Origin of the sequence: Pseudomonas sp. RA_15y_Pfl2_54 (assembly GCF_963971015.1) — a bacterium.
GTDB lineage: Bacteria > Pseudomonadota > Gammaproteobacteria > Pseudomonadales > Pseudomonadaceae > Aquipseudomonas > Aquipseudomonas baetica_A.
Map to the genome: position 1 here is coordinate 1 of NZ_CAXAPN010000011.1, position 56,183 is coordinate 56,183.

Consider the following 56,183-nt stretch of genomic DNA (forward strand, 5'->3'; position numbering starts at 1 on the left):
CCAGTTGATGGCGCTAATGGGCTGAAAGGCCTTTTTTCGTCTGTTGCCCGCACAAAAACAAACGCCCCGAACAAGTCGGGGCGTTTTGTTGGGCCTTCATCAGTGTGTTTTCACACAGTCTGTTCGGCCGGTTTTTTTGTGTCCGTTACTCACAGGCGCCACAGTCCAAAGGTGGGTGGGCTTGCTCGCGAAGGCGTCATTTCAGGCGATATTTTGGGTGACTGGCACACCGCTTTCGCGAGCAAGCCTGCTCCCACAAGGGACGCGGGTTGGCAATGCAGGATCAGCGGCGGCAAAGGGGCTGGGTTTCGAACTTCACGCCGGCCAGACCGTTGTTGATCAGCGCTCGAATATTGCCGTGATCGCTGCCTTCAGGCGCCGCCACCACCGAGCGGTAGTGCTCGCCGAACGCCAGCAGCGCTTCTTCATCGCTAAAGCCTTCCAGCAGCGCCAGACCGAGGGTCTTGCACGAGCCTTCGTTCTGCCCGGCAGCGTTTTCCACGCCGCCGTTGTTGAACGCCTGAGGCTGGTAGTCGTAACCGGCGGCGATGAAGGCCAGGGTGTCGGCAAAAAGGTGCTCGCCGCTCTTGAGGCTGGTGCGCAGGGTGTTCAGATCACTCATGAGGTTTTCCTTTGGCGAACGCCGCTTGTTGTTCGGCGCTGGCTTCTTGCTGAAATTGAGACTTCCACTCGGCGTACGGCATGCCGTAAACCACTTCGCGGGCTTCATCGAGGCTGACCTCGATCTGGCGCTCGTCGGCTTCGGCCTTGTACCACTTCGACAGGCAGTTGCGGCAGAACCCGGCGAGGTTCATCAGGTCAATGTTCTGCACGTCCTTGCGGCTGTCCAGATGGGCGACCAGCCGGCGGAAGGCGGCGGCTTCGAGTTCGAGGCGTTGTTGATCAGTCATGGGGGTCTCTGCGAGACAGCGTTGAGCGGCAAGCTTCAAGCTGCAAGATTTCAATGGTGGGGTGCCTGTAGCTTACCGCTTGCAGCACGAAGCTTGAAGCTCAGCGGCTTGCCGCAAGGGTAATCGACACCGACTCGGCAAAACGCAGCGCATGCGGCTTGTCGACTTCGACTTCGGCATACAGCACCGAGCCGTTACTCATCACCAGATCCAGTAGTTCCTGGGTCAGACGTTCGAGCAGCGCGAAGCGGTTGCCCTCGACGTGGGCGATGATCGCCTTGGTGATGGTGCGGTAGTTCAGCGCGTGATCGATGTCGTTGTCGCGCACTGCTTCCTGCGCCGCGTACAGGATGGTGAGGTTGATCAGCACATCCTGCTTGTTGAGGATTTCGTCCTCGTTGATCCCGATAAAGGTGCGCAAGCGCAGATCCTTGACCCGGATGCGTGCCATTCCCGGTTGAAGTTGTGCCATTTACTTGCTCCGTCCAATCAATTGCAGGAACTCCTGGCGGGTGTTGCTCGACTCGCGAAAGGCGCCGAGCATGACCGAGGTGTTCATGGTCGAATTCTGTTTCTCGACACCGCGCATCATCATGCACATGTGTCTGGCCTCAATGACCACGGCGACGCCGGCGGCATCGGTGACTTGCTGCACCGCATCGGCAACCTGTCGGGTGAGGTTTTCCTGAATCTGCAGGCGCCGGGCGAACATGTCCACCAGCCGCCCGATCTTCGACAACCCCAGCACCTTGCCCGTCGGAATATAAGCCACATGGGCCTTGCCGATGAAGGGCAGCAGGTGATGTTCGCACAATGAGTACAGTTCGATGTCGGCGACGATGATCATCTCGTCGCTGTCGGAGGCAAACAGCGCGCCATTGACGATCTCATCGACGCTCTGTTCGTAGCCGTGACACAGGTATTGCATGGCCTTGGCTGCGCGTAGCGGCGTGTCTCGCAGTCCTTCGCGTTCGGGATCTTCACCAAGACCGATCAGTATGTCGCGGTAATGCTCGGGCAGGGAGCGGGTCATCGAACATCCTCGCGGGCGTTGTTATTTGACGTGCCGTCCGCCGTTGACGGTCAGGGTCGTACCGGTGACATACGGGTTGTCGAGCAGGTAGCGCAGGCTCTGATAGATCACTTCACTGCCGGGTTCGATACCCAGCGCGGATTTGGCCAGCGCTTTGGCGCGGTACGCCGCGTCGTCGTCGGGATTGAACGATAGCAGGGCAGGGGCGATGCCGTTGACCTTGATCGCCGGCGCATAGCGAGCGGCGAACGACAAGGTCAGGCTGTCGAGCCCGGCCTTTGTGGCGCAGTAACCGATGTGCTTGCTGCTGCCCTTGCGGGTGACATCATCGCTGATGTGGATGATGTCCGCAGGCGTCGATAGCGTGAGCAGATCGGCGCAATGCAGGTTGATCAGATAGGGCGCGAGCATGTGCAGGTTGAACAGGCGTGTGAACGCTTCGGCTCCGTTGTCCGGGGTTTCGGCCAGCCATTCGGAGGCGTTGTGTACGATTGCCCGCAGGCTGTCGGTGTGGGTTTTCAGTTCGGCGATGAAGGCGAGTATGCCGGCTTCGCTGGAAAAATCCGCGAACACGCCGATGGCGCCCAGATCACGCAGCACTTGCACGCCGGGACGTTCGCTGCGGTAACTGAAGATCACAGCGTGGCCATCTTCAAGCAAACGCTGCGCGCAATGCAGGCCGACACGCTGGCCGGCGCCGGTGATGAGGATCGGGGCGGAGGTTGTGGTCATGTACGGCTCGCGTCGCGGTTGAAGTAAAAACTATAACAGCGACACGAGCGACCCACCTATTGCAGAACCGACTTCAGGTGGGTTCGAGCAAGCCCGCTCCCCCAGAAGGATCAGCGATTTTGGGCGCAAGGGGTAACCGGCAAGGGGCGCGCTGGCGTGCGGTTCAACCAATTTGCCAGTAATCGGGTCGACAATGGAATAAAGAAATAAACCATCAGCGGCGTCAGGCATGCCGTGCTGATCAGCATCCGCGGCAGCAGGCTCATTTCACTGAGCAGCGGACCGAGGACAAAGTTGAACAGCAGCGATACCGGGAAGAACGCCAGCCAGATCGCGACAGCCTGTTTCCAGCGTGGCGGGCGCTGGCTGATCGCATCGGCGCCGAACCAGCCCTCAATGCCGCTGACGCGATGCTCCTTCGGGTGCGCAAACAGGTCGCTGCCACGATCCAGCCAGGCAGTACGCGAGGCCGAATGCTCCCACGCATGCAGTGTGTGCTCATCGGCAAACCGGAAAATGATTTGAAACTCGTTATCGCCGGGCGGTGGAGCGAGCACACCGGAGCCGAGATAACCGGGGAAGTCGGTGGCCAGTTGTTCACCTTCGCGCAGCCAGGCGATCAGATCCTGATAGCGTCCATCGGCGACGCGACGCGCAACCATCAGCGTGACGGGGGAAGTAGACATTGTATATCTCCGTATTTCGAGTGCGTCGCTCCGGGTAGGAGTTTCGCCTGACGCAGGGCCGGGGGTAGTGGCCAGCGTTTTACAGTATGCAAGGAATATTCCGGATTTTACCGATTTAACCAGCGACTTTGGTCGCTGTTCATCGCTTGAATCTTAATGCTCCATCAAGGTTAGAATAGGATCCAATTCGCCAACAAGGAAGTTGATTGTCTTATGTCTGTCATCACGGACAAAAGCCCTGCTTCGCAGGCATCCATTGCGCTGGAATGTGAAGATCTGTTCCCCATACGTGAAGTCGCACGATTGACCGGCGTTAACCCGGTCACGTTGCGTGCATGGGAGCGGCGCTATGGTTTGATTCAACCAACACGCACCGAAAGTGGGCATCGCTTGTATTCGATGGCCGATATCGAGCGCGTTCGCAGCATTCTCGACTGGATCGATCGTGGTGTGTCCGTCAGCAAAGTCGGCAAGATTCTGGCCAAGACCGAGCCGTTGAAAGTGCTGGCGCCCATCATCCCCGACGATCGGGTGCAGGCCGATTATCTGCAATGGCAGGTGCAACTGCAGGATGCGATCAGTTCGTTCGATGATCAGCAACTGGATCTGGTCTACGGTCAGATCTTTTCTTCTTATACGTTGCCCGTCGTGTTCCAGGACATTCTGATGCCCTTGTGGCTGCAACTGCTGCAGCGACAAGATGCTTTTGGGCAAACCAGCGAATGGCTGTTCTTCGATGGGTTTCTCAGAGCGCGGGTATTGCAGCGGATCGTCATGCTGCGCGGCTCGAAACCGCGCAGGGTGATTGTCAGTGCCTTGGCCGGACAATGCCGAGAGCTGGAACTGCTGGTGACGGCACTGTTCCTGAGTGGTAATGGCTCAGGGATCCGCGTGCTGACCACCGGCCAGCCGTTCGATGAACTCACCCTGGTCTGCGAACGGACCCGGCCTGACGTACTGGTATTGTTTTCCAACCACGCACCGAGCGCCGACCTTCCGCGACGCTTGAGCCGGCTGGCGTTGAGCCTTGATTGTCAGGTGCTGCTGGCGGGGGATGCCTCCGATCTGGCGCAGGAGAGCCTGGCTGGAACGTCAATCGGTTGCATTGGTAATGAAGGGGCGACAATGTTTCAGCGGCTGACGCAGTTTCTGGCGGGCACGCTGGATACCTGAAGGCCAGGTTTTAAAGGCTCAGGTGTGCAGGGCCGGATGTGTCAGGCGATGTTGTTGCAGGATGAACTGGCGCAGACGTTCGGTTTCATCGGCATCGGTCTGGCTCAGTTCGTAGGCGAAGAAACCTTGCTCGGTTTCTCGTTCGAAATGGCCACGCAATGAAATCCGCTCATAACCCGATGGGCTGAACCACAGAGCGAAATGCTTGGGCGGTTTGGTTTTGTTGCGCACTTCCAGCAATACGCCTTTGTGCGAGATCTCGTGTACCCACAGCGGGCCCGGCTGGCCTTTGGCGTTCTCCAGTGCCACCGGTTCTTCAAGAGCCAGTCGCCATGGGCGAACCATCGGGCCGTCTTCGTAAATGCTAGGTACGCCGAGGCGCAGATGCAGCGCGTGAAACTCGTCCTCCACCAAATGCAGCGGGAAGGTCATCTGCTGATTTTCGAAGTTGGCCTGGATGGTGACCTGTTCGTGAGCGGCCAGACGCGTGAGCAAGTCACGGATCTGCGAACCACCATTCACCAGCAGGCTCGACGTCGCATCCCGCACATTCAATTGCGGGTTGTGTTGCATGGTCTGGATGAAATCCAGCTCATCCTGAGTGAGGAGGGCGTCGCGTTGCATGGCGGACTCGAAAGGAATAGTTACAAAGTCTTTGGTGATTGTAGTTAATGACAATTGGTTCGCTGTTTTGTTTTAACCGTTTGTCGCTTTCAGTTCAGCCAGTTCGGCTTTGAGTGCGGCGACCTGTACTTCCAATTGCGCAACGCGTTGCTGGGCCTTGACCTGAACCGTCACATCTTTTTGAACACCGACGAAATAGGTTTGTCCGTCATCGGCGTTTTTAACCGTTGAAAGCGACAGTTCATTCCAGAACGGTGTGCCGTCCTTGCGATAGTTGCGCAAGATTTCCCGGCAAGATCCGCTATTGCGCAGCGCTTCGCGAATCAGTGTCAGGTTTTCCTGATCCCTGTCTCCGGATTGCAGAAAGCGACAGTCTTGATAGAGGATTTCCTCGCTGGCGTAACCGGTCAAGCGCTCGAAGGCCGGGTTGACGTAAATCAGGATGTTGTCCTGTTCGCCTTCCTTTTCCGCGACCACAATTCCATCGTTCGATGCGTTGATTACCATTTGCAGCAGGCTGGCGTTGATCATCTTTGAATCCTTTCAGAGGTGTCTGTGACGGGCATTCTAGAAGATCGGCGGAGGCTGTCTATAGGTCATTGGCGCTTATTGGGAGTTAATCGCAACTTCACGGCTCAGGCTGTTAATATCGGCGCTCTTTTTTTCAGCTCCAGGATCAGATTGATGAAAGTCGCCATCCTCTCCGGTTCGGTCTACGGCACCGCCGAAGAAGTCGCCCGCCACGCCCAGAATCTGCTGAAAGCCGCCGGCTTTGAAACCTTCTACAACTCGCGCGCCAGCCTGACGGACCTTCAGTCTTTTGGCCCTCAAGCGCTGCTGGCGGTGACCTCGACCACCGGCATGGGCGAGTTGCCGGACAACCTGCAGCCGTTGTATTCGGCCCTTCGTGACCAATTACCCGCTGCCTGGCGCGGTTTGCCGGGGGCGGTGATTGCGTTGGGCGACGCCAGTTACGGCGACACCTTCTGCGGCGGCGGCGAGCAGATGCGCGAACTGTTCGGCGAACTGGGCGTGCGCGAAGTGCAGGAGATGCTGCGCATCGACGCCAGCGAAAGCGTGACCCCGGAAACCGACGCCGAGCCTTGGCTGGCTGAGTTCATCGGCGCGCTCAAGGGCTGATTGGTCGCTCGCGCAGCAGAGAAAGCCAGGCTTGCGCCGCTTTCGACAGATAGGCGCCCTGACGCCAAATGAAAACGATATCCCAGCGAAGCGAGTCCGGTGCTTTCAAGGTCAGGCGCACGACGCCTGGCCGCACCAGACCCCGCGCGACCACGCTGGGCAGCAACACCACGCCTTGCCCGGCGGCCACCAGTGACACCAGAAAATCCGCCTGCCCACTGCGTCCGCCTTCCTTCGGTGTGAAGCCCATCTGCTGGCACGCCTGGAGCAAGCGATCATTGAGCACAAAACTGCGCTGATACAGCAGAAACGGCGTATCGGCCAATTCTTCCAGACCGATTTCGCCCCGCTCAGCCAACGGATGATCCCTCGGCAACAGTGCATCGAGCTTCTCATCGCAGAACGGCTGATAGTCGAACTGCGCATCCTTGGGCAACAAACTGCCGCCCAATTCCAGTTCTGCACTCAACACGGCTTGCTCAATATGGCGGCTACCGCCTTCAAGTAATTGGATCTTGATATTCGGATAGCGCCGACGGTATTCGGCAAACAGCCCGGCGAACAACGTGTCACTGCCCAACAGCGGCAGGCCCAGGCGCAATTCGCCACGGGCCAGATGGCTGAGGTCGTCGAGTTCGCTGAGCAATTCGTTGCGCAAGCGCAGCATGCCCTCGGCTCGTTGCAACACCACGCTGCCGGCGGTGGTCAGGCGCAACTGCGAACCCAGCCGTTCGAGCAACGGGGTGCCCAGGCTTTGTTCGAGTTGCGCGACTTGTTTGCTCACGGCCGATTGGCTGATGTGCAGGGTTTTCGCGGCCTGGGTAAAACCGCCCTGATGCATGACTTCGACAAAACTGCGCAGTTGTTTGAATTCCATAGCCTGATTCCTTTTTGGAATGGCTTGGAGTCTAACAATTCGCTTCTGGGATGGGTGCTCGGTTCGTAAAATAAGCCCCTGTCAGGAGCAAAGCCATGAACGCCGCAACCCTCAAGTACCTTTCCCGCCTTGTTGTCGAACTGGCCGTGCTGCTCGGTCTCTACCTGCTTGGCTGCCAACTCGCCGCTTGGCTGGCGTGGCCGATTCCCGGTGGCGTGATCGGCATGGCGCTGTTGCTGCTGGCGTTCGCCTTTGGCTGGGTCAAACCGGCGGCATTGCAATTGGGCGCGGGGCTGCTGATGGCGGAGATGCTGCTGTTCTTCATCCCGGCGCTGATGAGCCTGCTTGATTATGGGGCGCTGCTGCGCAATGACGGTTGGCGGATTCTGTTGGTGATCGCCGCCAGCACGTTGATGGTCATGCTGGTGACGGCGTTCACCGTGGAATGGGCCGTGCGCCTGAGGCGGTCCCATGAAGCTTGAATTGATGCCGATGTTCTGGCTCGCATTCACCCTGCTGGCGTACTTGTTCAGCCGCTGGATTTATCGGCGCACCGGCCGTTACCTGCTGTCGCCGCTGATTCTGGTACCAACGCTGCTGCTGGCGCTCGCCGTGCCGCTGCACACCGCTTACGCCGAGTATTCCAGCAACACCCATTGGTTGATGCGGGTGCTCGGCCCGGTGACAGTCGCCTTCGCCGTGCCGATCTGGCAGCAGCGGCATCTGTTGATGCGGCACTGGCCTGCATTGATGCTCGGCATGGTGGCTGGCAGCACGGCATCAATCGCCACCTCGTTCGCACTGGCCAAGGCACTGGCACTGGACAGTTCGGTAACGATGTCGCTGGTGCCGCGCTCGATCACCACGCCATTCGCCATGCCGCTGGCTCAGGATCTCGGTGGTGTGCCGGAATTGACGGCGGTGTTCGTGATGTTTACCGGGGTGTTTGGCGCGATGCTCGGTGGCGTTCTTTTGAAGTGGTTGCCATTGCGCAGTGCCTTGGCCCGTGGCGCCCTGTTCGGTGTCGGTGCCCATGGCGCCGGTGTCAGCCGCGCCCATGAAGTGGGCGGTGAGGAGGGTTCGGTGGCGGGTCTGGTGATGGTCCTCACCGGGTTGCTCAATCTGTTCGCCGCCCCTTTGTTGGCGTCGTTGCTTTGACACGGATCCAAGCTGTTTGCCGGGCTGACTCGTTCAGTCATCAAGCTGGCTGCCAATGCAACTACGCGATGGCCTGCGCCTGACTAGACTGCTCACACGTGCAGAACAATAAGAACGCAGAGGTGCATACAGTGAGCGTAGCCCCCGTCCAATCGTCCCTAAATGTCAAAGATCAGGTCAGCGCTGCGGAATGGCAGACCCGAGTCGATCTCGCCGCCTGCTATCGTCTGGTCGCGCTGCATGGCTGGGATGATCTGATCTTCACGCACATTTCGGCCAAGGTGCCGGGCACCGAAGATTTCCTGATCAATCCGTTTGGCCTGATGTTCCACGAGATCACCGCATCAAGCCTGGTGAAAGTCGATCAGGCCGGCAACAAACTCATGGACAGTCCTTACGAAATCAACCCCGCCGGTTACACCATCCACAGCGCCGTGCACGAAGTTCGACACGATGTGGTTTGCGTGCTGCATACGCACACGGCCTCGGGGGTTGCGGTGTCGGCGCAAAAGCAGGGTGTGCTGCCGATCAGTCAGCAATCGCTGTTTGTCCTGTCCAGCCTCGCTTATCACGCCTATGAAGGCGTGGCCCTCAATCACGAGGAGAAGGCGCGCTTGCAGGCCGACCTCGGCGATAACCATTTCCTCATGCTGCACAACCACGGTCTGCTGACCTGTGGCGGCACTATCGCTGACACTTTTCTGATGATGTTCACCTTCCAGCGTGCCTGCGACATTCAGGTGATGGCGCAGACCGGCGGCGCTGAACTCATTGCCATCGAACCGCAGGTTCTGGCGGGCGCCAAAGCGATGATCGCCGGCGTCACCAAAAGTGCTCAAGGCATGGGCGGCGCGCTGGCGTGGCCGGCATTGCTGCGCAAACTCGATAAACAGAACCCTGGATATCAACTCTGATGCCTCTTGCCGAGATTCCGTTGTGTGTCTGGCGCAAGCGCAGCCAGACCTTTGTTTTTGGTGGTCAGTCGATCCGTTACTGGACGGCGGGGCAGGGTGAGCCGCTGCTGCTGATCCATGGTTTCCCGACCGCCAGTTGGGATTGGCATTACCTGTGGCAGCCACTGGCTCAACGGTATCGCGTGATCGCCTGTGACATGCTCGGTTTCGGCGACTCGGCCAAACCGGTCAATCACCGCTACAGCCTGCTGGAACAAGCCGATCTGCAACAGGCGTTGCTCGCGCATCTGCAGGTCGAGCAGCCGGTACACCTCCTCGCTCATGACTATGGCGACAGCGTCGCGCAGGAACTGCTCGCGCGGCATTACGAGGCGCACATCAAGGTCGCCAGTTGCGTGTTCCTCAACGGCGGGCTGTTCCCGGAAACCCACCGCCCGGTGTTGATGCAAAAACTGCTGCTCAGCCCTTTAGGCTGGATGATCGGTCGCGCCTTCACCCGAGACGCGCTGGTGAAAAGCTTCGGCCAGATTTTCGGCCCGCAGACCCGGCCAAGCGAGAGCGAGCTGGATGATTTCTGGAGTCTGATCGACACCCATCAAGGCCCGCGCATCATGCACAAGCTGATTGGCTACATCCCCGAGCGTCGCGTGCAGCGCGACCGTTGGGTGGCGGCCATGCAGCGTGGCGAAATCCCGTTGCGGGTGATCGATGGCGAAGTCGATCCGATCTCCGGTGCGCACATGGTCGAGCGGTACCGGGAGTTGATTGCAGACGCGGACACCGTGCTGTTGCCGGGTATTGGTCACTATCCGCAGACCGAAGCGCCGGTGCAGGTGCTCACGCATTACCTGGCGTTCCGCGACCGTTTGGCGCTGCCGCCGCGCAAAGTGGCGTGCTCCTGAAAGATCAATGGATCGCCGCCAGCGATCTATTGATCTTGCTTGGCATCATCCCCTCACCTTATCGCGCATCATTCAGCCTCAGCCGTGTTCGTTGTGACCCAAAGCCCCGTGCCTGACACTCGGGCTCTCTGTCCTTTGGCCTGCTGGAGTTGCCCTGATGAATGAGTCTGTGCGTTTCGAAGATAAAGTCGTGATCGTCACCGGAGCCGGTGGCGGTCTGGGACGGGCGCATGCACTGCTGTTCGCCAGACAGGGCGCCAAAGTGCTGGTCAATGACCTCGGAGGCTCGACCCAGGGCGAAGGCGCCAATGCTAGCGCCGCCGACCGCGTGGTGGCAGAAATTCGTGAGGCCGGCGGCATCGCCGAAGCCAACCACGACTCGGTCACTGACGGCGACAAACTGGTGCAGAACGCCCTCGACGTCTTTGGCCGCGTCGACGTGGTGGTCAACAACGCCGGGATCCTGCGCGACAAGACCTTCCACAAAATGGACGATGCCGACTGGGATCTGGTTTACCGCGTCCATGTCGAAGGCGCCTACAAAGTCACCCGCGCCGCGTGGCCGCACCTGCGTGAACAAAACTACGGTCGAGTGATCTTCACCGCGTCGACTTCCGGCATCTACGGCAACTTCGGCCAATCCAACTACGGCATGGCCAAACTTGGCCTGTACGGCCTGACCCGCACCCTTGCCATCGAGGGCCGCAAGAACAACATTCTGGTCAACGCCATCGCCCCGACTGGCGGCACGCGCATGACCGAAGGCCTGATCCCGCCGCAAGTATTCGAGCAACTGAAGCCGGAGCTGGTCAGTCCGTTGGTGGTGTATCTGGCCAGTGAACAGTGCCAGGAGACCTCCGGGCTGTTTGAGGTCGGTGGTGGCTGGATGGGCAAGGTGCGGTGGGAGCGCAGTTTGGGGGCCGGGTTTGATCCGCGTGCTGGATTTTCCCCGGAAGATGTCGCGGCGCACTGGCAGCAGATTTGCGATTTCGAAGGCGCGGCGCACCCCAAGGACAACATTGAGGCGCTGAAGGAAATGATGGCGAATTTGCAGAAATATTCGCTCTGAACCCTGCGCAACAATCGGCAGGGCTGCGCCAGCCCTGCCATCTCCCCGCTAAAACCCGTCACCCATAAAAAAGGCCGCTGCAAACGCAGCGGCCAAGGTAAGACGTTGGATCAAGGAGCTACAAATCAACGTCAGTGAACACCGGGGCGAGCAACCGAAGACCTTCGGTTGATCTGAAATCTGTCAGCAATGGCTTGAGTGGTTAAGGCGCCAAGGCCGAATGCTTTGCGGCGTGTCCCGTGAAAGCCCGCTCAGAATACGGATTTGAGTCTGTAGGAAAAATAGCGATTGCGGACATGAACTGTTACGGGGCATGTAACAGTCTGCCCCGTACCACATGCACCATGCGCTGCAATGATGTTCGACTATCCAGCGCACTCATGGCCCGCGCAAAGGCGCATCCCACCGGGGCATTCATCCTTTCGAGCGACAACGCGAATACCTCCTTGGTGCGCTTATCGACCCGGTCAACCGGCAGTAGGGTGGGGCCTTCTGTCACTCACCGGGGAAGACGCATGAAAACAAGAACAATGCGCGCCATCTTCACACCGCAGGCGCTGGCAGCCGCGGTGGCTATGGGCTGCTGCGCCCAGGCGCACGCGGTTTCGTTCAACATCGGGGAAATCGAGGGCACCTTCGACTCGTCACTGTCGGTCGGTGCGAGCTGGGGCATGCGCGATGCCGACAAGTCGCTGGTCGGCACGGTCAATGGTGGTACCGGGCAATCTTCGACGGGTGATGACGGACGCCTGAATTTCAAGAAGGGCGAAACCTTTTCGAAAATCTTCAAAGGCATTCACGACCTCGAACTGAAGTACGGCGACACCGGGGTGTTTGTGCGTGGCAAATACTGGTACGACTTCGAACTCAAGGATGAAGACCGCGAGTTCAAACAGATCAGCGACAAGGGGCGCAAGGAGGGCGCGAAGTCTTCCGGCGCGCAGATTCTCGATGCGTTCGTCTATCACAACTACGCCATCGCTGACTTGCCGGGCACCGTGCGTGCAGGCAAGCAAGTGGTGAGCTGGGGCGAAAGTACCTTCATCGGCAACTCGATCAACAGCATCAACCCGATCGACGTGTCGGCGTTTCGGCGTCCTGGCGCCGAGATCAAGGAAGGTCTGATCCCGGTGAACATGCTGTTCGGCTCGCAAAGCCTGACGGACAAGCTCTCTGTCGAAGGTTTCTACCAACTGGAATGGGACCAGACCGTCCTCGACAACTGCGGTACGTTCTTCGGCGTCGATGTGGCGGCGGACGGTTGCAACAACGGGTATACCGTCGGCAGCCCGGCGATTGCGCCGTTTGTGCCGTTGACCACGGCCTTCGGTCAGGGCATTGAGGTGACTCGCGAAGGCGTCGTGGTGCCCCGGGGCGGCGACCGCGATGCACGGGATTCGGGGCAGTGGGGCACGGCGTTGCGCTGGCTCGGCGACGACACCGAATACGGTCTCTATTTCATGAACTACCACAGCCGCACGCCGACGGTGGGCACCACCACGGCCGGGCGTTCGACGCTTGCCGCGTTGCCGGGCATGGTCGGCATCGCCAATGGTCTGGCCCCCGGCAGCGGCTCGGGACTGGCGCAAAGCGTGATGTTGGGACGCGGTCAGTATTACCTCGAATATCCGGAAGACATTCGTCTGTACGGCGCCAGTTTCTCTACCACACTGCCCACCGGCACCGCGTGGACCGGCGAGATCAGCTACCGGCCAAACGCGCCGGTGCAGGTCAACACCAACGACCTGACCCTGGCGTTGCTCAACCCGATTGCCGGGGGCGCTGCTTCGCCACTGGCGACTTCGCCCGGTGCTGACAACAAGGGCTATCGTCGCAAGGAAATCACCCAGATCCAGAGCACCCTCACGCACTTCTTCGATCAGGTATTAGGGGCCCAGCGCCTGACCGTCGTCGGTGAAGCAGCGGTGGTGCGGGTCGGCGGTCTGGAGTCGCGCAGCAAGCTGCGTTACGGCCGCGACTCGGTGTACGGCCAATACGGTTTCGGCGGCGACACCGATGGCTTCGTCACGTCGACTTCGTGGGGCTACCGCGCCCGGGCCATCCTCGATTACGCCAACGTGATTGGCGGGGTCAACCTCAAGCCGAACCTGTCGTGGTCGCATGACGTCGCCGGTTACGGCCCCAATGGCCTGTTCAACGAAGGCGCCAAAGCGATCAGCGTCGGCGTCGATGCCGACTACCGCAACACCTACACCGCGAGCCTCAGTTACACCGATTTCTTCGGCGGCGATTACAACGTCCTCGAAGACCGTGACTTCGTCGCCCTGAGTTTCGGCGTGAACTTCTGATCTGCCCGAGAAGGATGAATGCAATGCGCAAAATGATTCTGCAATGTGGTGTCCTGGCCCTGAGCCTGCTGGCGGCCAACGTGATGGCGGCAGTGTCACCGCAAGAAGCCAACAAGCTTGGCACCAGCCTCACGCCGCTGGGCGCCGAGAAGGCCGGTAACGCCGATGGCTCGATTCCGGCATGGACCGGTGGCATCCCGAAAAACGCCGGGGCGGTCGACAGCAAAGGGTTCCTGGCTGACCCGTTTGCCAATGAAAAACCGTTGTTCACCATCACCGCCGCCAATGTCGACCAGTACAAGGACAAACTCTCGGACGGTCAGGTGGCGATGTTCAAGCGTTACCCGCAAACCTACAAGATCCCGGTTTACCCCACCCACCGTACCGTCGCCGTACCGCCTGAGATCTATGAGTCGGCCAAACGCAGTGCGCTGAACGTGACCACGATCAATGACGGCAACGGCCTGGCCAATTTCACCGGCAACCGCTACTACGCCTTCCCGATTCCGAAGAACGGCGTTGAAGTGTTGTGGAACCACATCACCCGTTACCACGGCGGGAATCTGCGCCGGATCATCACTCAGGTCACACCACAGACCAACGGCAGCTACACGCCGATCCGCTTCGAAGAAGAGATCGCCGTGCCGCAACTGATGAAAGATATCGATCCGGAAAAAGCCGCCAACGTCCTGACCTTTTTCAAGCAGTCAGTCACCGCGCCGGCACGTCTGGCCGGCAACGTGCTGCTGGTTCACGAGACGCTCGATCAGGTGAAGGAGCCGCGTCTGGCGTGGGTCTACAACGCCGGTCAGCGTCGGGTACGCCGCGCGCCGCAAGTGGCCTATGACGGGCCGGGCACCGCCGCGGACGGTCTGCGCACCTCGGACAACTTCGACATGTTCTCCGGCGCCCCGGATCGTTACGACTGGAAACTGGTGGGCAAGAAGGAAATGTACATTCCTTACAACAGCTACAAGCTCGATTCGCCGAAACTCAAGTACGACGACATCGTCAAGGCTGGCCACATCAATCAGGATCTGACCCGCTATGAACTGCATCGCGTGTGGGAGGTGATCGGTACGGTCAAACCGAACGAGCGGCACATCTACGCCAAGCGCCACATGTACATCGATGAGGACAGTTGGCAGGTGGCGCTCGCTGACCATTACGACGGTCGCGGCCAACTGTGGCGGGTCGCCGAAGGTCACGCTCAGTACTACTACGATCACCAGACGCAGGCCTACACTCTGGAAGCGCTCTACGACATCATTGCCGGCCGGTACATTGCCCTGGGGATGAAGAACGAAGAGAAACACAGCTTCGAATTCGGCTTCGAGGCCAAGGCTGCCGACTACACACCATCGGCCCTGCGCGCAGCGGGTGTGCGGTAACGTTTGTGATACAACGGCTGTACAAAAGGCGACCGCACGGTCGCCTTTTTTATGGCTGCCAATCAGCGCGCTGAATATTTATCAACAAGCTGACAGCAGAGGGCTAGGGTGGCTGCAAAACAATAAGAAGGCTCACCCGATGACCGCCATGACGCCGTGTCTGGATCGCCCCGGTTTCCTGCCCAGACTGTCTTCCCATCACCAGCCACGTTTGCGATTGAGCGAACCACTGCTTGAGTCGATGGCGCGGGTCAGGCTGATCTGTGCGCCCCCCGGTAGCGGAAAAAGTGCGCTGCTTACCGAATGCCTGCTTCAGGCGCCCGCGACGTATAAGGTGCTCTGGTTGCCACTGGCAGGTGCGCAATTGAGCAACGGCGAGATGTGCCATCGATTGACTGCAGCGCTGGGCCTGACCGACACGGATGAGGCTGGTCTGATCGCGGCATTGACTCATTGGGAGGCACCAACCTGGCTGTTCATCGACGATTACAGCCGTTTGCCGGATCCGTCACTCGATGCCTTGCTCGACCGTTTGCTGACAATCAGCAGCCCCGCATTGACCTGGTGGATCGGCTCTCGCCGGCGTCCGCAATGCAACTGGCCGCGGCTGTTGCTGGACGACGAATTGTATGAATGCGAAAGCCCGACGCTGGCGCTGACCCAGGACGAGATCGCCCAGGCACTGAAACACTTGTCAGCCGAGCAGGCCGCCAATGTGGCTGGACGGATTGTTCATCGCACCGGTGGCTGGTGCGCCGGAGTGCGAATGACGTTGCTGCAAAAATGCGACTGGTCGCAAAGCACCCAACCGCAGCAACGTGTGGAAACCTTGCTTGATTATCTGCAGCACGAACTGTTCAGCGGTTTGACGCCGGAGCTGGCGGAAGTCTGGCGGGTACTGGCGAATTTGCCGCGTTTCAACGCTGAACTGTGTGAACACTTGTTCGGTGCCGGTGAGGGGGCTGATTACCTGCGAACGCTGCAAACGCTGGGTTGCTTTATCGAGCCATGGAATGAATCGTCGCAGTGGCTACAGATATTCGCGCCTTTGGCGCAGGTGATGCGCGATGAACATTGGCCCGCGTCTCGTTCATGGCATCGTCGGGCGTGCCAATGGTTCGCCGCTACCGGTGATTGGCGTTCGGCTTTCGAGCAGGCGTTGCTTGCCGAGGAATTCGAAACGGCAGTGAGCCTGTTGCAGCATTTCAACTTCGAGCATCTTTTTGAAGAGCAAACGGTGGTGCTGTTGTTGCGCCTGCATGAATCTCAGGGCGAAGGATTGACCTTGGGATCACCGCAGTTGGTCGGGCTGATCAGCGCAGCGCTGTTGTTTGCCGGCCGGTTCGAACAGGCCACGCAGTGCATCGCGCACCTGGCGAGGTTCATGCCACAGCCTTCGGCCACGCTCGAGCGGCAACTGATTGCGCGCTGGCAAACCTTGAATGGCTGGCTGCTGCATCTGGAAGGGCAGATGACTTGCGCTCAGGGTCATTTTTCCGAGGCGCTGGATTCGCTCGACGACGACCACTGGATGGCGCGGGTGATGTGTTTGTCGGGGGTGACGCAACAGGCGCTCTTGAGAGGGGCGCTGGATGTGGCCTACGCCCACAATCGGCAGGCGCTGTGTCTGGCGCGGGCGCAAAATTCGCTGGTTTTCGAGGCGCTGCTTGAGCTCGATCATGCACAAATACTGGAGCAGCGTGGCGCGGCGGCGCGGGCCGAATGTCTGTTGGCCGCAGTGCACGCTCTGCTCGGCAGACGACCGGATCCACGGACGCCGCTATTGGGCAGGATTGCACTGCGTCGGGGGCGTCTGGCTCTCAGTCAGGGGCAGGATGCCCTGGCGGCCGCTTTTTTTCAGTCCGGCCTCGACGATTGCAAGCGCAACCATGACAAGCGGGTCTTGTATGGCTATCTGGGGCAGGCACAACTGGCGGCCAATCAGGCGGATTTTGAAGGCGCATTTGTCTGGTTGCGCGATGCACAGCGGCTGATGCAGCAGCGGCAGATTCCGGAGACTGTCTATCGTGGGGTGTTGTTGCAGATCAGCAGTCTGTTGTGGCTTCAGCAAGGGCGTGCCGAACTGGCCAACGAGGCGATGGCGCGTCTGCTGCGTCACTATCAAGGGGCCGGTGCATTGCAGGCACCGCCGGCGACCATCGAGTTGATTCCACGGGTTGAATACCTGCTGATCCTGGCGCAAACGGGTCTGCGCATCGCCAATAATCCGATCATCCGCCTTGAGCAGTTATTGGCGGACGCGAAGCAGTGCAGAATGGTCGCCCTCGAAACTGACTTGCTCCTGGCGTTGGCCGAAGTTGCCTTTCTGCAGTGCGATCAGGCCGGCGCGCAACACTATTTGCAGCAGGGCCTTGAATTGGTTGCTCATCACGGCCTGCACCAGGCGTTGCGTGAACTGGAATTGCGCCAGCCGAACGTGTTGCAGGCACTGAATAACAAGATCGCTGAAGATGCAGCCGCGCAGACATTAAGCAACTACGGCGTGCTGAGCCAGCGAGAACTTGAAGTTTTACGACTGATCGCCAAAGGCTATTCCAATCAACAGATTGCAGATGAACTGTTTATTTCGCTACATACCGTAAAGACTCATGCCAGGCGTATACACGGAAAGTTGGGTGTCGAACGAAGAACTCAAGCGGTGGCAAGTGCAAAGCTGTTGGGTCTCGATCTAAGTTGAATTTGTGACAGTCAAATGGAGGATTATTTATTTTGGCGTTTGTCTGAGATGTTTTATGACGTTTGAAAACTTGCAGTAACGGCTGTTGGATTTTGTTCGCTGTTTATATTCGATAACTTGCTCGCAATCGAAGTGGCGCAATGTCATTTCTTGATCGTGGACCAAGGAGTTAGGTATGAGCGTTATCAATGGCTTTTCAGAAGTTCGACCCGCATGGCTGTCAGGTGCCAGTGAACAAAATAAGCAGCGTCATGACCATTTGCTACAGCAAGTGCGCGCTGAGGAAAACCGGCGTGACCAGTTTCTGGATAAGGCAGCATCGCTGAAAGCCTATGCTGCTGCGCGAAGTAAAGAGTGGATCAACAGTGCATTGGGTGTTTCGGTTGATCCTGAAACTATCAAGGTCACCTGTCGCTATACCATCAAGGTCGGAGCGCGCACCCTGGTTCAGGAAGACAAGCGCACGTTTGTGGAACTGGCGCTGTTCGGCGTACATGATCGCAATCAACGCTTCGAGATGGCTTTTGAAGGGCCGGTTCCTTCCGGCTTGACACCTGTGCGCGTAGAAAACTGGCTGGCGTCTGTCAACATCCGCTCGGATTTCTGGGACACGCGCCGTAAAGCCTTTAACGATTACGACGTGCAGATGGCACTTCTGCAGGTCTTGGGGGCGCGCATCGCCTACAGCACTTTTTGCGCTGCCGTGCAGGGGCATCTCAATCAGCCAAACATGGCAATGGTCGAACGCTTTATGCAAGGAGACCGGAGTATTTCGGCATCGGCCTTCGTGATGAATGGCTTCCGGTTCGGTTTCCGCGATCTGATGGTTTTCCAGCAAAAGGCCAATCCCCACGGCAACTGCGTCTTGTACGCTCCAGGTTCGCCGGAAGAGCGCGACTGGTATCAATTTCCCAACAGTCGCGAACTTGAATTTCATGTGGCTGGCTGGGTGAGAACAGCCGAAGGGCAGAGCTATCTGGCGGCGCAAACCCAACCTGCGGAAAGGGCGCCACTGGCCAAATACGTGGCCACGCTGCGGCAGCTACCGAGTGCCTGGAAAGGGGTAACGTTTTCCGAATGGCCGGACGCACCGGAAGGCATTCTTGTCGAGGCAATCTTCCATCAGATCGCCTGGGACCTGGCACAGGAAACGCTCGCCCATCCTGCCGCCTATCGAAGCGCCCCTGATGAAATGCGCCAGTCGTTTGCCCGCTTGAATACGGAGTTGAAAGCGCTCTACACCATCGGCACTCGCGAAGCGGGCATCCTGACCTATGAGCGCTTCTGTTACGACTTGATCAAGCAACGGATCGAAGATCTTTTAAAGACCTTTGGAAAAACGGTGCAGGTAAACCCGGACGAGATCCTCCTTGATCTGAGTGAAAACGAGACGATTACACTCACCCGGTTGATCATCAAGGAAACGCAGTTTTATGCCCATGATCGTGGCGGCGAAGTGATTGGGATTTATCCGCGCTTTCGTGTAGGCGCGAAGCATCCAGCACTGCCCGACCTGGACATACGTCAACTGGCCAGTTGGTCGAGAACGTTGCGTCCGGGAGAGAATTACATCGCCATGTTGCGTGCCGATTATTTAAACAGACAACACCCCGATTATGAATTCAAGAAAGACGTTCACTTCAACTCTCGACAGGTTGAAATGCAACGTTCGGTGTTGTCGAGTTTTTATGCCGGTGCTATCACCCTCACGTTGGCTGAGCAATTGCGCACGTTGATCCTGAACTTCGATAAAGGAACGCCTGCCTCTTTTCCGCCTTTCGGAGAAGTGCCTTCGACCGTGCAGTTCAGTGCAGTCTTCAAGTTTCACGTAAAACGGTGTCTGGTTGAGGGCGTGTATGTTTTCAGGCTGGTACAGGGCGGCAAAGTCAGTGAAATTCTTTATACGCCTGACGCGCCGGACGGCGTCTACTTGCGACCGTTGAGCGGTTTTTTCGAGGCGATCAAGGAACACGGGCTGGGTCAGTATTTCTACGACAGGGTCAAGTACGTCGATCAACGGATCATGGGGACGTTCATCAATAACATTGAATTCAACAATGTTTCTGAAAAACTTCCCGTGCTTGAGCTCAACAGCCGCGTGCTGTCGTTGCGCGCGAGTTATAACGAACGTATTGAGCGGATCATTGCTGATATTGACGCGCAAACCACCAGCCTGAACGAAATCATTGGCAAATTGGCCTATGACTCGGTGGCGTTGGCTGCGAGTGTCGTCAGTTTGGTAATCCCGCCCGTTGGATTCGCGCTGTCCGTGGTGCAAATCACCAAAAACGTACTGGAAGGCGCCGAGTCCTACCGATATGGCGATCGAGAAACGGCCTTCAACAGTTTCAAGGAAGCTCTACTGGACCTGGCGTCTTTGATTCCTGGAGGCAAGGAAGCAACCAAGGCGCAGAAGACGCTGATTCAACTCATGGGTGACGGCAAGGCAATCGTCGGCCTGATTGGATCGGCGACCGGCCAGACCCTCGGCCATGAACGTCTTCTGGCGATAATTGAAGAAATTCTCCAGGAGGAGCCAGCGGGGGACAGCAAAACCGTATTGCTGTAACCCCCTGTTAGCGAACCGCCGGCGCCGCTGCGTCGAACCCCATTCGCCAACTCACGGCCCGCGTCGCAGCCAGCAAGCGCTGCGCCGCCGGGCCGTTTTCGTCGGCGTGAAACAGTGAGGTCGGGCCGACGATGGTGATCACGGCGGCGATCTGTCCGACAGCGTTGAATACCGGGGCCGACAAGGCATCCACCCCCGGCATCAGCAAGCCATGCACATGATGCAAACCACGTTCGCGGATCTGCTCACACAACGTCGTGTAGGCGTGCTCGTCTTTTAAAGGATGATCGGCGACGGCGATTTCCTGCTCGCGCAATTCGTCAACTTCCCGATGGGGCAAGTAGGCGCTGAACACCAACCCCGTCGAAGAGCTGAGCAGCGGCAGCACTGAACCCAATTGCGTCACCACCGTCACCGCACGCACCGCCGGCTCGATGTGCACCACAGTGGCCCCCTGATTACCCCACACCGCGAGGAAACAGGTTTCGTTGAGTTCGTCGCGCAATTGGGCCAATGGCAGGGCCGCAACTTTCAGCACGTCCATACTGTTGAGTGCGGCCAGACCCACGCGCAGCGCTTCGCGGCCGAGGCCGTAATGGTTGGTGGCGGGGTTCTGTTCGGCAAATCCCGAGGCGATCAACGCTTGCAGGTAGCGGTGCACCTTGCTTGCGGGCATTTGTACGTGCTCGGCCAGGCGCGACAAGGAAGTGGCGGGCGACAACTCGGCCAGGGCCTTGAGGATGTCGGTGCCGACTTCGGCGGAGCGGACTTTCTGTTTGCCGTGACTGTCGCTGGTTTTTTCCATGATGCTGCCGGGTTCCGGAACGAATGGGCGTCTTTATAGCTTGACGCTGGATAGCGAGCAAATTACGTTATGCGTAATCGAATTACGATAAAAACAACCCCGGCGTGCCGAAACCTCTGAGCCAGAGCGATGGGCCATGCCGACTCCCTGTTCAGGAGGCTCCATGAACCTCGATTCAACCGTGTCGACGCTGACTTATCAGTCCGGTTTCGGCAACGAATTCAGCACTCAAGCGTTGCCCGATGCGCTGCCCGTCGGCCAGAACTCCCCGCAAAAAGCCCCGTACGGTCTCTACACCGAATTGTTTTCCGGTACCGCGTTCACCATGACCCGCAGTGAAGCCCGGCGTACCTGGATGTACCGAATTCAGCCATCGGCCAATCACCCGGCGTTCGTCAAACTTGAACGGCAACTGGCTGGCGGGCCGTTGGGCGAGGTGACCCCCAATCGTCTGCGCTGGAACCCGCTGGATATCCCCAGCGAGCCGACCGATTTCATCGACGGTCTGGTGAACATGGCCGCCAACGCCGGCGCCGATAAACCCGCTGGCATCAGCATCTACCACTACACCGCCAACCGCTCGATGGAGCGTGTGTTCTTCAACGCCGACGGCGAACTGCTGCTGGTGCCGCAACTCGGTCGTCTGCGCATCGCCACCGAACTGGGTGTGCTGGAAGTGGCACCGCTGGAAATCGCCGTGCTGCCACGCGGTTTGAAATTTCGCGTCGAACTGCTCGATCCGCAAGCACGCGGCTACATCGCCGAGAACCACGGCGCGCCGCTGCGCCTGCCGGATCTGGGGCCGATCGGTAGCAATGGCCTGGCCAACCCGCGGGATTTCCTGACCCCGGTCGCCGCTTACGAAAACCTTCAACAACCGACCACCCTGGTGCAGAAGTTCCTAGGGCAGTTGTGGGCCACCGAGCTCAATCATTCGCCGTTGAATGTGGTCGCCTGGCATGGCAACAACGTGCCGTACAAATATGATCTGCGCCGCTTCAACACCATCGGCACGGTCAGTTTCGATCACCCGGATCCGTCGATCTTCACCGTACTGACCTCGCCGACCAGCGTGCACGGTCTGGCCAACCTCGACTTCGTGATCTTCCCGCCGCGCTGGATGGTGGCCGAGAACACCTTCCGTCCGCCGTGGTTTCACCGCAACCTGATGAATGAATTCATGGGCCTGATCCAGGGCGAATACGACGCCAAGGCTGAAGGCTTTGTGCCTGGCGGCGCCTCGCTGCACAGCTGCATGAGCGCCCACGGCCCGGACGGTGAGACCTGCACCAAGGCCATCAACGCCGACCTCAAACCGGCGAAGATCGACAACACCATGGCCTTCATGTTCGAGACCAGTCAGGTGCTTCGCCCAAGCCGCTTCGCCCTCGACTGCCCACAACTGCAACCCCATTACGACGCCTGCTGGGCCACACTGCCCGCCACGTTCGACCCGACCCGGAGATAACCCATGACTCAGAATTCCATCACCCGCAGTTGGGTGGCGTCGGCCAACGACCACGCTGATTTTCCTCTGCAGAACCTGCCGCTCGGCGTGTTCAGTGTCGACGGTTCGGCGCCGCGCGCTGGCGTAGCGATTGGCGATCACGTCTTCGATCTGCAAGTGGCGCTTGAAGCCGGTCTGTTCGACGGCGCAGCGCGCAGTGCCGTTGAAGCCATGAAGGGCGGTTTGCTCAATGCGTTCTTCGAACTCGGTCGCCCGGCTCGCACTGCGCTGCGCCAGCGTCTGCTTGAATTGTTTGCAGAGGGCAGCACCGAGCGCGGCAACATCGAAGCCCAAGGGGCAACACTGCTGCCTTTGGCCGTGGACTGCCAGATGCATCTGCCGGCGCGCATCAGCGACTACACCGACTTCTACGTCGGCATCGAACACGCGCAGAACGTCGGCAAACTGTTCCGCCCCGACAACCCTCTGCTGCCCAACTACAAGCACGTACCGATCGGCTACCACGGTCGCGCCTCGACGGTGCGCGCCTCCGGCACCGACGTGCGCCGCCCCAAAGGCCAGACGCTGCCCGCCGGTCAGACCGAACCGACTTTTGGCCCGTGCGCTCGCTTGGACTATGAACTGGAACTGGGTATCTGGGTCGGTCAGGGCAATGAGATGGGCGACTCGATTGCCATCGGTGATGCGGCTGAGCACATCGCCGGTTTCTGCCTGCTCAACGACTGGTCGGCTCGCGACATTCAGGCGTGGGAATATCAGCCGCTGGGCCCGTTCCTGTCCAAGAGCTTCATCACCAGCGTCTCGCCGTGGGTGGTGACCGCCGAAGCGCTGGCGCCGTTCCGCACCGCGCAACCTGCGCGCCCGCAAGGTGATCCGCAGCCGCTGCCTTACCTGCTCGACAAACGCGATCAGGACGCTGGCGCCTTCGACATCGAGCTGCAAGTGTTGCTGCTTACCGAAGCCATGCGCGAGCAAAACCTGCCGGCCCATCGCCTGACACTGAGCAACACCCGCTACATGTACTGGACCGTCGCGCAAATGGTTGCGCACCACAGCGTCAACGGTTGCCAGTTGCAGGCCGGTGATCTGTTCGGCTCTGGCACTTTGTCCGGTCCTGAAAACGGTCAGTTCGGCAGCCTGCTGGAAATCACCGAGGGCGGCAAAAAGCCGATAGAACTGGCGTCCGGCGAAGTGCGCAAATTTCTTGAGGATGGCGACGAAATCATCCTGCGTGCGCGTTGTGCCCGTGACGGTTTTGCTTCCATCGGTTTTGGCGAATGCCGCGGCAAAGTGCTGGCGGCGCGCTGACAGGAGCGGCTCATGGATCTCTATACCTATTACCGTTCGACCTCGTCGTATCGGGTGCGGATCGCGCTCGCGCTCAAGGGGCTTGATTATCAGGCACTGCCGGTCAACCTGATTGCACCGTCCGGTGGCGAACATCGGCAAGCGGCGTATCTGGCGATCAATCCGCAGGGGCGGGTGCCGGCGTTGCGTACTGACGAAGGCGAACTGCTGATTCAGTCGCCGGCGATCATCGAATATCTGGAAGAGCGTTATCCACAGATGCCTCTGCTGCCCGAAGACCTTGCTACCCGTGCGCATGTGCGCGGCGTGGCGGCGGTGATCGGGTGCGATGTGCACCCGCTGCACAACGTCAGCGTGCTCAATCGTCTGCGTCAGTTGGGGCACGATGAGCCGCAGGTGGTGGAGTGGATCAGTCACTGGATCGGGCAGGGGCTGGCGACGGTGGAACAGTTGATCGGTGACAGCGGTTTCTGTTTCGGTGAGTGGCCATGCTTGGCGGACGTCTACCTGATCCCGCAGTTGTATGCCGCGCAGCGGTTCAATGTTTCGCTGCAGGCTTATCCGCGGATTCGCCGCGTGGCGGCATTGGCCGCTGAACATCCGGCGTTCATCAAGGCGCATCCCGCCAACCAGCCAGATACACCGTAAATTCCTGTGGGAGCGGGCTTGCTCGCGAAAGCACCGTGTCAGACACAGAGATTTTGACTGATACAGCGCATTCGCGAGCAAGCCCGCTCGCACAAGGGATCAGTGGACTATGGAATTGGGCGGGAGATGCCCGAGCCGTTCGGTCAGGCGCAAGCGCTGAATCGGGTCATCACTGAGCAGTAGCGCATGCTCCAGATCGAAGCGTTCGGCATTCGGGCAGTCGAGCCGCTGATAGAGACTGGCGCGGGCCAGGTAATCGGCGGCGTTGGCGTCGCCCAGTTCAAGCACGCGTTCGGCGTCGATCAGGGCCGCGATAAAGTCATCGTGAGACAGGTACAACTGGCGCAGGTTGCGTGACAAGCGTTGAAGCATCTGCACCGGCGTTGCAGTCAGCAGATGGTCGGCGTTGAGCTTCATGTTCGGGCCGTATTGGCGCTGCAACAGTTCTCGACAGTCGTTGGGGTACAGGCGTCGCCCCCCGCAGGGGTCAAGCAAGTGGTCGGCCCCGGGTACCCGGAGCAGGAAGTGCCCGGGAAAGTTGACCCCGGCCAGTGGAATTTCCAGCGCGCGCGCCAGTTCCAGGGCAATCAACGCCAACACCAAAGGCTGGCCGCGTCGGGTTTGCAGCACTTTGTGCAACAACGCGGCTTGTGGGCGCAGCGGGAGGAAGTCGTCCTGAGCGAAGCCTAGCTCTGTCATCCGCCGTAATAGCGGCTGTGCCAGTTCGCTGACCGGCAGCATCGGCAAGCCATAGCTGACCCGCTGCTGCAACTCCTTGAAGTCCTGCATAAGCGCCTCGGGATTGACCGTTTTATCGTGTTCGGCCGCGATCCACAGCGCGGTCTCGAACAGGGCAGGCGGTGAACGTTGCAGACACTCGAAAAAACGTTGGCGCGCACTCATCAGGATCTCCGGGTAATGCCCCGTTTTAGCCCCGTCCATGCCATTCGTCCAGTGCCTGGCTGCGCCAATCTGGGGTTATGCCGCAAATCCAGTGTCAGCGCGGGTGCTTATTCCGGTGCGCTGCAGCAATTTTCGGGCGCAAGCCTATACTGGCGTTCTACAAGAAGTGATTCGGGAGCCCAACGATGTTTGCGCTCATGCAAAGCACTCGCCTGGAATCGCTGCACCTGAGCGTTGATCCGGTCTCCGGGTTGAAGGCGGTCATTGCCATCCATAACAGTCGCCTCGGGCCAGCCCTTGGCGGATGTCGTTATCTTGCCTATCCCAATGACGAATCAGCCGTTGAGGACGCCATTCGTCTCGCTCAGGGCATGAGCTACAAAGCTGCGCTGGCCGGGCTGCCGCAGGGCGGAGGCGTGGCGGTGATCGTGCGCCCGGTGCATGTGGAAAATCGCGGGACGTTATTTGAAGCCTTCGGCCGCTGCATTGATCAACTCGACGGTCGCTACATCACCGCCATCGACAGTGGCACTTGCGTGGCGGACATGGATTGCATCGCCCAGCAGACGCAGCATGTCACCAGCACCACCTCGGCCGGCGACCCCGCGCCACACGCGGCCATGGGCGTGTTCGCCGGAATTCGGGCCACCGCCATGGCGCGGTTGGGCAGCGATAACCTCGAAGGCCTGCGCGTGGCGATTCAGGGTTTGGGCAATGTCGGTTACGCACTGGCCGAGCAGCTTCACGCGGCGGGCGCCGAACTGCTGGTCAGCGACATTGACCACGGCAAGGTGCAACTGGCGATGGAGCAACTCAACGCCCATCCAATCGCCAACGATGCGCTGCTCTGCACGCCTTGCGACATTCTGGCGCCGTGTGGGCTGGGCGGTGTGCTCAACAGTCACACGGTCACGCAACTGCGTTGCTCGGCGGTAGCGGGTTCTGCGAACAATCAGCTGACGCATCTGGACGTGGCGGATCAACTGGAGCGGCGCGGGATTCTGTATGCCCCCGATTACGTGATCAATGCCGGCGGCCTGATCTACGTTTCACTGAAGCATCGCGGCGAAGAGTTGCCGACGATCACTGCGCATCTGTCGAAAATCAGCTCGCGGCTGACTGAAGTGTTTGCCCATGCCCAGGCGGAAAAACGCTCACCGGCGAGGGTGGCCGATGAGTTGGCGGAGAAAGTGTTGTATCGCTGAGTTTCATCGGCATGAAAAAGGCCCTGAGCCATTCGACTCAGGGCCTATTCAATTCGGGCATTGATTACTTCGCAGCTTTCACCGCTTTTGCCGGTTTCAAGGGCGCTTCGGCAGATTCCTCGGCCTCGGCTTTCTCGACCGGCTCAGCCGGTGCATTGATCAGCTCCGAGAGTGCATCAGGCTGGCTCTTGAACGCCCGGGCGAACACATCGCGGTTCTTCGCCATGTAGATCCCGGCTTCTTCCACTTGCTGCTCAGTCATGGACGGAACGGCTTTTTGCAACACATCGGCCAGATATTCGGCCAGTTCGAGCATTTTGTCATGACGGTCAGCTTCGGCTTTATCCATGAACAAGCGCTCCAGATCTCGGCTGCTGCGGTATACCACTTCGACGGCCATTCACCACCTCACATGCCTTCACGTTAAGTTGTCTTCACGACTACTGTATCCATATACAGCGAAAAGGATAAGCGAATCCCTGCGCCATGGGTAGTGGCTTTTCAATGTAGACCGAATTCAGGGTTTGTCAGCCTTGCGCAGGCACTGCGACGAAACGCCACGGCGCGCGCTTCGTGGCACCTCGCCATGATGGCGTGGCCTCTTTTCTGCATGAAACCCAAAGCATGCAGAAAAACGTCATGTCCAACACGCATCATCCGCTCGAATCGGGCTAAGGAACATCATCGTGAAAATCAACTGGGCCGAGAAACTGCGGCAAAACGTGCATCAACTGGCCGAGTCCCTGGGCAACCTGTTCGTCGAAACTTTCCACTACCTGGCGCTGTTCGCCATCGGGGCGGTGACGGCGTGGGCGGCGGTGATGGAGTTTCTCGGGATGCTCGAAGAGGGGCATATCAAGATTGATGACATTCTGTTGCTGTTCATCTATCTGGAACTGGGCGCGATGGTCGGGATTTACTTCAAGACCAACCACATGCCGGTGCGCTTTCTGATCTACGTGGCGATCACCGCACTGACCCGTCTGCTGATCTCCAACGTCTCGCACCACAACCCTCCGGACATGGGCATCATCTACCTGTGCGGCGGGATTTTGCTGCTGGCGTTTTCGATTCTGGTGGTGCGTTACGCCTCGTCGCAATTTCCTTCGGTGAAAATCGACAAGCCGCAACGCAAGCTCGGAGCAGGTTCCGGTGAACACCCTGAGATCGAGAAGGGCGAGCTTTAAAGCCCGGCAGCCTGCCGAGGCTCACCGCTGATTCGCTGCGGTGGCGGGGTCAGGCCGTCGCCGCGGGTCATCGCTTCAAGGATCGCCATGGCACTGTGGCCTTGTTCGATGGCGATGCCGAACTGGATGCTTTGCACCAGACGCTTGAGGCGTTTGGGGTCGTTGCGTTGTTCGGTGCTGATCATGCGTTTGGCCACGATGCGGCCGCTGTTGGACAGGGTCAGCATGATGCTGCCATCCAGGCCCTGAATGCTCAGGTTGATCTGATAGTCCGGCGCGAAGGCATCGGTAATGATCTGAAAAGGATTGTCCATGATGCGTCACCGCCTGATTGAACGTGCAGTTGTTGACCGGCCGCGATCGGGTTGGTTCGCCCATCCAGACCACCGGCCATTCCGTGGCCATTTCGCCATATCGCTTTATGCAAGTGCTGTAGCAAGGGCTATGCCGGAATAATTGTCGAACAATGAACACGGACAAAAACAAGGCGAGCCATGGGCTCGCCTTGTTCATTGACGTCCTGTTTCAGGGCAGGAACGCGTCGATGATCGCTGACAGTGCAGTCAGGCTGATCAGCATTCCACCCAGTTCACCGCCAGGCCACCCCGTGAAGTCTCTTTGTATTTGTCGTGCATGTCGGCGCCGGTATCGCGCATGGTGCGGATCACCCGGTCGAGGGAAATGAAGTGGTTACCGTCACCGCGCAGGGCCATTTGCGTGGCGTTGATCGCCTTCACTGCGGCGATGGCGTTGCGCTCGATACAGGGCACTTGCACCAGCCCGCCGACCGGATCGCAGGTCAGGCCCAGGTTGTGTTCGAGGCCGATCTCGGCGGCGTTCTCCAGTTGCTCCGGGGTGGCGCCGAGCACGTCGGCCAGGCCGGCAGCGGCCATCGCGCAGGCGGAACCGACCTCGCCCTGACAGCCGACTTCGGCGCCGGAAATCGAGGCGTTTTTCTTACACAAAATGCCGACAGCGGCGGCGCTCAGGAAGAAAACGACGACGTCATCGTCGGACGCGTCCGGGTTGAATTTCATGTAGTAGTGCAGAACCGCAGGAATGATCCCGGCGGCGCCGTTGGTCGGTGCGGTAACCATGCGCCCGCCCGCGGCGTTTTCTTCGTTGACGGCGAGGGCGAACAGGTTGACCCACTCCATCGCCGACAGCGTCGAGCTGATGACATTCGGTTTGCCGATTTCCAGCAGACTACGGTGCAGTTTTGCCGCGCGGCGCGGCACATTGAGACCGCCGGGCAACAGGCCTTCGTGGCGCAGGCCTTGCTCGACGCATTCGCGCATCACCGACCAGATGTGCAGCAGGCCCTGACGAATTTCGGTGTCGCTGCGCCAGGCCCGTTCATTGGCCATCATCAGCTCGAAAACCCGCAGGTTGTGCTGCTTGCACAGCGACAACAGTTCGGCGGCGCTGGAAAAGTCGTACGGCAATACCACGTCGCTGGCCGGCGCCACGCCGGATTCGGCTTCTGCCGCTTCGATGATGAAACCGCCACCGACCGAGTAGTACGTTTGCGTAAACAGTGCAGCGCTTTCGCCAAAGGCTGTCAGGGACATGGCGTTGGGATGGTAGGGCAGGCTCTCGTCGAGCAGCAGGAGATCGCGTTGCCAGTTGAAGGCAATTGACCGCTGGCCGGCGAGGGACAGTTGGCCGGTCTCGCGCAGTTGCTGGATGCGTGGGTCGATGGTCGACGGATCGATGCTGTCTGGCCACTCGCCCATCAGGCCCATGACCGTGGCGCGGTCGGTGGCGTGGCCGACGCCTGTGGCGGACAACGAACCGTACAAGCGGATTTCCACGCGTTGCACATCGTTGAGCCAATGCTCGTCGATCAGTGCCTGAGTGAAGGTTGCAGCAGCGCGCATCGGGCCGACGGTGTGGGAACTGGACGGGCCGATGCCGACTTTGAATAGATCGAAAACACTGATAGCCATGCTAAAGCCTTACAAGCAATGGTGTAGGAATCGCTGCCATTTTTTGTAGGCCAAGCGCAAGGTCGGCGATACTGCCTACCTCGGTCTTGTGTGACCAACGAAATTTCCTAAGACAGCCTTTAGCAGGACTAAACGATGAGTCGTCAATTGCATGCCCAGACTTACGTCTGGCTGCAGGTGTTTTCCTGTGCCGCGCGGCACCTGTCCTTCACTCGCTGTGCAGAAGAACTGCACATCACGCCGGGGGCGGTCAGCCAGCAGATTCGTCAACTGGAGGAGCGTCTTGGTTTGCGTTTGTTTCATCGTCGTGCGCGAGGGGTGGAACTGAGCGCCGAAGGGCAGCGGTTGGCGATGACGGTCAACGAGGCCTACGGCAGCATCGACGCCGAATTGCGGCGCCTGGATGCGGGGATGATCAGTGGGGTTTTGCGGCTGCGTTCGATTCCGTCGTTCCTCAGCAAATGGCTGACGCCGCGCCTGCCACGCTTGCAGCAACGATACCCGGACATCCAGTTGCGGCTGGTGGCTGAAGACAGCAGTGTGCCGCTGCACGAGGGCGATTTCGATCTGGCGATCGATCTGAACGACGGCAGTTACCCGGGATTGTTATCCACAGCCTTGCTCGATGAGCAGATTTTCCCGGTGTGCGCGCCGAGCCTGCTGCGCGGGCGTCCGCCGCTGCATGGGCCGGCGGATCTGGGGCATTTTCCGTTGCTGCACGACATCACCGCCTGGCGCGGCAGTTATGAATATGCGGAATGGGAGTTTTATTTGAACGCGATCGGCTTCGAGGGCGCGGACGTGCGACGAGGGCATACCTTCAATCGCAACCACCTGACCATCGAAGCGGCCATCGCCGGTATGGGGGTGGCGATTGCCCGGCGCACGCTGCTCAACGATGAGCTGGAGCGGGGCACGTTGATGGTGCCGTTCGGGCTGTCGGTGCCCAATCACAAACGTTACATGTTGCTGTATGCGCCGGGGGCGTTGAGCCATCCTGGCGTGCGTGCAGTGCACGATTGGCTGGTGGAGGAGGCGGGGATTTTTCGCAGTTTGCACCCGTTGAACGAGGGCAATTGTGAGTAAATCTTGCAGGATGACGAGTCGACCCAACTCCCGACATTATCAGTGACTTGCTCGGTTGTCCGGCTTTTTTTGCGAATGAATATTTATCTTTTTTCAGGGGTTGAAATGTTCGTCAGTCGGGCCGATTGTTGTAATCAAGGGGTCACGAAATCCTGATCAAGGCCTCTTGCGAGCTAGCTGAAATAAGGGATGAACTATGCAAATCCAAGTCAACAGTGATAACCATATTCAAAGCAGTAAACGACTGGAGGAGTGGGTACGTACAACCATTGAGAGCACGCTCGACCGTTATGAAGAAGACCTGACCCGTGTCGAAGTCCATCTGAGCGACGAGAACGGTGACAAACCTGGTCCCCATGACATGCGCTGCCAACTGGAGGCGCGGCCAAAAGGCCATCAACCGATTTCCGTCACCCACAAAGCCGATACGCTGGACCAAGCGATCGATGGTGCAGCCGAAAAACTGGAGCATGCGCTGGATCACCTTTTCGGCAAACTGCGGGGCAAACCACGCGCTGCTGTGGTGCCATTTAGCAAGGCGAATGACGCACTGCTGGAGGAAGAATTTCTTGAGAATGAACAGGCAGCGATCAACAGTTGATACGCTGATTTTTTAAGCCATCCCCAGAAAACGGGCCTGCGAAAGCAGGCCCGTTTTGTTTTCAGCGCATTTTGCCAAGGCAAGCCACGGCCCGGCTTGCCAATTGAACGGGTAAAACCCTGCGCCGGCAATCAGATGCTTTTGCGTATGAGAATATTTATCATTAGTATTGCTCGCCTGTTGGTTCGGCTTGTCGGCCGAGCGTTTTCCGTTTCAGGGTCGAAACATGAAAGGCAAACTTGCCACTCTCCCCATGTCCTATCGTCTGGCCGTTACCTCACGGGTGTTGGCCGCGGTGTTCGGCGGCTATCTGGTTGCGGCGCTGGCCAGCGTGACCTTGACGATGTGGCTGCCACTGAGCCGTGCTGAAGCCGTGGTCACCGGCATGACCCTCTCGTTTCTGGTCTATCTGGTCGCTGTGCTCTGGTGCTTTGCCTGTCGCACGGCGTGGTCGGCATGGGTTGGCTTGCTGGTGCCGAGCGTGATTCTGGCGACCATTTGCGGCGCGGCACGTGGGTTGGGTTTTGCATGAAAGAGGGTTTTCGTCAGGCCATGGCCTGGCTGCACACGTGGGCCGGACTGCTGTTCGGCTGGCTGTTGTTCGCGATTTTTCTGACGGGAACCCTGGCTTATTTCAAGGATGAAATCAGTCACTGGATGCAGCCGGAAATCCCCGCGCGGCCAATCAATGCCGAGGCAAGCCTGAGCCTGGCCCAGGATTATCTGCAACAACACGCTGCGGGTGCCTCACGTTGGCTGATCGACTTGCCCGATGCTCGCGATCCCGGCTTGACCGTGCGCTGGCAGCAGGCACCTGCGAAGCCTGGCGAGCGCGGCCGCTTTGAATCCAAAACCCTCGACGCGCAAACCGGCACCGAAGTGCTGGGCCGCCAAAGCATGGGCGGCGAGTTCTTCTACCGTTTCCACTTCCAGCTACAAATGCCATACCCGTGGGGCCGCTGGCTGGCGACGATCGCCGCGATGGTGATGTTCGTCGCGTTGATCACCGGGATCATCACCCACAAGAAAATCTTCAAGGACTTCTTCACGTTTCGCCCGCGCAAGGGCCAGCGTTCCTGGCTCGACGGACATAACGCCGTGGGCGTGCTGGTGTTGCCGTTTCACTTGATGATCACCTACAGCAGTCTGGTGATTTTCATGTCGATGGTCATGCCCGCGAGCATTAAGGCGTCTTACGGCGGCGACGTGCGGTCGTTTTACGATGAGGTGTTTCCCGCCTCGAAGGCGCCGGAACGGGCCAATGTCCCTGCTGCACTGGCACCCATGGCACCCTTGTTGGCCAAGGCCAGTGCGCAATGGTCCGGTGGCCGCACCACGCGGCTAACGGTGAATAACCCAGGGGATGAGAATGCCTCTGTGGTGCTCTCGCGTGCTGGTGACCGTGTGGTGCACGATTTCGGCAGCGCAGTGACCTTCAATGGCGTTACCGGAAAAATGCTCGGGCGCACACCGGCTCAACCCGTGGCGATGGAGGTGAGCGGCACTTTCTATGGTTTGCACATGGGCCACTTTGCCGGGCCGGTGCTGCGCTGGCTGTATTTCATTTGTGGTTTGGCCGGCACGGCGATGATCGGCACTGGGCTGGTGATCTGGCTCGGCAAGCGCCAGCTCAAACACGCCAAAAGCGGTGTTATGCCGTTCGAGTTGCGGCTGGTTGAAGTGCTGAACGTTGCCAGCATGGCAGGGTTGCTGACGGCGGTTGCGGTGTACTTTCTGGCCAATCGGCTGTTGCCAGTGGCTTTGACCGGGCGGGCAGATTGGGAAGTGAATGCGTTTTTCATCGCTTGGGGATTGAGCCTGGCGCATGCGCTATTGCGTGTCGGGCGCAAGGCATGGATCGATCAGCTCGTGCTGGGTGCTGCACTGTTTATGGCGGTGCCGCTGATCAATGCGCTGACCACGCCATGGAATCTCGGCGTAACGCTGAGGCAGGGCGATTGGGCAATGGCCGGGTTTGATCTGACGTGTCTCGCCGCTGGGTTATTCCTGGCTTGGGCCGCATGGAAAATGCAGCGCGCCGGCAACACCGCCAGCGTTAAAAAAACGCGCCGCGAAACGTCTCGACCGATCACGCTTGAACAAGGGGCGAACTGATGCTGCTGGCGCTGTTGCTTTGTTACGCCGGGTTCACGGCGCTTTGCCTGTCGATGCCTCGACATCACGATGAACTGCTCGGCCACAAACCCTCTGCCCGACGCCGTCGTGGCCTGATGCTGGCGGGAGGGTTGCTGTTGTGTGTATCGCTTTGGGCGGCGGTGACGGCCAACGGCTGGAGTTTCGGTCTGGTCGACTGGGTCGCGGTGTTGATGATCAGTGCGTTGACGCTGGTGCTGTTGCTGCCGTATCGACCGCGACTCGCAATGGCGCTGGCCGGGATGAGCCTGTTGGCCAGTCCGGTTGCCGCATGGGCGCAGGGCTGACGTGTTGATCGGTCTGCCCCCGGAATCTCGCGACGACGAGCCGCGTGGGGCGCGTGCACATTTTCTTCAAGTGTTCCTCTCCCAGCGCTCGCAAATGGAAGCGCTGGTCACTCGCCGTGTCGGTTGCCGGGCGACGGCAGCCGACCTGGTTCAGGATCTGTTTCTGCGTTTCTGGCGGCGTCCGCTGGTGCAGGTGGAAGAACTCAGCACCTACCTGTTGCGCTGCGCCGGCAACATTGCCATTGACCATCTGCGCAGTGAAGGCACGCGGGTGCGCGTCAACGAGGGCTGGCAACCTGAAGAGCCGGACAGCCGGGGCAGCGAACCGCAAGCCGCGCTAGAAGCGGGCAATGATCTGCGTCATGTCGAAGCGGCGTTGCGCGCTTTGCCCGAGCGCACCCGGCAAATCTTTTTGCTCAATCGCATTCACGGGCGCAAGTACGCGCAAATCGCCAAGGCCATGGGCCTGTCCCAAAGTGCCGTCGAAAAACATATGATGCGCGCCCTCGAGGCCTGCAAGGCCAGCCTGCGCGAACCCGCGCCACGCCTGCCAGGGAAAGCACCGTGAATCCTTCAGAGCCCATCATCCCGACCCTTGCGCAGGAACAGGCCGCGTTTGCCTGGCTGAGCCTGTTGCATGATCGGCCTAGCGCTGGCGATCAACTCACGTTCAGCCAATGGCTGCGCGCTGATCCCGCCCACGCCGAGGCCTATGCGCAGGCGCAAGTGGTCTGGGAATTGAGCGAAGGCCCCGCGCGAACATTGGCCGATGAGCAGGCGTTGGCGCTACAGGGCTACCTCAATGCGATGGATCGCCCGCGCCGTTCGCTGCTTTTGCGTGGGGGCGGGGCTTTGGCGATGGCCGCGTGCCTGCTGTTGATGGTCAGCCTCGGTACGGGGTGGCAGCCGCAGCGCTGGTTCGATGATCTGGGCGCTGACTATGTCTCGGCGCCCGGTGAGATTCGCACCGTGACCCTGGCCGATCAATCGCAAGTGACCCTCGATGCCGACAGCGCCATCGCGGTGGACTTCAGCCATGGCGAGCGTCATGTGCAATTGCGTCGCGGTGCCGGTTTTTTCAGCGTCACGCACACTGGCGAGCCGTTTGTGGTCGAGGCCCGCAAGGGCGAGGCGCGGGTGCTCGGCACGCAATTTGAAGTGCGTCTGCAACCCCATGGCGCGCAGGTCACGGTGTTGTCCGGGCGGGTCGGGGTGACGGCAGATCGCGATGGCGAGCAGCAGATTCTTACGGCCGGCCAGCAAGTGGCCTACGGTGAAGGTGCTGCGCAAAAACTCCACGCCGTCGACAGCGAGGCGCAGCTTGCCTGGCGTCAGGGCTGGCTGACTTATTACAAGTCGACGCTGGGCGATGTGGTGGCGGATCTGCGTCGCTATTACCCCGGACGAATTGTGTTGCTCAACGATGAACTGGCGGCGCGCAAGGTCAGTGGCAGTTTTCCGAGCAGGGATGCGCAGGCTGTGCTGAGTTCGCTGCAAGGGGTGTTGGGGTTTGAGCAGCATCAGGTGCTCGGGCAACTGATCATTGTGCGTTGAGGTCACTGGCCTCTTCGGGAGCAAGCCCCTTCCCACAATTTGAAATGTGGTGCCCTTGGGGGGGGGCTCCCGAAGGCGTCGGCACATCCTCCAAAAATATTTTCAAAATTGTGGTGAGGTAAACCCGAGCCCCATCCGTGTAGTGACTGAAACTGCGAGTCATTCGCATCCGTTGCGGTTCTACACAGGTCATTGAGCAATGAAGTCCAGGGCAAAGTCGGGTTCGGTCAAACAGTGGTTCGGTGCGTCGGCGTTGAGTTTATCGGCATTGGCGTTGTTGCCGATGAGCGTGGCGCTCGCCGCTGAAACCACCAGCAGTCAGGCGCAAAAGCAGTTCAGTTTCTCCCTGGCCGCCCAACCGCTGCCGCAAGCCCTGAGCGATTTCAGCCGTGTCACCGGGCAGAGTGTGGTTTACACCGATGAAGCGCCCTACGGCCTGAACGCTCCGGCGGTCAACGGCCAGATGAGTGCCGAGCAAGCCTTGCGGCGCCTGCTCACCGGTTCCGGCTTGAACGGGCGCCGCACCGACAGCCACACCCTGGTGCTTGAACCACAACCCGCTGGCGGTGCGTTGAACCTCGGCGCCACCACCATCACGTCGGTGCGCGACGAGTCGATGAGCTACCAGCCGCCGCACACCAGTTCGGTGATGCGTTCTTCGGCGTCGCTTCAGGAAATCCCGCAGACCGTCAACGTCATCCCGGCCCAGGTCATTCGCGATCAGGCGCCGCGCAATCTCGACGATGCGCTGGCCAACGTCAGTGGCATCACCCAGGGCAACACCTTGGGCAGCACTCAGGACTCAGTGATGACCCGCGGTTTCGGTGATAACCGCAACGGCTCGATCATGCGCGACGGCATGCCATTGGTGCAGGGGCGGGGCATGAACGCCACCGTGGACCGGGTCGAAGTGCTCAAGGGGCCGGCGTCATTGCTTTACGGGATTCAGGACCCGGGCGGCGTGGTCAACATGGTCAGCAAGAAGCCTGAGCTGACTCAGTACAACGCCCTGACCCTGCGCGGCTCGACCTACGGCGAAGGCAAGAATGGCAGCGGCGGCACCTTCGACAGCACGGGTGCGCTGGGCGAATCCGGGCTGGCGTATCGTCTGGTGATCGATCACGAAGACGAGGATTACTGGCGCAACTTCGGCACTCACCGCGAAACCCTGATCGCCCCGTCGCTCGCCTGGTTCGGCGAACGGACCAAGCTGTCCTTCGGCTACGAGCATCGTGAATTTCTCACGCCGTTCGATCGTGGCACGGTCATTGATCCACGCACCAACCACCCGCTGAACATCTCGCGCAAGGAGCGTCTCGACGAGCCGTTCAACGATATGGAAGGGCGTTCGGACTTGTATCACGTCGAAGCCGATCACGAACTCAACGACGACTGGAAAGCCCACTTTGGCTACAGCTGGAACCGCGAAACCTACGACGCCAGCCAAGTCCGTGTCACAGCGATCGACACCAACAAAGGCACGCTGACCCGCAACATGGATGGCACGCGCAACGCGATCACCACCGACCGTTTCACCACGGCCAGCCTCGAAGGCAAGGTCAACGTGCTGGGCATGCAGCATGACCTGGTGTTTGGCGTCGATGACGAGTACCGCAAGATCTACCGTGCTGACCTGATCCGCCAGAAAAGCCTGAGCACCTTCAGCTACGTCAACCCGGTGTATGGCCGTGAAGTCGAAGGCACCACGGTCAGCGCGGCGGACAGCGCGCAGACCGATCTGCTGCGCAGCGACTCGGTGTTTTTGCAGGACTCGATCCACCTTGATGACCAGTGGATTCTGGTCGCCGGTGCTCGTTTTCAGGCGTACGACCAGTACGCTGGCAAAGGCGTGCCATTCAAGGCCAACACCGACAGCAATGGCCAGAAATGGGTGCCGCGCGCAGGTCTGGTGTATCGCTACACCGATGAGCTGTCGTTCTATGGCAGCTACACCGAATCGTTCAAACCCAACTCGACCATCGCCCCGCTGAGCGGCAGCAGCACCGTGCTCGACGGCAGCATTGCGCCGGAAGAGGCCAAGTCGTGGGAGCTGGGCGCACGGCTGGACATGCCGGGGCGCATCACCGGCAACATCGCGCTGTTCGATATCAAAAAACGCAACGTGCTGGTCGCCAACTCTGAAGGCCCGACGACGATTTACAGCGCTGCCGGTGAAGTACGTTCGCGGGGTCTTGAAATGGATTTGACCGGCCAACTCAGCGACCGCTGGAGCCTGATCGGCAGCTACGCCTACACCGATGCCGAAGTGACCGAGGACCCGACCTACAAGGGCAAACGTCTGCAGAACGTGGCGAAAAACAGCGGCTCATTCTCGGCGGTGTATGACTTCGGCAGTGTGATCGGTGGCGATCAATTGCGCGTGGGTGCCGGGGCGCGGTATGTCGGCGAGAGAGCGGGTAACGCGGTGAATGATTTCGACCTGCCGAGCTACACCGTGGCCGATGCCTTTGCGACTTACGACACCAAGGTAGAAGGGCAGAAGGTCAAATTTCAGCTCAATGTGAAGAACCTGTTTGATCGCACGTATTACACCTCGTCGGCGAGCCGGTTCTTTGTGTCCATGGGGGATTCGCGGCAGGTATCGTTGTCGAGCACCCTGGAGTTCTGACCTGAAACCGCGTCATCGTTCTTCGCGAGCAAGCCAGATTTCACAGGAGGGAATACATTTCCAAGTGTGGGAGCGGGCTTGCTCGCGAAGGGGCCATGACAGGCGATAAAGACTTTGGCACTAACGCAAAAACGCCTGCCGATACTCCCCGGGCGTCCCGCCCGAAATCTGCCGGAACCTATTGGCGAAATGACTGGCGCTGGCAAACCCGCACGCCAGCGCAATCTCACCCAACGGCAACGTTGTATTGCGCAGCCATTCCCGCGCCCGGCTCAGACGTCGCGCCAACACGTACTGATGCGGTGGCAGTCCGAAACTCACGCGAAACATCCGTGCAAAGTGGTACTCCGACAGGGCACACAACCCGGCCAATTGCCCAAGGCTGATGGGCTCGGCCAACTGCGCATCAATGAACTCCACCAATTGTCGGCGCTGGTGCGGCGCCAGCCCGCCCTTGAGGCGCAAGCCCTGACGAACACCAACCTGACTGAGCAAGGTATGGCTGATCAATTCATGAGCAAGGCTACTGGTCAGCAAACGTTCGGCGGGTTCGTCCCAGTTCAGCGTCAGTAACTGTCGGAAACGTTGCGCCTGGTGTGGGTCTTCAAGAAAGGTCTGCTCGCGCAACTGCATCTGTCGCGGTTCGCGATCAAGCAAGGTGATGCAACCAAGGGCAAATTGTTCAGCGCTGAAATACAAGTGTGCCAGGCGGATATCGCCGTTGATGACCCAGCCCGATTCGTGATCGGCCGGCAGGATGCACAACTTGTCCGGGCCACCCTTGTGCCCCGGTTGACCGCGGCGAAACGTGCCGGTGCCACCGGCGATGTAGCACGACAGGGTGTGATGACTCGGTGCTTCGTATTCCTGGGCGTCGTGGTGGTTGGTCCACAGGGCCGCAGACAAACCGTCGCCGAGCTCGGCGCTGTGCAGCAGGCGAGAGTTCGGCGAGCGGTTAAGCGCCTGGAAGACTTGCAGGTTATCGATGGCGGACATGATCGGTTCTCTTCAACGCCTTGCATCGTACTCCGTAGCCGTCCCGCTGCCAGCCGGCCGCCCGACAAAAGCGCAAGTTTATGCAAGCGCTTGTCACCTGCCGCAACTGACACTCAAGGCCTATCTAGGAGTGTTTACCATGAACCTGTCGTTGTATCTGCTGACGGTGCTGATCTGGGGCACCACATGGATTGCCTTGAAATGGCAATTGGGTGTGGTGGCGATCCCGGTGTCGATCGTCTACCGCTTTGGACTCGCCGCGCTGGTGTTGTTCGTGCTGTTGCTGTTGAGTCGTCGACTGCAACCCATGAACCGGCGCGGCCATTTGATCTGCGTGGCCCAGGGCTTGTGTCTGTTTTGCATCAATTTCATGTGCTTTCTCACCGCCAGTCAGTGGATTCCCAGCGGCTTGGTGGCGGTGGTGTTTTCTACCGCCACGCTATGGAACGCGCTCAATGCAAGGGTGTTTTTCGGTCAGCGTATTGCCCCAAACGTGCTGATGGGCGGTGCGCTGGGCCTGTTCGGGTTGGGCATGTTGTTCTGGCCGGAGTTGGCCGGTCATCACGCCAGTCCGCAAACCTTGCTCGGCTTGGGGCTGGCGCTGTGCGGCACCTTGTGTTTCTCGGCGGGCAACATGCTGTCGAGCCTGCAACAAAAGGCGGGTCTCAAGCCGCTGACCACCAACGCCTGGGGCATGGCCTACGGCGCGGCGATGTTGTCGGTGTGGTGCCTGGTCAAAGGCATTCCATTCAACATGGACGGGTCGCCGCGTTATGTAGGGGCTCTGCTGTATCTGGTGATACCGGGTTCGGTCATCGGTTTCACGGCGTATCTGACGCTGGTCGGGCGCATGGGGCCGGAGCGCGCCGCGTACTGTACGGTGCTGTTCCCGGTGGTGGCGTTGAACGTCTCCGCGTTTGCCGAAGGGTATCAGTGGACGGCGCCGGCGCTGTTCGGACTGGTGTTAGTGATGCTGGGCAACGTGCTGGTGTTTCGCAAACCGAAAGCGGTGGCGCCGCCGATGTCGGGAAAGTTGGTTTGAAATAAAACGAGCGCTGAACTTCAGCGCTCGACTTTCAAGGTGATGTAAATCATGACAGGGAAGATGAAGTCAACGATATGCCGTGCCCAGTCCTTGGCATTCCATGATTGCGAAGTGTCCATGTCAAACCATTCCACCCCCACGGTTTGCAGGCACACGTAATAAATGAATATTGCCGCGAGGATGCCCATGATCGAGAACTTTTTTGCCTCGTGGAATATTTCGGCGGAGGCGTTGATGTTGCGATAGAGCTGATAGGTGCCTATCAGGCACAACACTGTATACGTGACTTCCAGGGTGATAATGAACCAGTAGATCCGGTGATGAATCATCGGCGACTCGATGGCTCGATACTTGATGGTGTCACTGGCAGTGGTGGTGTCCATGCTCAGGATGTGCGCCACGTAAGTGTAGTTTGAATCATAGTCGGTGAAGTTGTGAGTCATCACCAGTAGGCCAAAGAAACTGATGTAAGCCATCAATATAACTTTGCTGTAACGGATAAGTCTGTCGGTGGTCAGGGCGTTCAAGGTTTTAGCTCTCCATTGCATTGTCGATTATTCGACAATTCGGAGAGCTTATAATTTTGTTGTTTAATTAGGTTTGTTGTTCAATTTCAAGTTGTGTATTAAACCAACTAACGGGCAAGTGCCATGGCGCACTTTCCCGTTTTTTCAGCCACGCCAAACTTGCGGGTTTACCAGGTCTTGCGGGCGTTCGCCGAGCAACGCGCTGCGCAAGTTGGCCAAGGCGCGATTGGCCATGGCTTCGCGGGTTTCATTCGTTGCCGAGCCGATGTGCGGCAGGGTCACGGCATTTTTCAATTGGAACAGGGGCGACTCGGCCAGCGGTTCTTTCTCGTACACGTCCAGGCCGGCACCGCGAATCCGGTTGTTTTGCAGGGCTTCAATCAGCGCCGGTTCGTCGACTACCGGGCCACGGGAGATGTTGACCAGAATCGCGCTTGGCTTCATCAGGCCCAGTTCGCGATGGCTGATCAGGTGGCGGGTCTTGTCACTGAGCGGAACGACCAGGCAGACGAAATCGGCTTCGGCCAGCAGTTGATCGAGGCTGCGAAATTGTGCGCCGAGTGCTTGTTCAAGTTCGCTCTTGCGGCTGTTGCCGCTGTAGAGGATCGGCATGTTGAAACCGAAGCGACCACGGCGGGCGATAGCGGCGCCGATGTTGCCCATGCCGACGATGCCGAGGGTTTTGCCATGCACGTCGCAGCCAAACAGCGGGGCGCCGACGCTGGCTTGCCATTGCCCGGCCTTGGTCCAGGCGTCGAGTTCGGCGACGCGGCGGGCGCTGCTCATGATCAACGCGAAGGCGAGGTCGGCGGTGCTTTCAGTGAGCACGTCCGGGGTGTTGGTGAGCATGATCCCGCGTTCGTTGAAGTAGTCGAGGTCGTAGTTGTCGTAGCCGACGGAGACGCTGGAGACCACTTCGAGTTTTGTCGCGTTTTCGAGTTGGGTTCTGCCGAGTTTGCGGCCGACGCCGATCAGGCCGTGGGCGTGGGGCAGGGCTTCGTTGAATTGGGCGTTGATGTCGCCGGCCTTCGGGTTGGGGACGATGACGTCGAACTCTTGTTGCAGGCGTTCGATCATGGCTGGGGTGATGCGGCTGAAGGCCAGGACTGTTTTTTTCATCGTTTTTGGCTCTTGTTCGGGCTTGATGCCAAGCAAGCTAACATTTTTGTTTTGGGGTGTCTTGGCGGCCTCTGGGCCGACCAGGGTTTGGTGGGTGGGGTGAATATCCGGTTTGTTTGTGATGGCGGCTTGAGGTTTCGCCCTTACGGCGACTCACTTTTTTTACAAACGCCTAAAAAAAGTAAGCAAAAAAACGCTTGCTCCTACGTGCGGCCCGCTCGCTGGGGCTCGGGGTGCCTTCGCTCCGGGATCGATCCGGGGGCATCGCTTCCGGTTTGCTTCGCTGCACCTCCTTTCGATGTGTTTGGCTGCGCCAAACGGTCGCTGCGCTCCCACCCCCGGATCAATCCCTCCGCTCAGCCTTCCGACGTCGCCCGTGGATCAAGATCAAGAGCTGCAGCCGAGCTAACGCTCATCCTGTTGAGTGGGGCGGCATTCGCCGCGTGCGGGTTGTCCTTGCCTCCTTTGTAGGAGCTGCCGAAGGCTGCGATCTTTTGATCTTGCTGTTGCTTTTGTGTGGAGTTGGCCTGCCAGCGATGGCGGCCTGACAGCCGATCGATTTTTAGCAGGTTGTATGCGATTCACATTGTAGGAGTGAGCCTGCTCGCGATGACGGTGTGTCAGGCACCTACGATGTTGAATGTGAGCCTGCAATCGCGAGCAGGCTCACTCCTGCAAGGGGTCAGCTGTGTGGCGCGGGTTGGGGGATGTCGACGTTATCCAGTACGCGATTCACGGCCAGTTCCGCCAGCATGATGATCTGCTGAATCGCCAGTATTGTGCGGCGTTGCGGGAGGTCGACGTAGGCGGCGATGTCGCTGCTCATGATGTTGGCTTGGGCCAGTGATTCGCAGGCGTGGACGAGGAGGCTTTCGTTGTCTTGGCCCGGCGCGACCTGAAACATGGTGCTGGGTTTGTGGAAGCGCAGGGTCAGGGCGTTGGGTTTGAGGTAGTGGTCGAGCGCTCGCTCGGCGGCTTCGTGGAATTTCTTCGAATCAGGCGATTCGTAGGGAGAGGTGTTATCCGCTCCGGGCGGATTCGGGCTGTGCTTTTTCATGACAAAGATCCTTTAGATGGAAATGGAGCTGCCATGTTTCGTTTTCCAGGCGAAAGGGTGGCAGCTGTACGCGGACTGGAAAAACCGGCAAAGGATCAAACCCGGCAGACCCGAAGGTCTCCCACGTACAGCCGCCATAACTCAAAAACCGGCGCTGAAAAAGCGCGGCATTATGTCATGTGCTGTGATCCTACGGGTTTTCCAGACCCGGTCGCTGATTCGTCAGCGACACCCAAAGCCTATCCACCGCACTTCCGACGGACAACCTGCAAAACACGTCGGAAAGTTCCGCGAAAAGCCCGAAATGTAGGAGCTGCCGTAGGCTGCGATCTTTTGATTTTTAAACATCAAGGTCAAAAGATCGCAGCCTGCGGCAGCTCCTGCAGGTTTCACGGTGTGTTGAAAATCAGTTGGCTACGCGTGCTCCGGCGAGGCTGCCGCTGAGTTCGTAGGCGGCCAGTTCTGCCTGGTGTGCAGCAAGGATTTCCGGCAACGAGCCGCGCAGGTACTCGACCCACGTCTTGATCTTTGCATCAAGGTATTGCCGCGATGGGTAGATCGCGTACAGGTTCAGTTCCTGCGAGCGGTAGTTGGGCATGACCCGTACCAGCGTGCCGTTGCGCAAGCCTTCGATGGCGGCGTACACCGGTAGAACACCCAGGCCCATACCGCTGATGATCGCGGTTTTCATGGCGTCGGCGGAGTTCACCAGGAACGGGGAGCTGTTGATGGTGACCATTTCCTGGCCTTCGGGGCCGTCGAAGGCCCATTTTTCCAGAGGGATTACCGGGCTGACCAGGCGCAGGCAGGCGTGGTTGAGCAGGTCGCTGGGCTTTTGTGCGCAGCCGTTGGCTTTCACGTAGGCCGGTGAGGCACAGACGATGCTGTAGGTGATGCCCAGGCGTTGCGAGACGAAGCCGGAGTCCGGCAGTTCGCGGGCCAGCACGATGGAGACGTCGTAGCCTTCATCGAGCAGGTCCGGCACGCGGTTGGCCATGGTCAGGTCGAAGGTGACGTCCGGGTGGGTCTTGCGATAGCGGGCGATGGCGTCGATGACGAAGTGCTGGCCGATGCCGGTCATGGTGTGCACTTTCAACTGCCCGGCAGGGCGCGCGTGGGCTTCGCTGGCTTCGGCCTCTGCCTCTTCGACGTAGGCCAGAATCTGCTCGCAGCGCAGCAAGTAACGCTTGCCGGCTTCGGTCAGGGCGATGCGCCGTGTCGTGCGGTTGAGCAGGCGGGTTTGCAGGTGGGCTTCCAGGTTGGAGACCGCGCGCGAGACGTTGGCTGTGGTGGTGTCGAGTTGCACGGCGGCGGCGGTGAAGCTGCCTGCTTCGGCCACACAACTGAAGGCGCGCATGTTTTGCAAAGTGTCCATGGGGTGCTCTCAAGGGAGATGGCAAATTGTGACACGAAGTTTCGGGGGCTGAGACCCCCGACCAACGGATTATCTCGTTAACGGTAACAAAGATTCACAGGAATCCCAGCTTATCGCCGCCAGGTCGCCCCCCTAGAATTGCGCCGTTCCCTATACACCTCCCCCGCCATACCCCTTTCTCAGGAATTCGCAGCTGTGCCGCGTCGCATCAACAGAGCGCTTTTGCCGCTCAGTGTTCTGGCTTTTTCCCTGGCTCTCGGCGGCTGCATCGGTACCGAAGGAATTGCCCCACAGGGCAAAGCGTTGGAGGCCAATGCGCTGGCCACCGACGAGGCCATCGCCCACGCCGCCCGTGACGCCCACTGGCCCACCGCACAATGGTGGCAAGCCTACGGCGACCCGCAACTCAATCGCTGGATCGACCTCGCCGTGCAAGGCAGCCCGAGCATGGCCATGGCCGCTGCGCGGGTGCGTCAGGCCAAAGCCCTGGCCGGCGTCGCGCAAGCGGCCGAGTCGTTGCAGATCAATGGCGAGTCGACCCTCAAGCGTCACAACTGGCCAACCGATCCGTTCTACGGTCCCGGTGATCTGGCCAATTCCACCACTTGGGACAACAACGCTGCGCTGGGTTTGAGCTACGCGCTCGACCTCTGGGGCCGCGAGAGCAACGCCAGCGAGCGTGCTGTGGATCTGGCGCACATGAGCGCCGCCGAGGCGCGGCTGGCGCAGTTGGAGTTGCAGAACAACATCGTGCGCGCCTACATCCAGATGTCGCTGCAGTACGCCCAGCGCGACATCGTCGCCGCCACGCTCAAGCAGCAACAGCAGATTCTCGATCTGGCGCACAAGCGTCTGGACGGCGGGATCGGCACGCACTTCGAAGTCAGTCAGGCCCAAACGCCGTTGCCGGAAACCCATCGACAACTCGATGCGCTGGACGAGGAAATTGCCCTGAGCCGCAATCAACTGGCCGCATTGGCGGGCAAGGGGCCGGGCGAGGGTGCGCAGTTGCAGCGTCCGACCTTGTCTCTCGGCGCTGCATTGAAATTGCCCGGCGCGCTGCCCGCCCAATTGCTCGGCCAGCGTCCGGACGTGGTTGCCAGTCGCTGGCAAGTGGCGGCGCAGGCGCGGGGGATCGATGTGGCGCACGCCGGGTTTTATCCCAACGTCGACCTGGTCGGCAGCCTTGGTTACATGGCCACCGGCGGTGGTGCGCTGGAGTTTTTGACCGGCAAGAAGCTCAACTACAACGTTGGCCCGGCAATCTCGTTACCGATCTTCGACGGTGGACGACTGCGTGCCGAATTGGGAGAAGCGTCGGCCGGTTACGACATCGCCGTGGCGCACTACAACCAGACCCTGGTCAATGCGCTGAAAAACATCTCCGATCAATTGATCCGCCGCGAGTCGATGGACAAGCAACAAGGGTTCGCCGCCGAGTCGGTGGCCGCTGCGCAGAAAACGTACGACATCGCGATGATCGCCTATCAACGGGGCCTCACCGATTACCTCAACGTGCTGAACGCGCAGACGTTGCTGTTCAAGCAGCAGCAGGTGCAACAGCAGGTGCAGGCGGCGCGGCTGAGTGCGCATGCCGAGTTGGTGACCGCGCTCGGCGGCGGGCTCGGTGCCGGCAACGACGTGCCGACTGCCGAACAAACCCAAGCCCCGAAAACCCCGGCCCTTTTACGGTGAACCCAAAACCTGTTGTGCGAGCCTGCTCGCGATGAGGGCGCGTCAGTTGGCTTTTTCGTCGACTGACACACCGCTGTCACTCGCACGCTAGCGCCCACATGTTTTGCGACCTGACTGAACTTCATTGAGCACAATCAAATGACTCCCTTGCCCGCCCCGCTGCGCTGGCTCTACTCCCTGGAATGGCGCCGGGGTGTGTTCGACTGGGCGCGCAGCGATGGCGTGACCTGGGTCTACATCTTCAAGGTGCTGTTCGCCGCTTTCCTGACCCTGTGGCTGGCGATGCGTCTGGAACTGCCGCAGCCGCGCACCGCGATGATCACGGTGTTCATCGTCATGCAGCCGCAGAGCGGTCATGTATTTGCCAAGAGTTTCTATCGCTTCCTCGGCACCCTCGCCGGGTCGGCGATGATGGTCACGCTGATTGCGTTGTTTGCGCAGAACACCGAGTTGTTTCTCGGCTCGCTGGCAATCTGGGTGGGCATCTGCTCGGCCGGTGCCGCACGCTGCCGTAACTTCCGTGCTTACGGTTTTGTGCTGGCCGGCTACACCGCTGCGATGGTCGGTTTGCCAGCGTTGGCGCACCCGGATGGCGCGTTCATGGCGGCGGTATGGCGGGTGCTGGAAATCTCCCTGGGGATTGTCTGCTCGACCGTGATCAGCGCCGCGATTGTGCCGCAGACCGCCAGCGCCGCTATGCGCAACGCGTTGTATCAGCGCTTTGGTGTGTTTGCCTTGTTCGTCACCAATGGCCTGCGCGGGCGAAGCAAAGCGCAAGACTTTGAAGCCAGCAACGTACGGTTCATCGCCGAAGCCGTGGGCCTGGAAGGGCTGCGCAGCGTGACCGTGTTCGAAGACCCGCAAATGCGTCGGCGCAACGGTCGGCTGAGTCGTTTGAACAGTGAGTTCATGGGCATCACCACCCGTTTCAATGCGCTGCATCAGTTGCTCGAACGCTTGCGTGGCTATGACGAAGAACACGTCGTGGTGGCGATCAGACCCGGTTTGCAGGATCTGGCCGAAGTGCTCGATGGCTTCAGTGGCCGTGCCTTGACCAGCCCCGATGCGGCACGGCTGGTCGCGGCGCTGGCGACCTACAAAGAAGGCTTGCCGGCGCGGGTGCGCAGCTTGCGGGCAATCTTTCAGGAGTGCGAGCCGAGCGACGCCGAGCAACTGGATTTTCACACCGCGTACGAGTTGCTCTATCGCTTCGTCGATGACCTGCACAGTTATGCACAGACCCACGCCTCGCTCGCCGATCACCGCCACGAACGCGAGCGCTGGGACGAGTCGTTCACCTCGCAAACCAACTGGTGGGCAGCCGCGGCGTCGGGCATTCGCGCCTCGTTTATTTTGATCGTGCTGGGCAGTTATTGGGTCGCGACGGCATGGCCGAGTGGTGCGACGATGACGCTGATCGCCGCGGCCACTGTGGGCCTGTCCGCCGCCACGCCAAACCCGAAACGCATGGCCTTTCAAATGGCTTGCGGCACCTTCCTCGGCGCACTGATCGGCTTCGTCGAAATGTTTTTCATCTTCCCGTGGATCGACGGTTTCCCGTTGCTGTGCGTGATGCTCGCGCCGGTGATCGTACTGGGCTCGTTCCTGACCTCGCGGCCGCAGTACGCCGGTGTCGGCCTCGGTCTGTTGATCTTCTTCAGCACCGGTTCTGTACCGGACAACCTGACTGTCTACAACCCGTACGCCTTCATCAACGACTACATCGCCATGGTCATGGGCATGCTGGTCTGTGCGGCGGCTGGCGCGATTATCCTGCCGCCCAACAGCCGTTGGTTGTGGCAGCGTCTGGAGCAGGATCTGCGTGGCCAGGTGGTCTATGCGATCAGTGGCAAGCTCAAAGGCCTGGCGTCGAGTTTCGAGAGCCGTACCCGCGACTTGTTGCATCAGGCCTACGGTCTGGCGGCGGGCCAGCCGACCGTGCAAAAGAACCTGTTGCGCTGGATGTTCGTGGTGCTCGAAGTCGGTCACGCGATCATTGAGTTGCGCAAGGAACAGGCGATCTTGCCGGTGCACCCGGCCTATGCCGAATCGCAGCCGTGGCGTCAGGCGATCCGCGTGATGGGCCGGGCGTTGGTGCGGCTGTTCTTGCAGCCCAATCAAAGCAATCTGGAACGCGCACTGGTGGCGGTCGATCACGCGATCAGCCGGGTCGCGGCCACCGATGAGCCGTTCGCACCGCACTTCGACACCTCCGCGCTGCGCCGGGTGAAGAGCTATCTGCACTTCATTCGCACCTCATTGCTCGACCCGCAATCACCGCTTGCTGCGCTCACGCAAGCCAAGCCTGAAGGACTTGCCCATGCCCCGTGAAATCGCTTTCGACGGCGTGTACATGCCGACCATGACCCTGATGTTTTTCATCGCTGCAGCGCTGGCCTGGGCGCTGGACCGGTTTCTCTCAGGGTTCGATCTGTACCGCTTCTTCTGGCACCCGGCGCTGCTGCGCCTGAGTCTGTTTACTTGTCTGTTCGGCGCCTTGGCGCTGACTGTCTACCGTTGAGAACGTACTGATGAAAAAGTTTTTCAGCCTACTCGCGACCCTGCTTGTGCTGGCCCTGGCGTTGTGGATCGGCCGCACGCTGTGGGAGCACTACATGAACACGCCGTGGACCCGCGACGGCCGCGTGCGCGCCGATATCATCAACGTCGCCGCCGACGTCACCGGTGAAGTCATCGATGTGCCGGTGCGCGACAACCAGTTAGTGAAGAAGGGTGATTTGCTCATGCAGATTGACCCGGAGCATTACCGCATCGCAGTGAAACAGGCGCAGTCGCTGGTCGCTTCGCGCAAGTCGACGTGGGAAATGCGCAAGGTCAACGCCCACCGCCGCGCCGATCTGGACAACCTGGTGATCTCCAAGGAAAACCGCGACGACGCGAGCAACATCGCCGACGCTGCACTGGCTGACTACCAGCACGCCCAAGCGCAACTGGAAGCCGCTGAACTCAACCTCAAACGCACCGAAGTGCGCGCAGCGGTGGACGGCTATGTGACCAACCTCAACGTCCATCGCGGCGACTACGCACGCATCGGCGAGGCGAAAATGGCCGTGGTCGACATGAACTCGTTCTGGGTTTACGGCTTCTTTGAAGAGACCAAACTGCCCCACGTACGCGTCGGTGATCAGGCCGACATGCAACTGATGAGCGGCGAAGTCTTGAAGGGGCATGTGGAAAGTATCTCGCGCGGCATCTACGACCGCGACAACCCGCAAAGTCGCGAGCTGATTGCCGATGTGAACCCGACCTTCAACTGGGTGCGACTGGCCCAGCGCGTGCCGGTACGCATTCACATTGATGAAGTGCCGGCGGGGGTGCTGTTGGCAGCGGGGATGACTTGTACGGTGGTGGTGAAGCAGGACGCTGTGGATAACGGATAGACCGCGTGGCTGCCAGCGCTAGCAGGCTCCCACAGAGGTTCTTCGGTGTGACACAGACCTGTGTGTGAGTGAGCCTGCTCGCGACTGAGCTTATCGGTAGAACGTGTTGACTACCCGCAGTCCAGACTCGATGGCTTCGTCCACCGACAATGCTTGATCTTCCATGAGGGCGACGATCCGCGGGTCTGTTGCGATATTCGCGTCAGGCTTTTTCAACTGAGCGGCGCGGTTCAGTACGATGTAGGCCACAACGTCGCCACGGTTTTTGGTGAAGGGCTGCTCGATAGCAGTGCGCATGGTTTGCTTCACATAGTCGTAACGCTCGACAGATGACATGCCCTTGAAGGTGTCCGGATAGTTCTGATAGATATCGGCGGAGTAACGTCCGACGTCTTCTTCGCGTGCTTCAGCGAACAATGTTTTCTTGCTGGTGACCTGGGTGACAAGTTCGCTGTAAAGCTTGTCGCCTTCGGCGATCTGAGCGGCGTTCATCTTGGCTTTCAGGTCAGCGCCCGCCGTGGTGTCTTCGGCTTTGGCCATGATCCTGGTCCAGGCGTAGGCGGCGCTCAGGTTACCCAGTTCCTCGTATTGCTCGATCAATATCTGCTGGGATTCGGCATAGCCATGCAGCGAGGAACGCTCCAGCCAGCGAGTGGCGAGCGCAGCATCTTGCCGGGTCCCGACTTTGCCGTATTTGTAGCTCTCGTACATACCGTATTCCGCGCACCAGTCGTTCTGCGTCGCTGCGTAAGCCATGTAGTTGAAGGCTTCGGTGTTACGTTGGTCGGCGGTCAGGGTTGAGTCATAGCGGGTGGTCATCGACAGGTAGCAAAACGCGCGAGTGTGCTTGGGGGCGGCCATGACCATGCAGGTTTTGGCGTCCTTGTACTCTCCGTTTTCGTACAACCGGTAGCCGACGCCATACAGAATGTCGCTGTCCATCTGCGCGTTGCAATGCTCGTTGGCGGTCACGACCGGCAGCACGTTTTGCAGGGTCAGTTTGGGCAGCGTGTCATTGAGGGGCAGTTCTTTGGTCGCGCAGCCTGCCAGCACCGTGAGCAATGCCAGAGGCAATACGTTGAAGAGTTTCAAGGGATGTTTCCTGATCTGAATTGATGCGTGTGAGCAGAGCTCGCGTCAGGCAGGTCAACAAAGCAGCGACCGCTTCGGGCGGAAACAGTCGGGGAGGGGGAGATCAGTGTTCAGCAATTCCCTTGCTTCGATGCTTGCCCCAGCGACTCCATGCGCTATCGGGTTTCGGGTTCACATGAAGCGTCGGGTACTTCATGCGCGGCGCATTCTACGTAGATCGACCGGTTTGGCCATTTCATCAGTTGTAATCAAAAGTTTCCGCGCAAGCCGAACCGCTTCATCAACGCCGATTCCAGCAACCCCTTGGGCAACAACGTTGCCAGCAACGGTAACGCCCGGCTGCCATTGCCGAGACGGATCAGGCGTGGCGGCTTGCGCTGCTGCACGGCCTTGAGGACCCCGGCGGCAAACTCACTGGCCGGTGTCGGCTTGTCCTGCGAGGCCTTGGCCCGTGCGCGAATGCCTTCACGCAGGGGAAACCATGGCGATTGCTCGTTGATCAACTGCTCAGCCTCATGCCCGGCGCTTTTGGCGAAGCTCGATTGAATCGCCCCCGGTTGCACTTCCATCACGCGAATGCCCAACGGCGCCAACTCCATGCGCAGCGCATCGCTCAGGGCATGCACCGCCGCTTTCGAGGCGCAGTAGGCACCGGCGAACGGCGTGACCAAAACGCCGGAAACGCTGCCGATATTCACCACCAGCCCTTTGCCCCGGCGCAGGGCGGGGAACAGTGCGCGGGTGACACCGATAATGGAGAAAACATTGGTTTCGAACTGGCGCTGCATGGCGGGCACACCGCCGTCGAGCAACGGGCCCATGGCGCCGTAACCGGCGTTGTTAATGAGCACGTCGAGGCTGCCGTGTTGCTGGTTGATCCGTTCGCCGAGTTGTTCCAGTGCCGCGCCGTCGTTGACGTCCAGTTGAATCGCGGTAAACCCGGCGACGCTGAGCGCGGCGATGTCTTCAGGCTTGCGTGCAGTGGCCCAGACTTCAAAACCGGCGCTTTTGAACGCATCGGCCAGCGCACGGCCAATGCCGCTGGAACAACCGGTAATCAACGCAACGGGCATGGCGCATTCCTTGTGCAAAAAAGTGGGGAAGGGGATCAGTCGGAGAAACTGCCCTGCAATCGCTCGGCGCGAAACTCCAGGGTTTGCGGGCGATAACCGGGGCGCAGGGGCGGCATAGGCAGGCAGTCTTCCCAATCAGCGCCGGCCTGTAACTCGCCGGGGCCGCGATAACGCGGGGCGGTGTATTGGTTATCGGCCAGATTCACGGTGTCGCCGGGTGCGTAGGCACCGATGCGCCAGCGCAGTTCGGTCAGTGGCACATCGTTGCCGTTGTTCATCTTCAGTTGCAACGGCCGATCCGCGGGGCATTGTTCCGGTGCGTAGCTGATGCGCATCTCCAGGCGAGCCAATTGCTTGACCTCGCGGTTGTCCAGCCAAACGACCCACATCGCCACCAACCCCAAGCCGATAGCCGCCGCTACGGAGACAGGCAGGGCCTTGGCCGGATAGCGCAACAACAGGATCAACCAGGTGATGATCAGCAAGATGCCGATGAACATGTTTGAACGCTCCTTGAACACGTGCCCACCATCCTACCGAAGGGGCGCGGGAATGGACATTCGGCTGTTAAACCGGGCACCGTCGGTCGGGACTGTAATTTCTGACAGTTGGCAGGGCCGTTCGCCGCTGCTCTGATGTTCGAGGTAAAGGGATGCCGGCGCGGCGCGGCGCGGGCCGGCAGCGATCGCCAATTACTCACAAAGCTATCGGTATGACGCTGGCGGCAATCTGCTCAAATTGATTCACGTCGGTGCACAAAACCCGGGCCATGACCTGCAAGCCGCCCGCTACAGCAATCGCTGTCTGCCCTGGCGCAAGTTACAAGAACATTCGCTATTCGGGCAAGGAACGCGATGCCACCGGTTTGTATGACTTCGGCCATCGCTATTACATCCCGTGGTTGCAGCGCTGGTTGAATCCGGACCCTGCCGGGGCCATCGATGGCCATAACCGCTACCGGGCGATGCGCAACAGTCCTGTGGTCTATCGAGACAGCGACGGACGCAAGCCAGAGAAGAAACTCGATGATCGGGTCTATCACGTTCTAGCCGAGAAAAAACTGGTCAGCCCGATCCAGGCGGCCGGCATGCAACCGGTGCGCAATTATTTTCAGAGCAGTCCGGACCCGAAAGTGCAGGACTACCGACGGCAAATTCCCGTTGAACTGGCAAAGCTGGGGGCCAAAAGCGGCGCGCTGCTCAATACCCATGAGGCCCACGTCAGGGCCGTCGTGATCACCGAAACTTCTCCGCCGTCGGGCCCTGTGATGTATCACGGCGGCGAAGTGCTTTCAGCGGGACTCAGTACGCTCCTTGGCGAAGCGATCGTGCAGGGTGGGAACGTTATAGACCCGCGCGGGAAGAGCAAGCGGTCAAGACTGCCCAGTCCTCTGGGTGAAAGGCTGGCTGAATGTAGAGACCTGCAAAAAAGCCCCCGCCCAACCCACTGCGGATAGGGGACGCAGTGGGCTGGACGAGGGCTTTTTATTGCAGGTCGATCACTGCGCGATGGTTTTCACCGACACGCCGCGTTCGATCGGGGTCGAGCGACCGTAGATGTCTTCGAAACGCTCGATATCGTCTTCACCCAGGTACGAACCGGACTGCACTTCGATGATTTCCAGCGGGATCTTGCCGGGGTTGCGCAGGCGATGCACCGAGGCGATCGGGATGTAGGTCGACTGGTTTTCGCAGAGCAGGAACACGTTTTCATCGCAGGTCACTTCGGCGGTGCCGCTGACCACGATCCAGTGCTCGGCGCGGTGGTGGTGCATCTGCAGCGACAGGCACGCACCCGGTTTGACCGAGATGTGCTTGACCTGGAAACGCCCGCCCATGTCCACCGAGTCGTAAGAACCCCACGGACGATAGACCTCGCAGTGGTTCTGGGTTTCGCTGCGGCCCTGCTCGTTGAGCGTGTTGACCATCTGCTTGACGCCTTGGACCTTGTCCTTGTGGGCGATCATCATGGCGTCCTTGGTTTCGACCACGACGATGTTTTCCAGACCGATCACCGACACCAGTTTGCCGTTGCCGTGGATCATGCAGTTCTTGCTGTCCTGAATGACCACGTCGCCCTTGGTGACGTTGCCGTTGGCGTCCTTTTCGTTGACTTCCCACAGCGACGACCAGCAACCGACATCGCTCCAGCCCGCCGTCAGCGGCACCACGCAGGCGCGCTGGGTTTTCTCCATCACGGAGTAGTCGATGGAGTTGTCCGGGCAGCAGGCGAAGGTGGCTTCGTCCAGCGTGACGGTGTCGGCGTCTTGCTCGCTGCGCTCAAGGGTCAGCAGGCAGGTGTCGTAGATGTCCGGGTCGTGCTTTTTCAGTTCTTCGAGGAAGCGGCTGGCGCGGAACAGGAACATGCCGCTGTTCCAGTAGTAACCGCCGGACTCGACGTACTCGGTAGCGCGTTTCACATCGGGTTTTTCGACAAAGTGCGAAACGCGGCTGACGCCTTCTGGCAACAACGAATCGTTGCTGGACTTGATGTAGCCGTAACCGGTTTCCGGTTTCGTTGCGGGTACGCCGAACAACACCATTTCACCGTTTTCGGCGGCGACGGTGGCCAGAGCCAGTGCGCGTTGCAGGGCTTTCTGATCTTCCAGAACGTGATCGGCCGGCAGCACCAGCATCAGTTCGTCGCGACCTTCATTGACCAGCATCATCGCCGTCAACGCCACAGCCGGCGCGGTGTTGCGGCCGAACGGTTCCATCAGGATGCGCTGGCATTCCAGGTTACGGTTGCTCAACTGCTCGTTGACGATGAAGCGGTGATCCTTGTTGCAGACCACGATGGGCGTGTCCATGCCTTCGAACACCAGGCGTTCCAGGGTTTGCTGGAACAGCGTGTGTTCGCCGGTCAGGGCGAGGAATTGCTTAGGGAACTGTTTACGCGAAAGCGGCCAAAGACGTGAACCGCTACCACCTGACAAGATCACCGGAATCATATTGTTTACTCCATAAAATCGATTGGGTTAGAGCCACGAACCTGTGTCGTTTCACTCTTGTTTTTGTCTCGTATCCGAACTGACAACCCTTCCACAGTGGGGACGGGGTCAGGCAGGAAAAATTGTTAGCGCGTCGACACCGGGCGTTTCACCCAGACCGGCGACAGATTGCTGCCGTTACCGGTGACGTACAGCACCGCGGCTTCACCGCGTTCCAGCGCGACCGGTTTCACGTCGCTGACTTTTTTGTCGCCCTCAAACAGCGCCAGGCTGACTTTCACCGGGTTGATTTCACGTTCGCCACGGCCCTTGGCGGCGACGCTCTTGACCACTTCGGTCTTGCCGTCGGCGGTTTTCAGGGTCAGCGGTTTGTCGCTGAGGTTCTGCACGCGCACCAGGGATTTCTGCTTGTTCTTGAACGGCGGCTCTTCGATCAGTTGCGGCGCGCCGGAGGCGTTGTTGACCAGGGTGTAGTAGTGGTCACCGGCGAGTTTCACCGCCAGGCTCTGGCTGCCGACCTTGGCGCTGTAATCGCCGCCCGGCATGAAGCTGAAGTCGCTGCTGGCCAGTGGTGCGATATCGCTCAGGCTGGTGCTGCCGACAGTGGCGCTGACTTCGGCGTTGCTGGCGTTGTAGACCCGCACGAAGGTCGAGCCTTTCGGTGCGGTCGGGCCGTAGAGCGCGGCGTCGCCACCGGCAAAGGCCTGGACCGACAGCACGCTCAGACCTGCAACCAGTGCAATGCGTTTCACGAGACTTTGATGATTGGTAGTGAAAGTCATGGTGTACCTCTCTTTCAGTTTTGCGCCCGGTCGGGCGTCTCGGATTGAGTGTTTACAGCGACGTTTTGTTGGCGGGCGCCGGCTTGTTTAAGCTCTGCGACCCACTGCGGGTCGGCGTCGCCGATTTCGTTGTTCACAGGCAGATAACGTTCAGGAAACTCCCAGATCAGCACCTGTGGTGGGCTGTTCTTGAAGTCATCGCTTTTGAGGTAGCTGAGCATCGGTCGAATCGGGCCGTGGCCGTCCTCGGCGTAGCTCACCACGTCGCTGTGCAGCGCTTGTTTGAGTGCACCGACGAAGTTCCAGTTGGGGTTGGCGCTGTAGCTGGTGCCGACCAATGCGACCGGTACTTCGTTGTTGGCGAAGAGGGCGTCGTCACCGGCCGGCTGATCACCCGCGGCCACGGTGTTGCGCTTTTGCAGTGGCTCTTGCGCCGGCATCAGGTTTTCGAACAGCGGGTCCAGCGGCAGGAACAGACGCAGGTCGCCCTTGTGCGTGACCTTCTCGGCCGGCGTGGTGACAAAGCGCTGCGGCTCGCCGCTGAGCGGGAACTTGTCGGCGATGGTTTTCGCCAGGGTGTTGGCCGCAACCTCGGCGCCCTCAGGCGTCCAGTGCGTGTCGGTGCGCAGGAACACTTGCTGACCGTTCTGCTTGGCCTGTTGCAATGGCTTGAGCAGGTCGGGGGCGAGGATCTTGTCCGCCGCCACGCGGGCGTGGAAATCCTGATAGAGGTTTTCGTGGATGCTCGCCGGTTTCACTTCACCCAGGTGCTCCGGGTACAGGCGAACCTTGGCCGGCACGATCGCCATCACCAGTTTCACGCCTTTGGCTTTCAAGGTCTGGCGCACGCCTTCGACCAGCGCGTAGTTGCCTTGCAGGTTCAACTCTTCGTTGACGATCGGGTTGAATTCCTCGTCGCTGTACAACCACTGATCGCGACCGAGCACCACGCCCGGACGACCTTCGTTGAACAGTTTGAAATCCAGCGCGGCCCAGAGATTGGTGCCCAGACGCTTGATCGGGAATTCATCGTCGTAATGGGTTTCCACAGCCTTGGTCCAGCGGCCGTTGAGCACTGTCGCGTCGGCGTTGGTGCTGAAA

At 59.5% G+C, this 56,183-nt stretch carries 53 protein-coding genes and 2 pseudogenes (1 of these 55 running past the window's edge); 30 read left to right on the forward strand and 25 right to left on the reverse strand.

From position 1 onward, the window contains the following. Positions 1-283 precede the first annotated feature (283 nt). From AACY50_RS10170 to AACY50_RS10195, 6 genes are all read right to left on the reverse strand, one after another. Positions 284-622: a HopJ type III effector protein gene (locus AACY50_RS10170; protein ID WP_339432018.1), complete on the reverse strand. Its 339-nt coding sequence runs from the start codon at positions 620-622 to the stop codon at positions 284-286. Beyond that, on the reverse strand, positions 615-911 hold the full coding sequence (locus AACY50_RS10175) for a DUF1244 domain-containing protein (protein ID WP_339432019.1): 297 nt from the start codon (positions 909-911) through the stop codon (positions 615-617). The genes AACY50_RS10170 and AACY50_RS10175 overlap by 8 nt, the downstream gene beginning before the upstream one ends. A 100-nt stretch (positions 912-1,011) precedes the next feature. Next, positions 1,012-1,383: a dihydroneopterin triphosphate 2'-epimerase gene (gene folX / locus AACY50_RS10180; protein WP_339432020.1), complete on the reverse strand. Its 372-nt coding sequence runs from the start codon at positions 1,381-1,383 to the stop codon at positions 1,012-1,014. Further along, positions 1,384-1,944, reverse strand: coding sequence for a GTP cyclohydrolase I FolE (folE, locus tag AACY50_RS10185; protein ID WP_339432021.1), 561 nt, complete (start codon positions 1,942-1,944; stop codon positions 1,384-1,386). It abuts the gene before it with no gap. A gap of 21 nt (positions 1,945-1,965) precedes the next feature. Then, entirely contained in the window at positions 1,966-2,676 is a 711-nt protein-coding gene (gene folM / locus AACY50_RS10190; protein WP_339432022.1) for a dihydromonapterin reductase, read from the reverse strand. Between the two features lie 110 nt (positions 2,677-2,786). Then, positions 2,787-3,362, reverse strand: a complete 576-nt coding sequence (locus AACY50_RS10195) for an antibiotic biosynthesis monooxygenase (RefSeq protein WP_339538524.1) — start codon at positions 3,360-3,362, stop codon at positions 2,787-2,789. 213 nt (positions 3,363-3,575) lie between these two features. Between AACY50_RS10195 and AACY50_RS10200 the strand changes: the two genes are divergently transcribed. Then, positions 3,576-4,535, forward strand: a complete 960-nt coding sequence (locus tag AACY50_RS10200; RefSeq protein WP_339538525.1) for a MerR family transcriptional regulator — start codon at positions 3,576-3,578, stop codon at positions 4,533-4,535. 18 nt (positions 4,536-4,553) lie between these two features. On the opposite strand, the gene AACY50_RS10205 is transcribed toward AACY50_RS10200, so the two are convergent. Both AACY50_RS10205 and AACY50_RS10210 read right to left on the reverse strand, forming a co-directional pair. Next, the gene (locus AACY50_RS10205; RefSeq protein ID WP_339432025.1) at positions 4,554-5,159 is read right to left on the reverse strand and encodes a hypothetical protein; all 606 of its coding nucleotides are present in this window, start codon (positions 5,157-5,159) and stop codon (positions 4,554-4,556) included. A gap of 72 nt (positions 5,160-5,231) precedes the next feature. Next, positions 5,232-5,690, reverse strand: a complete 459-nt coding sequence (locus tag AACY50_RS10210) for a PAS domain-containing protein (RefSeq protein ID WP_339538526.1) — start codon at positions 5,688-5,690, stop codon at positions 5,232-5,234. A 153-nt stretch (positions 5,691-5,843) separates the two neighbouring features. On the opposite strand from AACY50_RS10210, the gene AACY50_RS10215 reads away from it, so the two are divergent. Further along, positions 5,844-6,299, forward strand: a complete 456-nt coding sequence (locus AACY50_RS10215; RefSeq protein WP_339432027.1) for a flavodoxin — start codon at positions 5,844-5,846, stop codon at positions 6,297-6,299. On the opposite strand, the gene AACY50_RS10220 is transcribed toward AACY50_RS10215, so the two are convergent. After that, positions 6,289-7,176 carry a LysR family transcriptional regulator gene (locus tag AACY50_RS10220; protein WP_339432028.1) on the reverse strand — a complete coding sequence of 296 codons (888 nt, stop codon included), beginning with the start codon at positions 7,174-7,176 and terminating at the stop codon, positions 6,289-6,291. The genes AACY50_RS10215 and AACY50_RS10220 overlap by 11 nt on opposite strands. A 95-nt stretch (positions 7,177-7,271) precedes the next feature. Between AACY50_RS10220 and AACY50_RS10225 the strand changes: the two genes are divergently transcribed. From AACY50_RS10225 to AACY50_RS10265, 9 genes are all read left to right on the forward strand, one after another. Next, positions 7,272-7,658: a CidA/LrgA family protein gene (locus tag AACY50_RS10225; protein ID WP_339432029.1), complete on the forward strand. Its 387-nt coding sequence runs from the start codon at positions 7,272-7,274 to the stop codon at positions 7,656-7,658. Further along, positions 7,648-8,334, forward strand: a complete 687-nt coding sequence (locus tag AACY50_RS10230; RefSeq protein WP_339538527.1) for an LrgB family protein — start codon at positions 7,648-7,650, stop codon at positions 8,332-8,334. Before AACY50_RS10225 ends, AACY50_RS10230 begins: the two co-directional genes overlap by 11 nt. A 131-nt stretch (positions 8,335-8,465) precedes the next feature. Continuing rightward, positions 8,466-9,248, forward strand: coding sequence for a class II aldolase/adducin family protein (locus tag AACY50_RS10235; protein WP_221730000.1), 783 nt, complete (start codon positions 8,466-8,468; stop codon positions 9,246-9,248). Further along, complete coding sequence (locus tag AACY50_RS10240; protein WP_339432031.1) at positions 9,248-10,150, forward strand: alpha/beta fold hydrolase; 903 nt, start codon at positions 9,248-9,250, stop codon at positions 10,148-10,150. Before AACY50_RS10235 ends, AACY50_RS10240 begins: the two co-directional genes overlap by 1 nt. 157 nt (positions 10,151-10,307) lie before the next feature. Beyond that, positions 10,308-11,219, forward strand: coding sequence for an SDR family oxidoreductase (locus tag AACY50_RS10245; RefSeq protein WP_339432032.1), 912 nt, complete (start codon positions 10,308-10,310; stop codon positions 11,217-11,219). A gap of 515 nt (positions 11,220-11,734) precedes the next feature. Further along, on the forward strand, positions 11,735-13,528 hold the full coding sequence (locus AACY50_RS10250) for a DUF1302 domain-containing protein (protein WP_339465826.1): 1,794 nt from the start codon (positions 11,735-11,737) through the stop codon (positions 13,526-13,528). A 23-nt stretch (positions 13,529-13,551) separates the two neighbouring features. Then, positions 13,552-14,919: a DUF1329 domain-containing protein gene (locus AACY50_RS10255; RefSeq protein WP_339432034.1), complete on the forward strand. Its 1,368-nt coding sequence runs from the start codon at positions 13,552-13,554 to the stop codon at positions 14,917-14,919. Between the two features lie 139 nt (positions 14,920-15,058). Further along, the gene (locus AACY50_RS10260) at positions 15,059-17,617 is read left to right on the forward strand and encodes a LuxR C-terminal-related transcriptional regulator (RefSeq protein WP_339538528.1); all 2,559 of its coding nucleotides are present in this window, start codon (positions 15,059-15,061) and stop codon (positions 17,615-17,617) included. Between the two features lie 175 nt (positions 17,618-17,792). Beyond that, positions 17,793-20,186, forward strand: a complete 2,394-nt coding sequence (locus AACY50_RS10265; protein WP_339538529.1) for a dermonecrotic toxin domain-containing protein — start codon at positions 17,793-17,795, stop codon at positions 20,184-20,186. A 7-nt stretch (positions 20,187-20,193) separates the two neighbouring features. On the opposite strand, the gene AACY50_RS10270 is transcribed toward AACY50_RS10265, so the two are convergent. Next, positions 20,194-20,991 carry an IclR family transcriptional regulator gene (locus AACY50_RS10270; RefSeq protein ID WP_339538530.1) on the reverse strand — a complete coding sequence of 266 codons (798 nt, stop codon included), beginning with the start codon at positions 20,989-20,991 and terminating at the stop codon, positions 20,194-20,196. A 163-nt stretch (positions 20,992-21,154) separates the two neighbouring features. Here AACY50_RS10270 and hmgA point away from each other — a divergent pair, with 163 nt between their 5' ends. The 3 genes from hmgA to maiA are packed head-to-tail and all read left to right on the forward strand — an operon-like array spanning position 21,155 to position 24,415. Further along, the gene (gene hmgA / locus AACY50_RS10275; RefSeq protein ID WP_339432038.1) at positions 21,155-22,459 is read left to right on the forward strand and encodes a homogentisate 1,2-dioxygenase; all 1,305 of its coding nucleotides are present in this window, start codon (positions 21,155-21,157) and stop codon (positions 22,457-22,459) included. A 3-nt stretch (positions 22,460-22,462) separates the two neighbouring features. Beyond that, the gene (gene fahA, locus AACY50_RS10280) at positions 22,463-23,767 is read left to right on the forward strand and encodes a fumarylacetoacetase (protein WP_339432039.1); all 1,305 of its coding nucleotides are present in this window, start codon (positions 22,463-22,465) and stop codon (positions 23,765-23,767) included. A 12-nt stretch (positions 23,768-23,779) separates the two neighbouring features. After that, positions 23,780-24,415 (forward strand): maleylacetoacetate isomerase, encoded by a 636-nt coding sequence (gene maiA, locus AACY50_RS10285; RefSeq protein WP_339432040.1) that lies wholly within the window; start codon positions 23,780-23,782, stop codon positions 24,413-24,415. A gap of 99 nt (positions 24,416-24,514) precedes the next feature. Here the strand turns inward: maiA and AACY50_RS10290 are convergent, their stop codons facing one another. Then, on the reverse strand, positions 24,515-25,318 hold the full coding sequence (locus tag AACY50_RS10290; RefSeq protein WP_339432041.1) for a SirB1 family protein: 804 nt from the start codon (positions 25,316-25,318) through the stop codon (positions 24,515-24,517). Between the two features lie 185 nt (positions 25,319-25,503). Here AACY50_RS10290 and AACY50_RS10295 point away from each other — a divergent pair, with 185 nt between their 5' ends. After that, the gene (locus AACY50_RS10295; protein ID WP_339432042.1) at positions 25,504-26,523 is read left to right on the forward strand and encodes a Glu/Leu/Phe/Val dehydrogenase family protein; all 1,020 of its coding nucleotides are present in this window, start codon (positions 25,504-25,506) and stop codon (positions 26,521-26,523) included. Positions 26,524-26,668: 145 nt separating this feature from the next. Here AACY50_RS10295 and AACY50_RS10300 read toward each other — a convergent pair. Continuing rightward, positions 26,669-26,923 (reverse strand): annotated as a pseudogene (locus tag AACY50_RS10300) (YebG family protein); the annotation flags it as partial. Positions 26,924-27,209: 286 nt separating this feature from the next. On the opposite strand from AACY50_RS10300, the gene AACY50_RS10305 reads away from it, so the two are divergent. Continuing rightward, positions 27,210-27,710, forward strand: coding sequence for a phosphate-starvation-inducible protein PsiE (locus AACY50_RS10305; protein WP_339432043.1), 501 nt, complete (start codon positions 27,210-27,212; stop codon positions 27,708-27,710). Here the strand turns inward: AACY50_RS10305 and AACY50_RS10310 are convergent. Both AACY50_RS10310 and AACY50_RS10315 read right to left on the reverse strand, forming a co-directional pair. Beyond that, on the reverse strand, positions 27,707-28,024 hold the full coding sequence (locus AACY50_RS10310) for a DUF3509 domain-containing protein (RefSeq protein ID WP_339494769.1): 318 nt from the start codon (positions 28,022-28,024) through the stop codon (positions 27,707-27,709). The two genes, AACY50_RS10305 and AACY50_RS10310, sit on opposite strands and share 4 nt — an antisense overlap. Positions 28,025-28,282: 258 nt before the next feature. Next, positions 28,283-29,659 (reverse strand): L-serine ammonia-lyase, encoded by a 1,377-nt coding sequence (locus AACY50_RS10315; RefSeq protein ID WP_339432044.1) that lies wholly within the window; start codon positions 29,657-29,659, stop codon positions 28,283-28,285. Positions 29,660-29,794: 135 nt separating this feature from the next. On the opposite strand from AACY50_RS10315, the gene AACY50_RS10320 reads away from it, so the two are divergent. The 8 genes from AACY50_RS10320 (at position 29,795) to AACY50_RS10355 (ending at position 37,970) form a co-directional block, all read left to right on the forward strand. Then, on the forward strand, positions 29,795-30,745 hold the full coding sequence (locus tag AACY50_RS10320; protein ID WP_339432045.1) for a LysR substrate-binding domain-containing protein: 951 nt from the start codon (positions 29,795-29,797) through the stop codon (positions 30,743-30,745). Positions 30,746-30,941: 196 nt separating this feature from the next. Next, positions 30,942-31,346, forward strand: a complete 405-nt coding sequence (locus AACY50_RS10325; RefSeq protein ID WP_339538531.1) for an HPF/RaiA family ribosome-associated protein — start codon at positions 30,942-30,944, stop codon at positions 31,344-31,346. Between the two features lie 226 nt (positions 31,347-31,572). Further along, positions 31,573-31,878 carry a DUF3649 domain-containing protein gene (locus AACY50_RS10330; RefSeq protein ID WP_339432046.1) on the forward strand — a complete coding sequence of 102 codons (306 nt, stop codon included), beginning with the start codon at positions 31,573-31,575 and terminating at the stop codon, positions 31,876-31,878. Then, entirely contained in the window at positions 31,875-33,461 is a 1,587-nt protein-coding gene (locus tag AACY50_RS10335) for a PepSY-associated TM helix domain-containing protein (protein ID WP_339538532.1), read from the forward strand. Before AACY50_RS10330 ends, AACY50_RS10335 begins: the two co-directional genes overlap by 4 nt. Further along, positions 33,461-33,787 (forward strand): DUF3325 domain-containing protein, encoded by a 327-nt coding sequence (locus AACY50_RS10340; protein ID WP_221729976.1) that lies wholly within the window; start codon positions 33,461-33,463, stop codon positions 33,785-33,787. The genes AACY50_RS10335 and AACY50_RS10340 overlap by 1 nt, the downstream gene beginning before the upstream one ends. 1 nt (position 33,788) lies before the next feature. Next, complete coding sequence (locus AACY50_RS10345; RefSeq protein ID WP_221729975.1) at positions 33,789-34,355, forward strand: RNA polymerase sigma factor; 567 nt, start codon at positions 33,789-33,791, stop codon at positions 34,353-34,355. Beyond that, a complete protein-coding gene (locus AACY50_RS10350; RefSeq protein WP_339465840.1) occupies positions 34,352-35,341 on the forward strand; it encodes a FecR family protein in 990 nt (329 codons plus the stop codon). The genes AACY50_RS10345 and AACY50_RS10350 overlap by 4 nt, the downstream gene beginning before the upstream one ends. Positions 35,342-35,540: 199 nt before the next feature. Beyond that, positions 35,541-37,970, forward strand: coding sequence for a TonB-dependent siderophore receptor (locus AACY50_RS10355; RefSeq protein WP_339538533.1), 2,430 nt, complete (start codon positions 35,541-35,543; stop codon positions 37,968-37,970). A gap of 120 nt (positions 37,971-38,090) precedes the next feature. On the opposite strand, the gene AACY50_RS10360 is transcribed toward AACY50_RS10355, so the two are convergent. Next, positions 38,091-38,966, reverse strand: a complete 876-nt coding sequence (locus AACY50_RS10360) for an AraC family transcriptional regulator (protein ID WP_339432050.1) — start codon at positions 38,964-38,966, stop codon at positions 38,091-38,093. A gap of 139 nt (positions 38,967-39,105) precedes the next feature. Here AACY50_RS10360 and AACY50_RS10365 point away from each other — a divergent pair, with 139 nt between their 5' ends. After that, positions 39,106-40,008, forward strand: a complete 903-nt coding sequence (locus AACY50_RS10365; protein ID WP_339432051.1) for a DMT family transporter — start codon at positions 39,106-39,108, stop codon at positions 40,006-40,008. A 20-nt stretch (positions 40,009-40,028) separates the two neighbouring features. On the opposite strand, the gene AACY50_RS10370 is transcribed toward AACY50_RS10365, so the two are convergent. The 4 genes from AACY50_RS10370 to AACY50_RS10385 form a co-directional block, all read right to left on the reverse strand. Then, complete coding sequence (locus AACY50_RS10370; protein ID WP_339432052.1) at positions 40,029-40,538, reverse strand: DUF2165 family protein; 510 nt, start codon at positions 40,536-40,538, stop codon at positions 40,029-40,031. Positions 40,539-40,682: 144 nt separating this feature from the next. Continuing rightward, on the reverse strand, positions 40,683-41,657 hold the full coding sequence (locus tag AACY50_RS10375; protein WP_339538534.1) for a 2-hydroxyacid dehydrogenase: 975 nt from the start codon (positions 41,655-41,657) through the stop codon (positions 40,683-40,685). A 682-nt stretch (positions 41,658-42,339) separates the two neighbouring features. Beyond that, complete coding sequence (locus AACY50_RS10380) at positions 42,340-42,714, reverse strand: DUF6124 family protein (protein WP_339432054.1); 375 nt, start codon at positions 42,712-42,714, stop codon at positions 42,340-42,342. Positions 42,715-43,120: 406 nt separating this feature from the next. Further along, entirely contained in the window at positions 43,121-44,089 is a 969-nt protein-coding gene (locus AACY50_RS10385; protein WP_339432055.1) for a LysR family transcriptional regulator, read from the reverse strand. A gap of 195 nt (positions 44,090-44,284) precedes the next feature. Here AACY50_RS10385 and AACY50_RS10390 point away from each other — a divergent pair, with 195 nt between their 5' ends. From AACY50_RS10390 to AACY50_RS10405, 4 genes are all read left to right on the forward strand, one after another. Beyond that, positions 44,285-45,784: an efflux transporter outer membrane subunit gene (locus tag AACY50_RS10390; RefSeq protein WP_339465850.1), complete on the forward strand. Its 1,500-nt coding sequence runs from the start codon at positions 44,285-44,287 to the stop codon at positions 45,782-45,784. Between the two features lie 138 nt (positions 45,785-45,922). Next, positions 45,923-48,115, forward strand: coding sequence for an FUSC family protein (locus AACY50_RS10395; protein ID WP_339538535.1), 2,193 nt, complete (start codon positions 45,923-45,925; stop codon positions 48,113-48,115). Continuing rightward, on the forward strand, positions 48,105-48,305 hold the full coding sequence (locus tag AACY50_RS10400) for a DUF1656 domain-containing protein (protein WP_339494783.1): 201 nt from the start codon (positions 48,105-48,107) through the stop codon (positions 48,303-48,305). Before AACY50_RS10395 ends, AACY50_RS10400 begins: the two co-directional genes overlap by 11 nt. Positions 48,306-48,315: 10 nt before the next feature. Continuing rightward, positions 48,316-49,185 (forward strand): HlyD family secretion protein, encoded by an 870-nt coding sequence (locus AACY50_RS10405; protein ID WP_339494785.1) that lies wholly within the window; start codon positions 48,316-48,318, stop codon positions 49,183-49,185. Between the two features lie 90 nt (positions 49,186-49,275). On the opposite strand, the gene AACY50_RS10410 is transcribed toward AACY50_RS10405, so the two are convergent. The 3 genes from AACY50_RS10410 to AACY50_RS10420 all read right to left on the reverse strand — a co-directional run bounded on the left by AACY50_RS10410 (position 49,276) and on the right by AACY50_RS10420 (position 51,850). Next, a complete protein-coding gene (locus tag AACY50_RS10410) occupies positions 49,276-50,277 on the reverse strand; it encodes a sel1 repeat family protein (RefSeq protein WP_339432059.1) in 1,002 nt (333 codons plus the stop codon). A 248-nt stretch (positions 50,278-50,525) separates the two neighbouring features. Then, positions 50,526-51,350 (reverse strand): SDR family oxidoreductase, encoded by an 825-nt coding sequence (locus AACY50_RS10415; RefSeq protein ID WP_339432060.1) that lies wholly within the window; start codon positions 51,348-51,350, stop codon positions 50,526-50,528. A 35-nt stretch (positions 51,351-51,385) separates the two neighbouring features. After that, the gene (locus AACY50_RS10420) at positions 51,386-51,850 is read right to left on the reverse strand and encodes a multidrug transporter (protein WP_339432061.1); all 465 of its coding nucleotides are present in this window, start codon (positions 51,848-51,850) and stop codon (positions 51,386-51,388) included. A 175-nt stretch (positions 51,851-52,025) separates the two neighbouring features. On the opposite strand from AACY50_RS10420, the pseudogene AACY50_RS28740 reads away from it, so the two are divergent. Further along, positions 52,026-52,362, forward strand: a pseudogene (locus AACY50_RS28740) (RHS repeat-associated core domain-containing protein); the annotation flags it as partial. A 486-nt stretch (positions 52,363-52,848) separates the two neighbouring features. Here the strand turns inward: AACY50_RS28740 and AACY50_RS10430 are convergent. From AACY50_RS10430 to AACY50_RS10440, 3 genes are all read right to left on the reverse strand, one after another. Further along, positions 52,849-54,300, reverse strand: a complete 1,452-nt coding sequence (locus AACY50_RS10430) for a mannose-1-phosphate guanylyltransferase/mannose-6-phosphate isomerase (RefSeq protein WP_339432062.1) — start codon at positions 54,298-54,300, stop codon at positions 52,849-52,851. A 125-nt stretch (positions 54,301-54,425) separates the two neighbouring features. Continuing rightward, the gene (locus tag AACY50_RS10435; RefSeq protein ID WP_339432063.1) at positions 54,426-55,082 is read right to left on the reverse strand and encodes an alginate O-acetyltransferase AlgF; all 657 of its coding nucleotides are present in this window, start codon (positions 55,080-55,082) and stop codon (positions 54,426-54,428) included. A gap of 14 nt (positions 55,083-55,096) precedes the next feature. Next, positions 55,097-56,183 carry the 3' portion of an alginate O-acetyltransferase gene (locus tag AACY50_RS10440; RefSeq protein WP_339494789.1) on the reverse strand. Its footprint extends 89 nt past the window's final position, so 1,087 of the gene's 1,176 nt are visible here — the last part of the coding sequence; its start codon lies off the right edge, out of view; the stop codon is at positions 55,097-55,099.

What these genes read in the sequence shown, in the direction of transcription:
- AACY50_RS10295 (WP_339432042.1), top strand. Translation starts at nt 25,504, where the DNA reads ATGTTTGCGCTCATGCAAAGCACTCGCCTGGAATCGCTGCACCTGAGC.
- AACY50_RS10380 (WP_339432054.1), bottom strand. Translation starts at nt 42,714, where the DNA reads ATGAAAAAGCACAGCCCGAATCCGCCCGGAGCGGATAACACCTCTCCC.
- AACY50_RS10395 (WP_339538535.1), top strand. Translation starts at nt 45,923, where the DNA reads ATGACTCCCTTGCCCGCCCCGCTGCGCTGGCTCTACTCCCTGGAATGG.
- AACY50_RS10360 (WP_339432050.1), bottom strand. Translation starts at nt 38,966, where the DNA reads ATGTCCGCCATCGATAACCTGCAAGTCTTCCAGGCGCTTAACCGCTCG.
- AACY50_RS10400 (WP_339494783.1), top strand. Translation starts at nt 48,105, where the DNA reads ATGCCCCGTGAAATCGCTTTCGACGGCGTGTACATGCCGACCATGACC.
- AACY50_RS10205 (WP_339432025.1), bottom strand. Translation starts at nt 5,159, where the DNA reads ATGCAACGCGACGCCCTCCTCACTCAGGATGAGCTGGATTTCATCCAG.
- AACY50_RS10375 (WP_339538534.1), bottom strand. Translation starts at nt 41,657, where the DNA reads ATGAAAAAAACAGTCCTGGCCTTCAGCCGCATCACCCCAGCCATGATC.
- AACY50_RS10405 (WP_339494785.1), top strand. Translation starts at nt 48,316, where the DNA reads ATGAAAAAGTTTTTCAGCCTACTCGCGACCCTGCTTGTGCTGGCCCTG.
- folE (WP_339432021.1), bottom strand. Translation starts at nt 1,944, where the DNA reads ATGACCCGCTCCCTGCCCGAGCATTACCGCGACATACTGATCGGTCTT.
- AACY50_RS10365 (WP_339432051.1), top strand. Translation starts at nt 39,106, where the DNA reads ATGAACCTGTCGTTGTATCTGCTGACGGTGCTGATCTGGGGCACCACA.
- AACY50_RS10415 (WP_339432060.1), bottom strand. Translation starts at nt 51,350, where the DNA reads ATGCCCGTTGCGTTGATTACCGGTTGTTCCAGCGGCATTGGCCGTGCG.
- AACY50_RS10320 (WP_339432045.1), top strand. Translation starts at nt 29,795, where the DNA reads ATGAGTCGTCAATTGCATGCCCAGACTTACGTCTGGCTGCAGGTGTTT.
- AACY50_RS10255 (WP_339432034.1), top strand. Translation starts at nt 13,552, where the DNA reads ATGCGCAAAATGATTCTGCAATGTGGTGTCCTGGCCCTGAGCCTGCTG.
- folM (WP_339432022.1), bottom strand. Translation starts at nt 2,676, where the DNA reads ATGACCACAACCTCCGCCCCGATCCTCATCACCGGCGCCGGCCAGCGT.
- AACY50_RS10355 (WP_339538533.1), top strand. Translation starts at nt 35,541, where the DNA reads ATGAAGTCCAGGGCAAAGTCGGGTTCGGTCAAACAGTGGTTCGGTGCG.
- AACY50_RS10265 (WP_339538529.1), top strand. Translation starts at nt 17,793, where the DNA reads ATGAGCGTTATCAATGGCTTTTCAGAAGTTCGACCCGCATGGCTGTCA.
- fahA (WP_339432039.1), top strand. Translation starts at nt 22,463, where the DNA reads ATGACTCAGAATTCCATCACCCGCAGTTGGGTGGCGTCGGCCAACGAC.
- hmgA (WP_339432038.1), top strand. Translation starts at nt 21,155, where the DNA reads ATGAACCTCGATTCAACCGTGTCGACGCTGACTTATCAGTCCGGTTTC.
- AACY50_RS10245 (WP_339432032.1), top strand. Translation starts at nt 10,308, where the DNA reads ATGAATGAGTCTGTGCGTTTCGAAGATAAAGTCGTGATCGTCACCGGA.
- AACY50_RS10435 (WP_339432063.1), bottom strand. Translation starts at nt 55,082, where the DNA reads ATGACTTTCACTACCAATCATCAAAGTCTCGTGAAACGCATTGCACTG.
- AACY50_RS10240 (WP_339432031.1), top strand. Translation starts at nt 9,248, where the DNA reads ATGCCTCTTGCCGAGATTCCGTTGTGTGTCTGGCGCAAGCGCAGCCAG.
- AACY50_RS10210 (WP_339538526.1), bottom strand. Translation starts at nt 5,690, where the DNA reads ATGATCAACGCCAGCCTGCTGCAAATGGTAATCAACGCATCGAACGAT.
- AACY50_RS10430 (WP_339432062.1), bottom strand. Translation starts at nt 54,300, where the DNA reads ATGATTCCGGTGATCTTGTCAGGTGGTAGCGGTTCACGTCTTTGGCCG.
- AACY50_RS10250 (WP_339465826.1), top strand. Translation starts at nt 11,735, where the DNA reads ATGAAAACAAGAACAATGCGCGCCATCTTCACACCGCAGGCGCTGGCA.
- AACY50_RS10310 (WP_339494769.1), bottom strand. Translation starts at nt 28,024, where the DNA reads ATGGACAATCCTTTTCAGATCATTACCGATGCCTTCGCGCCGGACTAT.
- maiA (WP_339432040.1), top strand. Translation starts at nt 23,780, where the DNA reads ATGGATCTCTATACCTATTACCGTTCGACCTCGTCGTATCGGGTGCGG.
- AACY50_RS10170 (WP_339432018.1), bottom strand. Translation starts at nt 622, where the DNA reads ATGAGTGATCTGAACACCCTGCGCACCAGCCTCAAGAGCGGCGAGCAC.
- AACY50_RS10385 (WP_339432055.1), bottom strand. Translation starts at nt 44,089, where the DNA reads ATGGACACTTTGCAAAACATGCGCGCCTTCAGTTGTGTGGCCGAAGCA.
- AACY50_RS10335 (WP_339538532.1), top strand. Translation starts at nt 31,875, where the DNA reads ATGAAAGAGGGTTTTCGTCAGGCCATGGCCTGGCTGCACACGTGGGCC.
- AACY50_RS10200 (WP_339538525.1), top strand. Translation starts at nt 3,576, where the DNA reads ATGTCTGTCATCACGGACAAAAGCCCTGCTTCGCAGGCATCCATTGCG.
- AACY50_RS10230 (WP_339538527.1), top strand. Translation starts at nt 7,648, where the DNA reads ATGAAGCTTGAATTGATGCCGATGTTCTGGCTCGCATTCACCCTGCTG.
- AACY50_RS10225 (WP_339432029.1), top strand. Translation starts at nt 7,272, where the DNA reads ATGAACGCCGCAACCCTCAAGTACCTTTCCCGCCTTGTTGTCGAACTG.
- AACY50_RS10220 (WP_339432028.1), bottom strand. Translation starts at nt 7,176, where the DNA reads ATGGAATTCAAACAACTGCGCAGTTTTGTCGAAGTCATGCATCAGGGC.
- AACY50_RS10420 (WP_339432061.1), bottom strand. Translation starts at nt 51,850, where the DNA reads ATGTTCATCGGCATCTTGCTGATCATCACCTGGTTGATCCTGTTGTTG.
- AACY50_RS10330 (WP_339432046.1), top strand. Translation starts at nt 31,573, where the DNA reads ATGAAAGGCAAACTTGCCACTCTCCCCATGTCCTATCGTCTGGCCGTT.
- AACY50_RS10175 (WP_339432019.1), bottom strand. Translation starts at nt 911, where the DNA reads ATGACTGATCAACAACGCCTCGAACTCGAAGCCGCCGCCTTCCGCCGG.
- AACY50_RS10270 (WP_339538530.1), bottom strand. Translation starts at nt 20,991, where the DNA reads ATGGAAAAAACCAGCGACAGTCACGGCAAACAGAAAGTCCGCTCCGCC.
- AACY50_RS10340 (WP_221729976.1), top strand. Translation starts at nt 33,461, where the DNA reads ATGCTGCTGGCGCTGTTGCTTTGTTACGCCGGGTTCACGGCGCTTTGC.
- AACY50_RS10325 (WP_339538531.1), top strand. Translation starts at nt 30,942, where the DNA reads ATGCAAATCCAAGTCAACAGTGATAACCATATTCAAAGCAGTAAACGA.
- AACY50_RS10215 (WP_339432027.1), top strand. Translation starts at nt 5,844, where the DNA reads ATGAAAGTCGCCATCCTCTCCGGTTCGGTCTACGGCACCGCCGAAGAA.
- AACY50_RS10290 (WP_339432041.1), bottom strand. Translation starts at nt 25,318, where the DNA reads ATGAGTGCGCGCCAACGTTTTTTCGAGTGTCTGCAACGTTCACCGCCT.
- AACY50_RS10315 (WP_339432044.1), bottom strand. Translation starts at nt 29,659, where the DNA reads ATGGCTATCAGTGTTTTCGATCTATTCAAAGTCGGCATCGGCCCGTCC.
- AACY50_RS10195 (WP_339538524.1), bottom strand. Translation starts at nt 3,362, where the DNA reads ATGTCTACTTCCCCCGTCACGCTGATGGTTGCGCGTCGCGTCGCCGAT.
- folX (WP_339432020.1), bottom strand. Translation starts at nt 1,383, where the DNA reads ATGGCACAACTTCAACCGGGAATGGCACGCATCCGGGTCAAGGATCTG.
- AACY50_RS10260 (WP_339538528.1), top strand. Translation starts at nt 15,059, where the DNA reads ATGACCGCCATGACGCCGTGTCTGGATCGCCCCGGTTTCCTGCCCAGA.